The sequence below is a fragment of the Nitrospirota bacterium genome (assembly GCA_016235245.1).
Taxonomy (GTDB): Bacteria; Nitrospirota; Thermodesulfovibrionia; order Thermodesulfovibrionales; family UBA6898; genus UBA6898.
Map to the genome: position 1 here is coordinate 6,362 of JACRLO010000003.1, position 42,505 is coordinate 48,866.

Here is a 42,505-nt window from a genome sequence, read left to right on the forward strand (position 1 = left end):
GCCGGCCATATATCGTTCGACAAGCCGAATATCATCATCCATCTGTATTCTTAGACCCCTCAGACAGGAAAAGGTTTAAACAAATAAAGCGGCCTTCTCAGAGACCTGCTATAGCTGTTATTGTTTATGGGACGCGGCAGGAAACATCTTGAAAAAATAAAAGGCAGGGGAAAGACTGGATAAACAGCCTTTCCCCTGCCTCGATACGATCACGTTTTTTTGATGATCTAACTGTCCGGATGGGCCTTCTTATAATCCCTCACCATTTCAGCCATCTTATCTTTAAGGTGAAGCTTTCTCTTTGCCAGCTTCTTGCGATCGAGGTCTTCCTCAGGCGTCAGGTAGACTTTCTTGTCAACTTCTATAAGCTGCATATCAAGGTCGTGGTGCTCATCACTCACTTTTCTGAACTCCTCGTTCTCCTGCGAAAGCTTAGCCATGATCTCCTGTTCTTTCACCTTTGCCTCCTCCTATTTCTCTATGATTTTGACCGTCATCTCCACTCTTTCATTAGGGTTGTCTCTCGCATCCCTGGGCTGGTTCACGATCTGATCGACAACATCCATGCCGGATACTACCTCGCCAAATACGGTGTACTGTCTGTCAAGAAACGAAGAATCCTTCACACAGATAAAAAACTGGGAACCTGCGCTATCAGGATTTGCTGACCGGGCCATCGAGAGGACGCCGCGTTTGTGAGGCTTATCACTAAATTCGGCCTTGACCGTATGGCCAGGGCCTCCCATGCCATGACTGGATTTATCAAGATTCCTGGAGTTCGGGTCTCCGCCCTGGATCATGAACCCCGGAATTACGCGATGAAAGGTCGTATTGTCGTAAAAACCCTTCCGGGCAAGCTCGATAAAATTGTTCACATGATTTGGGGCTATCTCCGGGAAGAACTTCAATTCAACTGCACCAAATTTTGTTTCAATAACTGCATGCGTATCTGCCATTCCTTCTTCTCCTCCTACTCAATCGTTAGCCTCTCTGGTATCAGGGCTTTTCCTCGATCACTTTGATTTTGATCTCTACCCGTTCGTTCGGATTGTTGGTACGCCGATCCTGGGGCAGCGTTGCGATCTTGTCCGCCACTTCCATGCCGCTCAGGACCTCGCCGAAGACGGTATATTGTCCGTCAAGTATAGCCTGCTGCCTCGGGTCCATATCAAAGCAGATAAAAAACTGGGAACCTGCGCTATTTGGATCGCTCATCCGGGCCATCGAAACGATGCCGCGTTTGTGAGGTTTCTTATTGAATTCAGCCTTGATCGTATATCCCGGCCCTCCTGTACCGTAGGCTGCACGCCTCGCCGGGTCCTTGCTGATCGGATCGCCGCCCTGGATCATAAAGCCTGCCATGACACGGTGAAATACTGTCCCGTCATAAAATCCGCTCTTTGCGAGTTCAAGAAAATTCTTTACATGCCCGGGCGCAACATCGGGGAAAAACTTCAGGGTCATATTGCCGAATTTTGTCTCGATGACCACCCTGGTTGCGGCCATTTTCTTTACTTCCTCTTTCGTAGCCGTGACAGATTTCACCTCTGCCGACACGGCTGCGGCATACATGCAGACGCAGAAAACCACCAATACATACAAAACTCTTTTCATGCGAATTGCTCTCCTTGTCCAGATAGTCCTGAATAATGCAGAAAATTCATATAGTGTCCCTATTGTAGCTCATTCAGGCAGATTCCTCAATAATCTTTTCTGCAAGCTTTGCCGAGTTCTCAATGCAGTCATTGACACTGATGCCGCGGTAGGCATTGCCCGTCAGGTAAAGGTTCTTCTGCTTTGCCAGTATCGCGTCAATGTTCCTCAGCCGCTCGGTATGTCCCACGGTGTACTGGGGGATTGCCATCTCGTGCCGGTATATGCGCACAAAATCAGGAGCAGCGGTGATCTTGATGATATCAGACAGTTCCTTTCTGATCGTCGCCAGCAATTGCGGTTCGGGCTGCATGGCAAGGTCAGAGGCCCTCGCACCACCAACCATGACCCGTAAAAGCGCATATCCTTCCGGCGCCCTGTTTTGGAAGATGCTGGAGTCATAGAGCGTACCCAGAATCTTCCGTTTTTCGCGGGATGGAATGAGATACCCAAAGGCATCGAGGTCTGCCGTGAACTTATCTTTCTTATATCCGAGACAGGCAACGGAGACCGAGGGATACGGTATTTCAGATAACGTGTTGGAGAGTTTTTTGTCGATATTTTTCATCATCTCTGAAGCCGCATATGCGGGTGAGGCAACAATGACCGTCTCTGCCTCAAAGGAAGAGCTGTCGGCAAAATGAATGGTATAACTGCTGCCTTTTTTTTCGATCGAGACCGCCCGGTAACCGAGACGGAGCCTGTCACCGAGAACCGCCTTGAGAGTTCGGATCAGTTCTCCCATACCGTCAAAGAATGAAGTAAGTATGCCGGCCGGCCCAGCTCCGACCTTTTCAGATGATCCCTGTTTTTTCTTTTCCTGCTGGAGTTTCAGCATGCCCCGGATGAGACCGCCGTATTTCTTTTCCAGGTCATAGACTCTGGGAAAGCATGCCCTGAGGCTCAGGGTCTCAGGATTTCCGGCATAAATGCCGGACGCCATGGGATCGATCAGTTTCTCATAGGCCTCTCTGCCCAACCTTCTCCGCGCAAACTCTGCAAGGGTCTCTTCTTCCTTTGCATTCCCTGCAATGAACGGTTCAGCCATGACCCTCAACCTGCCCGGCAGACTCAGGAGTTTCGAAAAGAGAAATGCCGGCGGAGACTCAGGCAGCCGATGAAGCACTCCGTTTGAGAAGATAAACCGCTTCCGTGATGCATCGTTGCTGCGCATGGGCTCAAGAGCCAGTTTCTTTGAAAGTTCGAGCGTCTTCGGCTTATTGTCAAGAAAACCGTTCACCCCCCATTCACAGAGAAAACCCTCTGCCTTGTCCGACCATATTTTCCCGCCGGGCCGCTGCTCAGCTTCAAAAATCGTTATATCAGCTTCGGCGTCTTTTTCAAGAAGAAACCAGGCAAGCGAAAGCCCTGATATGCCGCCACCGATAATCGCTATTCTTTCCATCCTGCCTCCTCCATTCCGTGAACAACAATATCAGCCAGAGCTGAAATAAACGTCGGCGAGAGGTTCAAAGATTCTGCCCGCTCAAGCCGTATGCCAAGCAATGCTGCCATCTCCCGGTAAAGCATATCAATTTCATACAGGGTCTCAATATGGTCAGAAACAAAGCTGATCGGGACCGCAAGGACGTTCTTTATCCCCTTTGAGGCCATCTCCTCAAGCATCTGCTCGGTAGAGGGCTCCAGCCAGGCCACAGGTCCGCTCTTTGACTGATACGAGAGTTTCCAGGGATTGCCGAACCTCGCGGTCACCGCTTTTATCGTTGCCATGATATGGTCTACATAGGGATCACCTTCATCCACAAACTTCTTCGGAAGACTATGTGCGCTGAAAAGCAGATGCACGTCTGTTGGCTTGATCCCAGGAGTCAGGGATGAAGAACAAAATAGTGCCAGCCCCTTCGCTATCTTTTCTGCAAGCGCATCGATATAACGCGGCTGATCGTACCAGGACATGATATGATGGGTTCTGATCGACGGGTAGGCGGTCAAAACCCTCCTGAGTTCAGAAAGCGACGATGCGGTAGTTGCGACAGAGTAGTGGGGATAGAGACTGAGAACCACGACCTTATCAATACCTTCTGCAGAAATACGACTGACCGCATCTTTGGTAAAGGGATGCCAGTATCGCATGCCGACAACGACCTTGAATTCTGTCTTACGGCCATGGGAGGCTGACTCCTCATTCAACGATGTTTCAAGGGCCTTTGCCTGATCATCCGTAATTTCCCTGATCGGTGATTTTCCCCCAATGAGCGCATAGGCAGCCTTTGTCTTGGCTGACCGCAGGGAGGAGATCAAAAAAGCAAGAGGCTTCTGAAGAAACACCGGACCAAGTCTTATGATCTCTCTGTCGGAAAAGAGGTTGTACAAAAAAGGCTGAACAGCCGCAAGTGAATCAGGGCCACCGAGATTGAGGAGCAGAACTCCAATGGAACGCTTCGTAGCCGCTTCCAAGGTCAGTCTTGATATCCTTCAAATATTCGGTCAAATTCGTCTGCAGCTTCGGCAAAGACATCGAGAATCCTGGGGTCAAAATGCTCAGGTTTCGTCCGGCCATCACCTTTCACGATAATGTTAAAGGCCTGTTCATGACTGAAGGGCGGCTTGTAGGGACGCTTGGACCGAAGCGAGTCATACTGATCGACGATATTCATGATCCTTCCCATAAGGGGAATATCCTCACCCTTGAGCCCTCGCGGATAACCGGTCCCATCCCATCGCTCATGATGCGTGAGAGCCACCACCTCTGCAGCAGAGAGGAATTCAGAAGAAGACTTTGAGAGTATCCTGGCGCCGATGGTCGTATGCGACTTGATAATTTCGAACTCCTCAGGCGTCAGCTTTCCCGGTTTCAGAAGAATATTGTCCGGAATTCCGATCTTGCCGATATCGTGCATAGGGCCTGCGTAAAAAATGGTCTCGCAAAAATCGCCCGCCTGCCCCAACTGCTCGGCCAGGATCCTGCAATAATAACTTATGCGTTTGATATGCGTTGCAGTATCCTCGTCCTTGAACTCGGCAGCAAGAGTGAGCCGATGGATCGTCTCGATATAGCTGCTTTTTATCTCCTGGTGGGCAGATTCGATATCGTCCATTGCAATCTGCAGCTCATAGGTCCTGTTCCTGACTTCCTGCTCAAGCCGCTGATTATGGCTGAGCATGAAGTCCTCATAATCCTTGATTCTCAGCAGATTTTTTACCCGGAGGATCAATTCGATTCTATCGATCGGTTTGGTCAGAAATTCATTCGCCGAGACCTCAAGCCCCCTCAGCTTTGATTCTCTGTCACTGAGTGCGGTAACGATCACAACCGGGATGTTTGCCGTTTCAGCGTCGTTCTTGATCAGACTGCAGGCCTCGTATCCGTCCATGTCGGGCATCATGATGTCCAGCAGCACCAGGTCAGGGAAAAGAGCCTTTACCTTCTCGACCGCCTCCCTGCCGTTTGAGGCTGTTTCGGCCTCATATCCCTCTGCCCTCAAGAGGGAACTGAGCAGCTTGACATTCTGCTCTTCGTCGTCGACCACCAGAATTTTCTTTTTATCTCCCATAGACCATGCCTTCCTTCACGCCGCATCTCCCCGATTCTTCTAAGCCTACCATGTCAGGGCCGCTGTGGCAATACGAAAATAAACCTGTTGCCGGCGGACAATCCATCATCAGGGGACTCTGCCGGCACCCCCTCGGCCCATATCCTGCCCCCATGGAGTTCCACATACCTTTTGCTCAGGAGAAGTCCTACATTGTCCTGTTTTCTCTCAATCGTGGTATCAAATTGTTTATAGGGATCAAAGAACCTCACGCGCTCTGTATCGGTTATAGCCGGACGAGAATCCGTGATCGCGACCTTAATGCAATCCCGCTCAGGAAGCAACGGCAACCGATCGGCCGTCGCAGATGCTTCCTGATTGCCGGAAATATCAGCAGGGCTGCAGCTTACCCGGGCAGTCTCTATCAGGATAGTCCCCTTGTCAGGCGTTGCATTAATAGCATCCGTAAGCAGGTTTACAAAGACCTGTTTGATTTTGCTTTCGTCAACGGTCAATAATCGTGCATCCTCGGCGACGGTTACGGATATGTCTATCCGGTGTTTTTTTGCCTTCTCCCGAAAGATATAGAGGGCATTGTTCATGATATCGCTGATATTGTATTCGCCATAACAAAGCTCTATACCGCCCGTCTCCATCTTGCTCAGATCCAGGACCTCATTAATCAGCTTCAGGAGCTTCAGGCCGCTTTGATAAATGTATTCAAGGTATTCCTTGTGGTCAGCCCGAATCTCACCATAAATGCCCTGGGACATTGCTTCGGAAAACCCGATAATTGCGTTCAGAGGAGTCCGCAGGTCATGGGACATATTCGCCAGGAAGGCGGACTTTGCCATATTAGCGCTCTCGGCAAGCAATTTTGCATCTTCCAGCTCCCGGGTTCTGCTCTTGACCTTGGCGTCAAGGTCTGTCAGCAGCGTCAGATTTTCGATCGCGATCGCCGCCTGGTTTGCATAAACCTGGCATAGTTCCACCTTGTCGGGTGTAAAATAGCCGAGCTTATCACTGTAAAAATTCAGAACTCCGATAACTGCCGTGCCGCCGCAGATAAGGGGTACGGACAACATGGAGCCATATTCTTTTTTCCCCGCATCACTGAGCCACGGCGTAAATATCGGATCGTTCTTTATATCGTTGATGATCTGAGGGATATTGAGCCGGATCGCTGTACCGATTGCCCCTCTGCCGGTAGGGGAATCATCCCACGTAATGGTACTATTGTTAAGGCAGCCTTCTTCAAAGCCGGCATACGCAACCGGTGCAACACTATAATTGCCCTCGTGAAGCAGTCCGAGCCAGACCATCCTGAAGTCAAAGAGTGCCCTGGCATTTTCGCAGATCGCCTTATACAACGGCAATTCATCAGTAAACCCGACAATGGCGTTCGACGCATTATTGAGCGCCAGGACATTGTCAGAGCGCTGCCTGATTTCATGAAAAGCGTCCTTCAGCCTGGCAGTCATCTCATTGAACCGTTCGGCAAACTGACCCATCTCGTCCTGGTTTGTCACCTCTATGCAGACATCAAAATTCCCCTTCCTGATTTCGTGCGCCGCATGGGCAAAACTTCTCAACGGTTTGACAATATTCTGCCTGATATACATGATTGTGATGATGGTTGCGGCACAGAATATTCCGAGAACGTAGAGCCTGAAAATATCGAACTTCCGGATATCTTCCTCATAATTTGCAAGAAGAAAACTCACCAGACGGTCAACATGGGCATTATACTGATAAATCTTAGAGTCATATAAACGCAATAAATCCCTGGCATCGCTTTCAGAAACAGTGGAGGGCAACTCAATGATCTTCACAACCAGGGGTTTCATCTCACCCTGCCATTTATCGGTCACTGCATTAAAAAGGGCAAGGATTTCAGGGCTTATTAGCGGCTTCAAATCCAGTTTCTTATTGCCTTCCTTCAGGTAACGGGCAGTAGTGTCATAATTATCCAGAATCGATCTGAGTTCGTTGACAAAATCCGTCCGTTTTTTTTCATCGAGCCTTTCGACATCCCGCTCGACCAGGCGTTCGAGCATCCATGCGATCTCAAAGGGTTTGGATTTAAACTGGCCGGCAAGGTCGATACCAGCTGCTTTGCCTTTCATGTTGTGGGTAAAAACAAAGTCAGAATAGGTATCAATGGCAAGAAAGAGAAGCAGAATTATGCTGATGACAACAAACTGCCGCGTCAGCGTTCCGAAGAAATTCATGAATCGTATCTATCCTCTGCCCCTGCTCACGATACAGGAGACGTTGTGATCATTACTCTTTTCTGCCGTATTTGTGCACAGCCTCAACCATAGCGATTGCATTTTCAACCGGCGTTTCTGGCAAAATACCGTGTCCAAGATTGAAAATATGCCCTCTCGCAGGTTCTGCCTTGAAAAGAATATCCTTTACCCGCTCCTCGATATGCTCCTTAGGCGCAAAGAGCACCAGAGGGTCAAGGTTTCCCTGGATCGAATATTTCTTGCCCAGTTTCTTTGCAGCCTTCGCCATGTCAACGCGCCAGTCAATACCGATGACATCAGCCCCGCATTTCTTGACGATCTTGAGCAGTCCGGAGCAGTCGTTCACAAAATAGATGACCGGCACGTCGAATTTCTTCAGCGCCTTGATCGCCGACTTCACAAACGGAAATATCATATTTTCGTAGTCATAGGGCGCAAGAATACCTGCCCAGGAATCGAAGAGCTGCACCGCCTGAGCACCTGCATTGATCTGTGCCGAGAGATATTCAATGACCGTAGCAGTAATCTTTTCCATGAGGGCCTTGAAGAGACCGGGGTTCTGATACATCATCTTCTTCGTATGCATGAAGTTCTTTGAACTGCCGCCTTCTATAATATACGTAGCAAGCGTCCAGGGCGCGCCGGAAAAACCGATAAGCGGCACCTTCAGTTCCTTCCGCAGGAGCTTTATGGTATCGAGCACAAAAGGCATGCTGTCTTCCGTGTCAGGGATGACCAGCTTGTCAACACCTGCCTTGGTCCTGACCGGGTCTGCAAGGATAGGCCCTTTCTTGTCATGAAACTCAAGCGGCATGCCCATCGCCTCCACCGCAATAAGGATGTCGGAAAAAAGGATCGCGGCATCAACACCAAGGATATCGACCGGCTGAAGTGTCACCTTGGCTGCAAGTTCCGGGGTTTTGCAGAGAGTCAGGAAGTCAACCTTGGAGCGCACCTCCTGGTATTCCGGCAGATACCTGCCGGCCTGTCTCATAAGCCATACCGGCGTATAGTCAACCTTCTCTCCACGGCATGCCCTTAAAAATGTATCGTTCATTTTTCCACCTTTTCCCTTTCAAGTCTTTTCGGTTTATAACTGCAGAATGGTTCTTCTTCGAGATAGTCTCCGTACACAGAATATGCCCGGGCCCTGCATCCGCCGCAGACATTCACATATTCACAGGCGCCGCACCTGCGCTTGTATTTCTTGAAATCACGGAGGGCCTTGAAGAGTTCAGAACCCTCCCAGATCTCCTTGAATGATTTTTCTCTGACGTTGCCTGCAGGCAGGTTGAAGTAGCTGCAGGGCAGGACATTGCCGTCAACATCGATCAGGCAGATGAGCTGGCCGGCAAGACATCCCTTGGACCCGCCGGTCGAAAATTTAAGGGTCCTCTTCTTGAACTTCTCGCCGTCCTCTTTTGCCCTCTGGAGCGTCACGCGGTAATAATGAGGTGCACAGGTAGGTCTGACCAGAAGAAGGTCCTCTTCCTTTTCCATGTCATAGTGCCAGTCCAGGATCTTGTCATAATCCTCTTTGGAGATGAGTTCGTTCATGATCTCCTCGCCCCTGCCTGTCGGAACGATCATGAACATGTACCATGCGGTGGCGCCAAGCTCCTTTGCAAGTTTATATACCTGCGGGATCTGTTCCTGGTTCCTCTTGGTGAATGACGAGTTGATGATGAACTCGATACCGTGTTTTTTGAAAAGCTTTGCAGCGTTAATAGTCCCTGCAAACGCGCCTTTTTCATTCCTGAAATCGTCATGCACAGTCGCGTCAGCACCGTCAAGACTGAGAGAGACAATCCTGAATTCCGGACTGTTTGATCTTATCGCAGATCTCGTCAGTCACGAGCGTGCCGTTCGTTGCAAGGCACATTCTGAGACCTTTGCCGGTGCCGTACTGCGCGATCTCAAAAACATCTTTTCTCGTAAGAGGCTCTCCGCCAGAAAGAACGACAACCGGCTTGGCATAGCTTACGATATCATCCAATACCCGGTAGGCCTCTTCAAGAGAAAAATCCGGATGACCCTTTATCTCCATTTCCGATGCAGAGCGGCAATGCACACAGCGCAGGTTACATCTGCGCGTAATCTCCCATGCTATCCATTTTGGGCTGAATTCCATCTATCCTCCGGGGAATAACCTGTTTTATCTGAATATTATACCCCTGATTGAGGCAATTTTTCATCAAAGATACGCTCGGCAACAACACCAAGGAGCCGGGGGAAGGTCTTGCGGTCAAGGGCAGAGATCGTGACAGCATCAAAACGGAGCAGGAGGTTTGCCTCTTCCTCCCTGCTTATGCGGTCGATCTTGTTGAAGAGATAGAGACGCTGCTTGTCAAGAAGATTGAGATCAGAGAGTATCTTTTCGACCGAGGCTATCTGCTGTTCAAACCGCGGGTTCGATGCGTCTATGACATGCAGGAGCAGGTCAGCGTCCTCGAGTTCCTCAAGCGTTGCCTTAAATGCTGCCATGAGGTCCTTCGGCAGATCCCTGATAAAGCCTACCGTATCGGTAATAATCACTTCGCGGTCGCGCGGAAATTTAAGCCTTCTGCTTGCCGTATCCAGGGTCGCAAAGAGTTTATCCTCAACAAAGGTGTCACTCTTCGTAAGCGCATTGAGGAGCGTTGATTTGCCGGCATTCGTATACCCGATGATCGAGACGATCGGCAGTCTGTTTTCGAGCCTTCGCGCCTTTCTCTGTCTCCGTGCCTCGCTCAGCATCTTCAGTTCTTTTTCAAGAAGGTTGATACGCTCCCGGACACGCCGTCTGTCTATCTCGAGCTTCATCTCTCCAGGCCCTCTGCCTCCCACACCGCCCATAAGACGCGACATGGCAGTGCCTTTCCCCGCAAGCCTCGGCAGCCGGTATTTGAGCTGGGCAAGCTCGACCTGAACCTTGCCATCCCTACTATGGGCACGGCGGGCAAAGATGTCGAGGATGAGCTGCGACCGGTCAATTACCTTCAGTTCGGTCATTGCGCTGATTGTTTTGATCTGCGAAGGCGACAGGTCCTGGTCAAAGACCAGAAGCGTAGCACCCCTGTTCATGGCGTTGATAACCAGTTCCTTTATCTTGCCTTCCCCCATGAGGTGACGGGAGCTGATCTCACGGGGACGCTGGATAACCGTATCGAGGACGACAACATCACTTGATTGCGCAAGCTCCCGGAGTTCGTCCATAGAGTCTTCCTGTTCATACTTCGGCATTTTCGATACGCTCACCAGAATGGCCCGCTCTTTCAGTCCGCCCGCATCCGGCCTGCCGGATGTTGAGCCGACATCGAGTACGCGGACCTTTTCGGCCTCTTCCTCAAAGGAACTGACAAAACCGTCAAAATCAAAGTCCAGGGAATGGATATCCTCAGACGGCAGTACGCTGTAGGGCTTTGCGCCGCTGCCAGGGTCGAGATGGGCGATATAGAGCTTATCCGGCTGTCCAGCCTTAAGACCTATCGCAGCGATCAGGTCGAACCGGAGCAGAGAAAGGTCAGTCAGGTCATCATGGCTCAAAGGTTCATTATTAAGATGCGTATGGATGAGTCTAAGGCCGCGCAGATGCTTCCTGCCAAGCGGATAGTCATCAAGGTTCGGCAGGAAAAGGCCCTTTGCCTCACCGACGATAACATGGCTTATTTCTCCCTTCCTGGTCACGAGTATGCCTATCTGTCTTTTAAGCTCGGCGGATATGCCTGCGATGTATTTGGCAAGCTCGATGCTTACAATTTCGTTATGCATGCGCCGGCGGTAGATCCTTTCGAGGGCATGGATCTGGCCGCCCTTCAAACCTGAGAGATGACCGTAAAGTTGCGGAATACTCGCCTCCCTGAAATTAAAATAACCGGCAAAAGAACATATAATGTGCAGCTTTGCTGTATCATTGTAGCATACAGTGCCGCTGCGAATATAAGAAGGAGTAACTATTTTGAAGATGATAGCCCACCACACCATTGCCGGAAAGACCCTGCGACTGATTCAGGGTGACATTACACATCGGGATGTCGATTCCATTGTCAATGCAGCAAATTCCTCCCTGCAGCATGGCGGCGGCGTAGCAGGTGCTATCGTGCGCAAGGGCGGCAAGGTCATCCAGGACGAAAGCGACAGGATTGCCCCGGTGTCTGTAGGACATGCGGCAATGACCGGCGCCGGCAAGTTGCCGGCAAAGTTCGTTATCCATGCGGTGGGGCCGAGGATGGGAGAAGGGGATGAAGAGAACAAGCTGAAGAGTGCGGTAGCGAACAGCCTCAGACTCGCCTCTGAAAAAAAACTTTCGACCGTATCCTTTCCTGCCATAAGTGCAGGTATCTTCGGTTTTCCAAAAAACAAGTGCGCAAAGCTGCTTGTGGGAGAGGCCGTGAACTTTCTCAAAAAACATAAAGAAAGCAGCCTTGCGGTTGTGGAGTTCTGCATTTACGATGACGAGACGCTCGATTATTTCAAAAAGGAATTTGATAAGCTGAAATAGTGACTTGCTGAATCCCCGGGAGCAAACATTCCTGATACCCCCCCATTAAGCGTAGTGTTAGGTATGATTGGATTTTCTCCACTTTCTGAGTCGCCTGGTAATCCCCTCATCACCGCGTCATCAGTGCGAACACGCCCCAGCCCAGGTATTCACGCGTGTAAGCGGCGTAGCGCTCGGGTTCCGAGGTTAGTTTGGCTCGAACATCTTTCGCAAACTCGTCGTCGGGATTGTCTTCAAGCCATCGGCGCATGGTGAGCCACTTGGCCGCCTCGTATCTGTCCCAGCTGTCTTGGTCTGCCAAAACCATTTCCACGACGTCGTAGTTGAGGTGGCCGAAAGACGCGAGAATTTGCGGAAGCATGAGAAAGTCGGAGATCGAGTTGGCAAGACACTCCTTGGCAACATCTTCCGTCGGCGGTAACTGCCGCCAGTAGGGCTCGCCGATGAGGATGATCCCTCCACTGCGCAGGCTCCGCGATAGAAGCTCGATCGTGCCGGTGACTCCCCCGCCGATCCAGGTGGCACCGACACAGGCTGCAACACCGACCTTCATGTCTGAGACATAGCCGGCAGCATCGCCATGGATGAACTTGACGTGATCGGCAACACCGAGTTCTACAGCACGGAGTTTCGCTTGCTCGGTGAATAACTGACTCATATCGATGCCGGTGCCGATGACGCCGTGATCGCGTGCCCAGGTGCACAGCATCTCGCCCGAACCGCTGCCGAGGTCGAGCACTCGGGTCCCCGATTCCAGACGCAGCGCCGCGCCGAGAGTGGCGAGCTTTTCGGGTGTGATCGGGTTATGGATGCGGTGAGCACTTTCGGTAATGTTGAAGATCCGTGGAATATCCAATGCAGAAAATCTCCTTATGGGTGTGAATAGATTCAGTCACTGCAAGCAGGCTAATATATCATGCTTTGTGCCGGAAAAAGAAGGCCCCGGAAAACGTCCTGGCGTTTTCCGGGGCTTTATCAGTCTTACACGATAAAGCGTATTATTCGTCCATATCCTGCATCGGTTTGATGAACTTGAAATAGACCATGGTCCAGTTGCCTAAAATTATTGCGATCGTCGCGGCGATGCTGCCGATCGAAAGCGTCGAAGCGCCCGTCAGCGCCTGACCTACATTGCAGCCGCCAGCACAGGCAGCTCCGAAGCCCATAATAAAGCTTCCGCCCAGCACCGTCAGCAGCTCCTTTGCATCACGCGGAGTCTTCCAGATGAACTCCTTTAATAATTTGGCGCTGAGGAAAGATCCAAGAGGGACACCGATAATGAAGAAGATCGCCCAGGTAACCTTGATATTTTCGCCGATTGCAAACATCGGGAAGAACTTGGAGCGCGCATCTCCGGTCAAAAAGGTAAAGAAGAGTTCTCCGGTCGGGGTAGTGAAATTGAGGCCCCTGGCAAACCCGGGCGACCCGAAAAACTCAGACGCCCAGAAGGTGAGCACACCGGCAAGGCCGACCAGCAGCGCGGTAACAGACCAATAGAACCCTTTGGACTTCCTTATCGTAAATGGCTTGCTTTTGGAGGCGAAAAACAGGCAGACCGCGCTTATCACCGCGATTGCGATCCATTTTGCAGCAAGGGAGTCTCCGAAAAAACCATGTATCGTAAGTGCGCCTTCTCCAACCTTAACGCTCCTCAGCAGGTCATAGAGCGGCCTGAGCACTCCGTTTGTCGTTGAACCGATACCAAGGAAAAAACCGAATACGGCAAACCAGGAGGCAAGCTGCCCTTCGCCGACCCTGTACACAATACCGCTGCCGCAGCCTCCGGCCAGTACGATGCCAAGTCCGAAGATATACCCTCCCACAATGTTGGCCAGAGGATAAAAAGACTGAGCCTTGAGATGGATTATCTCCATGTCATGCAGCAGGTTGGAACCGACCAGCATAACAACCAGGGCAACGAGATACGCATGAAAAAGGGTGAAATCCTTGATAAAGATGGTATCTCTGAAGGCGCTGTTCATACAGAATCTGCCCTTCTGAAGGATATACCCGAACAACCCTCCAACCAGAAGACCTGAAATGACGAACCCCAACGTTATCTGCGGCAAACTTTCTGCGACACCTTCCATATTTACCCCCCGATAAAAAATTTAGTGTGTTAAATTATCACAGCAGGGGTGTTTTGTCAACGCAGGGTTACTATAAAAAAAGCTTATAAATCTATGAGTTAAACCTGTTCATCGCCTTGTCAGCGCCAGCATCAATTATACAGGAAACAGCGTCAACTGCCCTTGCCACAGACTCATGTATCAGGTCCTGTTCTTCTTTTCTGAACCTGGACATGACATAGTCTTCTGTCGGAATAAACGGATCACGCCCTATCCCAATTCTGATCCTGATAAAATCCTGAGTGCCGAGATTCTGAATCATTGATTCTATGCCCTTATGGCCTCCCGAAGAACCCTTCTTTCTGATCTTCAGTTTGCCGGCCTCAAGGTCAAGGTCATCATGGACAGCAATAATATGCTCAGGAAGCACCGTATATTTCGAAAAGACCTTCCTGACTGCGCTGCCGCTCCTGTTCATAAACGTCAACGGCTCCATCAGGACGACCTTATGGCCGCTGATGGAGCCGCTGCATGATCTATAATCCATCTTTTCCCTGAAGTCCAGGCCCAGATTCTTGGCGAGCCTGTCCAGAACCATAAAACCGATATTATGCCGCGTCTTTGCGTACCGGGTGCCCGGATTGCCAAGACCGACAAGAAGCCACAAAAACTATTTCCCCTTCTTCTCAGGTGCAGCTGCGCCTTCATCCTCTTTTTTGCCCTTCTTGGCAATTTCAGGTTCAGCTACTGCAGGTGCGGCCGCTGCAACAGGTGCGGTTTCCTCAACAGACTCAACGATATTCACAATGACATCATGAGGATCCGTGAGGATCTTGATTCCTTCCTCAAGCTTCAGGTCGCTCACATGGATCGACTGGCCAATCTCAAGCTTTGAGATATCGATATCGATCTTGCCCGGGATCTTGTCAGGAAAACACTCGATCAGTATTTCCCTGAGCGGATGCTGGAGAATGCCGCCGTCTCTCTTAACACCGACAGGCTCTCCGTGGGTTGCAACGTGGACCGTAATCTTGATTGACTCGGTAAGTGAAACTTCAAAGAAATCCGTATGCAAAAGCTCGCTTCTGACCGGATCAACCTGGAAGTCCTTCAGAAGTGCAAGCTTATTGACGCCGTCAGCGAACTGAAGGTCCACCATAACCTGCTCACCTGCCACCGAGTTGATCAGCTTTGCCAGTTCTTTCCTTACGAGCTGGATCGACTGCGCATTGCCTGCCCTGTACAGCGTAGCCGGAACCTTGCCGCTCCTCCTGAGTGAACGTGCAGCGCCCTTGCCCTGCCCTGACCGTATTTCTGCCTGTATGCTCATTTTCTCCATCGTATCCTCCTATACAAATAGTGTACTTAACGTTGTTTCTTCGTGTATTCTCTTAATCGCCTCGCCAACAATGGGGGCAATGCTCAGCACTTTGAGCTTACTGCATTGCTCCTTCTTGCTGTCAAGGGCAATGGTGTTCGTGACGATCAGATGCTCAATAGGAGAATTGTTGATCCTCTCCACCGCAGGTCCTGAGAGTACCGCATGTGTACAGGCAGCCGACACCCTTCTGGCGCCCTTTGACATAAGCGCGGATGCTGCCTGGGCCATGGTGCCTGCGGTATCAACCATGTCGTCAAGGAGCAGAGTGTCCTTGTCCTGCACATCACCGATCACATTCATGATCTCGCACTCATTCGCTTTCTCGCGACGTTTGTCGACAATTGCGATCGTGCAGTTCAGCCTTTTGGCAAATGCCCTTGCCCTTTCAACACCTCCCGCGTCAGGTGAGACAATAACCAGATTGTCCGTATCGAACTGCTCGTTCATATAGTCGAGCAATACCGGCGCAGCATATAGATTATCCACAGGGATATTAAAGAAACCCTGGATCTGTCCGGCATGCAGGTCAACCGTAAGGACCCTGTTCGTGCCGACCGCATTAATAAGGTCTGCAACCATCTTTGCCGAGATCGGCACCCTGGGCTGGACCTTTCTGTCCTGCCGCGCATAGCCATAATAGGGGATAACAGCAGTTATCCTGCCGGCAGACGCACGCTTAAGGGCATCGACCATCAGCAGGAGTTCAACCAGATGGTCGTTTACCGGAACTGACGTTGACTGTATAACGAAAACATCCGAGCCGCGCACATTTTCGTTGATGCGGACCATGATCTCTCCGTCACTGAACGTTGACAAAGTCACATCTGCCAATGGGGAGTTCAATTTGCCGGCAACTTCAGTTGCCAGCTCCCGGTTCGACGATCCAGAAAAAATCTTTAATCCCTTCAGCATACTTTCTCCCTGTTATTATTGAACCCTTCAGTGAGGCTGCATCCTTCAGCGCTTCACCTTTCACTAACCGCAATATTGATACCAAATGGCTGGGGCGGGAGGATTCGAACCTCCAAATGGGAGCTCCAAAAACTCCTGACTTGCCGTTTGTCGACGCCCCAACAAGACCAAGATCAATTCTTTTTAACCGTAAGCGTTTTGACGGCCCGGCACCAGTATCCGCCCATGCTTTTCGATGCGTTCCGTGCGTCTTCTTCTGTCCTGAACACACCAAAGACCGTTGAACCGCTTCCACTCATTGCAGAGATGACCGCCCCCTGTCGAAGAAGCAGTTCTTTGATCCTGCCGATCTCGGGATATGCCTTCAGAACCGGCAATTCAAGATCATTATTTTGCAAGGAACGCAAAGCGACAAAATCTTTTCTGACAAGACATTGACAGAATAGTTTAATATCAACAGGCTGTTTTGTCAACCCAATGTGCAGTCCCGCATAAGCCCATGCAGCGGATACCGGGATACCCGGATTAACCAGAAGCAGCGGTATTTCGCTGGCATCCCGGACAGATGTGATAACCTCACCCCTTCCCTGCACAAGCGCGAAGGTGTCCTCGATAAAAAAAGGGACGTCTGATCCAAGCTCTGCACCCATATGCCTGAGATTTTCCGTATTCAGATTTAATCCCCATAGCCTGTTAAGGCCGATGAGCGTATAAGCAGCGTCGCTGCTTCCTCCTCCCATTCCGGCTGCAAGCGGAATATCTTTCTTCAGCGTTATCCGCGCTCCGGCCCTCACACCAGCCCGGGCCCGCATGAGAACCGCAGCCTTGAAGACCAGATTATTTTCAGCCGGAAGATCAGCAATGTCCGTTATGACCTCCAGCTGTTCACTCTCTTCAAACAGGAGCGTATCAAAGAGACTGACACGCTGCATGAGGCTCACGATATTGTGATATCCGTCCTCTCTTTTGTTCAGGACAGAAAGAAACCAGTTGATCTTTGCAGGCGCTTCAAGGACAAATGACATACCGTAATGAGATGAACGAAAAGCAGGGACAAACGTCACTTTTTCGGTTCTTTTTCGAGACCGCTCAACTTCTTTTCGACCCGCTCCTTCAACCCCTCCTCTTTTTCATGGAGCTGGAGAGATTGTCTCCAGGCCCCGACTGCCAGATCCTTGCTGCCCATCGCATGATAGACATCGCCAAGATGTTCGTAAAGCACCGGGTCATCCCCAGCAAGGCTCACAGCTTTCTTTATCGCCTCCAGCGCCTGCTCAAACTTGCCCTGTTTAAAATAGACCCAACCGAGACTGTCGATATAATATCCGTTGCCGGGTTTAAGCTCCATAGCGCGTTGTATCAGAGACAGCGCCTCATCCAGATTAGCGCCCTTGTCAGCATAGGAATACCCGAGATAGTTCAATGCCTCGGTATTCTTGGGATTAACCTCAATGGCCTTGCGGAGTTTAATAACCATGTCATCAAAACGGCCGGTCTTTTCATACACAACCGCAAGCGTAAAAAGCAGTCCGTCATTATCCCCGAATTTCACAAGGGCCTCATGAAGGACCGCTTCGACTTTCTGATAGTCCTTATTCTGCATAAGCTCATTGGCATAGTACAGATAGATCTCAGGCTTCTCTTTCTCAAAACTCAGTATTTCCTCGTAGACCCTTATCGCCTCATCATTTTTCTTCTGTTTCCCGTAGATATACGCAAGGTGAAGAAACGCGCTGATATTGGAAGGTTCCTGCCTGATTACCGACTTCAATGTCGCAAGCGCCTCATCATATCTGCCGGTCTCCTCAAGCACCAGTGACAGGTAATACAGGATCATGGTGCTGTCAGGTTTAATCGACAACGCGATGTTCAGCTCCTCCAAAGCCTTTTCATACTGTTTCTCCTCTATAAAAAACATGCCCATGCGGGCATGGACGTCAGCATCTCCAGGCGATTGTCTGCTGATGATCGTAAGCTCATCAAGCGTTTTTCCCGATGTCCTTAGTCTCATGTAGGCCTGGGCAAGCCGCTGCCGCATCTGGCCGTTATAAGGGTTGATCCTGACCGCCTCTTCAAAATTCTTAATGGCATTTTCAAGGTCATTCCTGGTTTCAGCAATAATGCCCAGCTTGAAATAGGCAGTATCCGCATCCGGGTTGAGCTCGATCGCATTCCTCAGATATTCAGCAGCTTTGTCATAGTCCTTCTTGTCGATGTATACAGAGCCAAGAAGGTCAAAAGCCTTGTATGATGCATCGGGGTCCTTCCGTATCAGTTCCGCCAGCACGTCACTGGCACGATCATACTGATCAAGATAGTAATACAGAAAGCCAAGCATCAGGAGGTTATCACTATTGTCAGGCTGCAGCTTCGATAGTCTCTCAAGCACCTCGATGGCGTCCTGATATTTCTTCTGCTTCCTGAGAATTTCGGTCTTCAGTTTCAGCGCATGAATATCGTCAGGCTCTGCCCTCAGCAGCGAATCCATAATGGAAAGGACTTCATCAGACTTCTCCAGACGGTTCAGCACATACCCCAGCTGCACCCTGATGTACCGGGACAAGGGGTCTATCACCAGGGCCTTTCGATAGAGCGTTTCTGCTTCGCGCCAGTTGTGCGCAAGTTCAGCTTCGTATCCCCTGATAAAGAAAAAAGCCGCATCAGGATCAGGCATTTTCGTTTCAACGGAGGTCTTGGGCTTTTGCGAAGCACACGACGATAGCAGGGCAAAAAAGAGGACAAAAAGGAGCAGTTTCTTCATTTTTTATTATTACATAAAGGGGAAGGAATGTTCAAAAAATGCCGTCTAATACATCTTTTTCCGCAGGGCCATATACGACGGCAGAGAAGAGGGACTTCCTGATCAATCGTTCCGCAAGATCAGCGATCTGATTCATGGTAACGCGGTCAACCGCCCTGATAATTTCATCCGGTGAAATATATTTTCCGAAATACATCTCCTGCCTGGCTATATTATTCATGCGGCTGTTTGTCGACTCCAACGCCAGCAGCATGTTTCCCTTGAGATGCCTCTTCGACTTATCAAGCTCTTCCTCCGTTATGGTCTCCTTAAGCCGCATCATTTCCCGGACAATGAGGTCCGACACTTCACTTACCCTTTTTCTGCTGACGCCGGCATATACTGCCCAAAGCCCCGAATCGAGATACGATGAGGTAAATGAAAAGACTGAATAGGCAAGTCCGCGGTTTTCACGAATTTCCTGAAAAAGCCGGGAACTCACGCTTCCGCCAAGGATCGAGTTCAGAATGAAAAGTGCATAGCGTTCATCGCTCGCCTGCGAGATTGCCGGAACACCGATACAGATATGGGCCTCTGCAAGATCTTTGGAAACAACCCTTGTTTCAGAGTGGAATACCGGAACAGCACCTATCTTCGGTTCAGAACCCTGTCTCAGACCTCCAAAACGATGGTTGAGTATCTTCATCATCTCTGTGTGGTCGAAGTTGCCCGCACAGGCAATAACAATATCTTTTGTTCCATAGTAACGCCGGATATGAGAAAGAATATCTTCCCGCCCGAAAGAGGCAATAGTCTCCCTGGTGCCCAGGATGGACTGGCCAAGACCCTCACGGCCCCATACGGTTTCGTTAAAGAGATCATGGATAAAGTCATCCGGCGTGTCCTCAACCATTTTGATCTCTTCCCTGATGATCTGCTTCTCTTTTTCGAGCTCGTCCTCAGGAAACGTTGAATGGACGAAGATCTCCGAAAGAAGATTAACCCCCTTTTCGAGATACTCGTCAAGCACCTTCACATAAAAAGCGGTGTTCTCACGTGACGTATAGGCATTCAGGTCTCCGCCCATGGTATCTATCTCGACGGCAATGTCCTTGGCCGTATATTTCTTCGTGCCTTTGAAAAACATATGTTCAAGAAAATGAGAGATACCATTTTCAGTTCTGGATTCATAGCGGGAGCCGACCTTCACCCATACACCCACAGCAACTGCGCGAACTGTTTTAAATGATTCCATCACCACCGGAATACCGTTTTCGAGATGTTCTTTTATAAACATGGTTACCTCAATGTATCAGAATTTGCGCTCAAAGAAAACGTTGTCTCCAGAAAATAAAAAAGGGGATTGCCATCCCCTTTCCCTTAATTCTTTTTCCGCAGGAGCCTATTTATCTTTACTTTCCTGCTCCTTCATTGCCTCTTTACGGCTCAGCCGGATCTTGCCCATCTTGTCTATTTCTAAAACCTTTACCAGTATCTCGTCGCCTTCGTTGACTTCGTCGGTCACATTCGCAACTCTCTTGTCCGACAACTGCGATATATGGCAGAGCCCCTCGGTACCGGGCAGTATCTCGACAAATGCCCCGAAGTCCATGACTTTCTTCACCTTGCCCAGATAGATCTTTCCGATCTCGGCTTCAGCAATGATCCCGTTGATAATATCAATCGCCTTCTGTGCAGCTACCCCATCAGAAGCAGCGATACTGATGAGACCGCTGTCGTCGATATTTATCTTTACGCCGGTCTTCTCAATAATGCCGCGTATGACCTTGCCGCCTGTGCCGATGACCTCGCGGATCTTGTCCTGCTTGATCTGCATGGTATATATTCTGGGGGCGTGGCTTGCAAGTTCTTTCCTTGGCTCAGTCATGGTCTCTTTTATCTTGTTCAGAATAAAGAGTCTCCCCTGTCTGGCCTGCTCAAGCGCCTTTTCCATTATTGCACGTGATATGCCGCCGATCTTTGTGTCCATCTGGAACGCAGCAATACCGTTTTCCGTTCCGGTAACCTTGAAATCCATATCGCCCAGATGATCTTCCAGGCCGAGGATGTCCGTAAGCACGACAACGCGGTCACCCTCTTTTATCAGTCCCATCGCAATGCCGGCAACAGGAGCCTTGATCGGAACACCCGCATCCATCAATGCAAGAGTCCCTCCGCATACTGAGGCCATTGACGATGAACCGTTGGACTCAAGGGTATCAGATACAATTCTTACCGTATAAGGGAAGTCTGTCTTGGAAGGCATGATAGCCCTGATCGACCTCTCGGCAAGAATCCCGTGCCCGATCTCGCGCCTGCCGGGAGACCTGAGCGGTTTCACCTCGCCAACGCTGAACGGCGGGAAATTGTAGTGCAGCATAAATGACTTCGAGGTCTCACCCTCAAGGGAATCGATCCTCTGCTCATCATCTGTTGTTCCCAGTGTAACCACGGCAAGGCACTGGGTCTCGCCTCTGACAAAAAGGGCAGAACCATGAGTCCTCGGCAGAAGGCCGACTTCTGCGCTGATAGGCCTGATCTGCTCCGGAGTCCTTCCGTCAGCACGGACATTCCTGGTCAGAATCATGTCCCTGACAAGGTTCTTCTCTATATCATTAAACGCAGCAGCGATATCCTTGGCAATATCTTTTTCCCCTGTGTTTAACAGTTTTATGATCTCCTTGAGGATCTCATCAAGCGCTGACTGTCTCCTCAGCTTGTCCGGAATGACAATAGCTTCGGTAATCTTTCCGAGCGCCAGTTCTTTCACTTTATTCTTAAGGTCCTCGTCTTTGACCGGGACCGTGAAACTTCTCTTTGGCTTGCCGACTATTTCTCTGAACTCGTTCTGGACAGCGCAGAGCTTCTTTATCTCCGCATGCGCCAGATCAATGGCTTCAAGCAGGTCGGACTCGCTCATCTCCTGCGCACTGCCCTCTACCATGGCAACCGCATCCACCGTTCCTGCAACAACCAGATTGAGGTCGCACTCCTCCACTTCCTTAAGGTCTGGATTAATGATGAACGCACCATTGACCCGTCCTATCCTGACTGCGGCCACAGGGCCGTCAAAGGGAATGTCAGATATATGGAGCGCCGCAGACATGGTTGTTATGCCAAGAACATCGGCAATATTCTCTTCACCATATGAAAGCACATTGACAATCCCCTGGGTTTCACAGCTGTAGCCCTTGGGGAAAAGCGGCCTGTGAGGCCGGTCAATAAGCCGGGAGGTCAGCACCTCTTTTTCAGTAGGTCTGCCCTCTCTCTTGAAAAAACCGCCCGGTATCTTTCCGGCAGCATACGTCTTTTCGAGGTAATCGATCGTTAAGGGGAAAAAGTCTATCCCTTCTCTCGGCGTCTTGCTGCTCACCGCAGTTGCCAGCAGTACCGTGTCGCCGTACCGGGCAACAACCGAGCCGTCAGCCTGCCGTGCCATCTTTCCTGTCTCTAAATTTAATTCCTTGCTGCGAAGTTCAATTGCAACAGTCTTAATCATTATTCTCCTATTTTCTGATGCCAAGTCGAGCGATTATCTTCTCGTACCGTTCTTTGTTTGTCGTTTTGAGGTAGTCAAGGAGCTTTCTTCTCTGACTTACGAGCATGAGCAGTCCTCTCCTTGAGTGATGGTCCTTCGTATGGGTCTTGAAATGCTCGGTCAGATACGTTATTCTGTCGGTCACAATTGCTATCTGAACCTCGGGAGAACCAGTATCCTTCTCATGCATCTTGTAATCACCAATAATTCCTTCTTTTCTTACCTTGTCAAGTGCCACGCTTTCACCGCCTTTTCACATAAAAGTATATTAAGGTATCAATTCTAACACAGCAACTAATACTCTGTAAAGACAGAGAGTTTGAGTTTCCCGCCGCGGATATCCGGACATTCAGCTCTCAGGATTACGCACCAGATCAATCACCGTTACCTCAGGCGGGGAAAGAAAACGAATGGGAGGCCCCCACGTGCCCGTTCCCCTGCTGACATAAAGACGCGAGCCGAGGTCAAGGCGCGCCAATCCGGCATGCACCGGGTAATACAGCTTCGTAAGAAGGCTGAAGGGAAAGATCTGGCCATGGTGAACATGACCTGAAAGCTGCAGGTCGAAGAGGCCAATAGACCCCCCGTCCACAAGAGGCCGGTGCTTCAGGAGCAGGGTAAATTTTTCCTGCGGGAGCCGTGCGAGCATCTCTTTTTCAGCACCATCGCCTGCACCTGCCCATGGCCTTACTGCCCTGTCATCCACACCGGCAATACTCAAAACACCATCGAGATCAACCGCTTCATTGCGCAGGACCCTGAAGCCAGACTTCCTGGTAAACGCAAGGGCCTGCTCAAGCCCTGCGTAGAATTCATGGTTTCCTGTGACGGCATATTTGCCGTATCGCGGATTGATCCTGCTGAACATTTCAGCCAGTCCCGGCATGCCGTTGATCTGACCGTCAACAAGATCACCGGTAGATACGACAATATCCGGAGAAGCCTCCCTGACAAGGTCCAGTATCCGTGCGAGCCGTTCTTCCCTGATGATCAGGCCGAGATGAACATCAGATATCTGAACGATCCTTATAGTTCCGATTGCCGCAGGGATCTTTGACGTTGTTATGGTTATTGTTTCTGTCCTGATGTTCCTTGCCTCTCCATAACCGTAGGCCGCAATAAGCAGCGAAAGGATCAGGGGCAGAAAAAACAGGACGCCGGCAGTTGGCTTGAGATTCGCGTACTCGGTTTTCCCCATGAGTTCAAGAGACCGGAGCAGCAACCGGTACAGATCAAGGAGCAGGGATGACGATGAAAATAAAAAGAGTATGCCGAGCCAGGTATAACCGAAATAGGAGAGCATGCGCGCAGACTGCTCCAGCCCCTGCTTTTCCGCCTGCCTGATAAAAAAAGGGGCAAAGAGCATCAGCGTCATAAAAAGCGATAGTGCCGTGCCTGGAAGCAATCCGAAATGGAGCGCTGCCCGCGCCCGGACAAAAGCGTACAGGTGCATACCTCCGTATGCAAGAAAAAACGTGATAAAAAAGAGAGACATGGCCCGCCTTAGAACAACGCTACTTCTTCACAATCATTCGATCAATCGAAAACGCACCGCCGCCCCTTGCTGCAAGAGCAAGGGCAATGCCTACAACAAGGACATGAAACTCAAACCCTTCACCCTTCTGGTTACCCATCCAGTTCATAAAAAAGCCGTTTTGCAGGTGATTGCCATACGCGCAGACTGCCATGGCAAAACCGATGGCAAGCGCAAAGACACGAGTGAAAAATCCCCCAATCAGACAGAGCGCACCGATGAACTCAGTTATCATGAGAAGTATTACCGCAAACAGGGGCAGATGCACCTTTGTCGTGAATATCTCTATGGTTTTTGCATACCCCGGGCCGCCAAACCATCCGAGCACTTTCTGGGCACCATGCGGGAACATGACAATACCGAGAGCCAGCCGCAAGAATATGCTTCCTTTGTTGTTATCTGTCCTCAAAAGCGCCTTGAACATGATGACCTCCTCGTTTCTGTCTGGTTCCGTTCTTTGCTATATTATAGCTCAGTTATCAGGACTTCAGCAGTCCGTCACCTTTTCCGTGCCGATACTCGTTTTGATTCGGGTCCTGATCTCTTCGGCAAAACTCTTGTCGAGCCATTGCATCATTCCAAGTTTTTTGAACAAATGGGCAGTTTTGTTTGCGTAGTTCATCCTGCTGATCAGGATGGAATCTGCGTATTTGCCGATCTTTCCGCTCAGGACCTCCGGGTTCATTGGCAGCATCGGCCCGATAAACACATAGGTTTTTACACCACTCTCCTTCAATTTCCTGAGCGTATTTATGCGGGCCTCAATCGGAGGGGCGCCCGGTTCAAAAATCTTTCGCATTACTTCATCGTCAGTTGATATCGTGATACCGACTTCAATCTCATCGAATCCTTTAATAATATCAAGGTCTCTGAGCACCAGCGGAGACTTGGTAAGGACACCCACAGGGAATTGATGCTCAAACAGAATTTCGAGACATTGCCGGGTTAAACGATATTTGACCTCTATCGGCTGATATGCGTCCGTCACGGAACTGATCATCACATGACCCCGCTTCGCTTTTTGCAGCTGTTTTCTGAGGAGTTCAGCGGCATTGACCTTAACATCAACAAAAGCCCCCCACGGCTCTGTGTGGCCGGTATATTTCTTCATGAAGGTCGCATAGCAGTATACACAGGCATGGGAACAGCCGACATACGCATTAATACAATAGTCAGTACCAGGGATACCTGACTTTGAGAGTATGGACTTGGCCTGTATCTCTCTGATGATAGGGCCATTATTCATGAAGAAAAAGCCGTTATCCGTTCATATAAAATCGTTAATATCTCTTTTTGTCCTTTTTAACGCTTTTCATGTCGTAGTCTTTTCTGGAGAACTCTTTTTTGGGATATTCTTTTTTAGGGTACTCTTTTCTGCCGCTTCTTCCATCGAACTCTTTTTCAGAGAATTCTTTCCGCGCATTCGCCGGTTTGATCTGCACCCGCTTGCCCATAACCATCATATCGTCAAGGGCATGAATGACCATGTCTGCCAGATCAGCAGGCACTTCAACGAACGTAAATGAATCGTGCAGTTCGATCTTGCCGATCCTGCTGCCCGGTATGCGCGCACCGGAGGCAATGGCCTTCACGATCTCGGCTACCGTTATCTTGTCCTTTCGTCCGATCGTCATGAAGAGCCGCGCCACATTGCCGCGCTGCTCAGGGGCTGCCGATTCATTGACATGTGCAACCTTCGGCTCGCCATAGGCAATGCAGAGCGCTGCTGCTGCGATCTCGGCAACGCTGGATTCTGCAGCCAATACTTCAATCATTTTCAGATAACCTTCATGTTTATTCTCGCTGATCATTGAGGCAATATCTTTGGCAATGCCCTTTTCCTTTGCCTTAAGCACCTCTTTGGACGTGGGCAGACTTTTCTTGTCGATCGTTGTCTTTGCAGTCCGCTCGATCAGCTTCAGATGCCGGTATTCCCTCGGCGAGACAAGGGTTATGGCAATGCCTGACTTTCCTGCCCTGCCGGTCCGTCCGATTCTGTGGATATAACTTTCGGGATTCTGGGGAATGCTGTAGTTGATCACGTGAGTGACATTTTTGATATCAAGACCGCGGGCTGCAACATCGGTCGCTACAAGGATATCAAGCTTTCCCTTCTTGAACTTCTCCATAACCTCATCCCGGTGCGCCTGTGTGAAATCACCATGCAGCGGACTGGCGCTGTACCCCATCTGCTGCAGTTTCATGGCCACATCGTCAACATCTCTTTTTGTATGGCAAAAAACGATCGCAAGCTGAGGGTCCTCCACATCAATGAGCCGGGTAAGGGCATTGAGCTTGTCAGCATCCCTCACCTCATAAAAGACCTGTTTGATCTCAGGGACAACGACATCTTTCGGATTGATCCTGATCTTCTCGGGGCTGCGCATGAATTTTTTCGTGATATTCAGTATCGGCAAAGGCATAGTTGCAGAAAAGAGAAGCGTCTGGCGCTCTGCAGGCGTTGTCTTGAGTATCGTCTCGATATCTTCGATAAAGCCCATATCGAGCATCTCGTCAGCCTCGTCAAGCACAACGATCCTGATGTCAGACAGGGAGAGCGTCTTCCTCTGAATATGGTCAATGATCCTTCCGGGCGTACCGACAACTACATCGACACCTGCCCTGAGCGTTCTAATCTGGATATCGATGGATTTCCCGCCGTACACAGGAAATGCATTAATCTTCTTGCCGCTGCCGATTCTGTTCATCTCCTGGGCAACCTGTACGGCAAGTTCACGCGTAGGTTCAAGGATAATCGCAAAAGGCTTTTTGCCCCTCTTGGCCATTTCTACGATAGGGATTCCAAAGGCAGCGGTCTTTCCTGTACCGGTCTGCGCCTGTCCGATAACATCCTTCCCCTCCATGATAAGGGGAATAGCTGACACCTGTATAGGCGTCGGCTCCTCAAAGCCTATCTCCGAAACAGTACGTAATGTCTCCTTGCTGATTGAAAAATCTTCAAATTTCATAATCAATATCCTTCCTTTATATCTATTGTGCAGTGGTTCATAATTTCAGCTTCGCAAATGATACAGGGTTCACACTCAATTGTTGTGCCTTTATCCCAAAGTGCAGATGGGGTCCTGTTGATCTTCCTGTTGAACCGACAAAGCCGATGACATCGCCTTTTGAAACGCCCTCCCCTGACTTCCTGTTAAAACCCGACAGATGCATATATACGGAAAATATCCCCATGCCGTGATTCAGCACAACGGTATTGCCGCCATAAAACAGTTCCTCCGCAAAAATAACCTTTCCGCTGTTTGAGGCCCGGACATCTTCCCCTTCGCTCCCCCTGATATCAATGCCGCGGTGGATGCTCTCATTGGTATTGTTGATGATCCGCTTAACACCATACTGCGTCGAAATCTCATTGCCCAGAGGCAGACTGAAGCTGCCCTGCCACATCTTTTCCGACTGCTGCGACCAGAAGGATTTAAGAAGCTTGTCCTCCCTGTCAGCACGATCGCTATCCTCCTGGCTCAACGTCACTTTTCCCGGTGGCAGGGTAAGTTGAATCACCGGGAAAACATGGCGCTTTACGGTTATCGGCAGGCGCTTCTTTTTTGCGCCGACCTGTATCTCTACGGTGCGTTTTCCCGGAGCTGTTTTTGGATCAGCTGCTCCGACTGCAAAAAAACAGCCGTCTCCGCAGGAAGCAAAAAAAAGCGGCCTGCTGTCAAACGCCCCCTCAGGAAGCGCCATGGCGTTGGCGCCTGATATCTTCACGATGAATGCATCGCCCGGCATGATCGCTGCCGGTTCTGCCTGGACCTTAAATGCATGCACAGAAGGAACCATAACGAATGAAACCAGCAAAAAGAGAAATAACACCCGGTATTTTCTCATCTTAACAGGTAAGCGCAAACCCCTCATAATATCCCTCATGGTGACTGTACGTATAGGTTCGCACAGACTCCATGAGGCCCTGCATCTGCAGCCGGGTCTCTGCCTTAAATGCCTGATCCTTCAATTGTCTCACCTCATGGAGTCCTTTCACATACCAGGCGAAAAGCTTGCGGAAAAGGATCACACCTCTGTTATCGCCAAAAAAATCACAGTTAAGCTCCAGATGGCGGAGCATGGTATCTGCCAGTTCATCCGGGCCCGGCCGCTCAGGAATAACGCCTTTTTCGAGATATGCCATTGTGTCCCTGAATATCCAGGGATTGCCGAGAGAGCCGCGGGCAATGGCAACCGCATCGCAACCTGTCTCGTCGAACATCTTCTTTATGAGCTGGGGCGAAAGTGCATCACCGCTTGCAATGACAGGAATCGAAACCGCTTCTTTCACCCGCCTGATGATGTTATAGTCAACTCTTCCGCTGTAACCCTGCTCCCTGGTCCTTCCATGCAATGTCAGACCGCTGATACCCGCATCCTCAGCATAACGGGCGACTTCGCAGGCATTGACCGAAGTACTGCTCCAGCCGGCCCTTATCTTTACGGTAACAGGCAGATCAGCATGCTTCACCATCGCCTCAAGCAGGGTCTTCACTTTTTTCGGATCCCTCAACAGGCTTGCACCCTTTCCTTTATTGGTAACCTTATCGACCGGGCAGGCCGCATTAAGATCCAGGACCTCATACCCTCCGGACAGAATCCTGTCCATGGCCTTAAGGAGAGATTCGGGCTCATGTCCGAGCAACTGTGCGCCCAGAGGTCTGTCTTCCTCGCAGGAGTTGAGCATACGGCCTGTCTTGCCTGACTGATGGACAATCGAACGGGCTGATATCATCTCGAGAAATGCGAACTCGCATCCAAGGGAACGGGTAATAAGCCGGAACGGAAGGTCTGTTATCCCTGCCATGGGAGCAAGAAGCAGGCGTGACTTGAGCGTTATAGCGCTGTTTTTTACCACTTTGTCTATTGTAACCGACTGACGCCACTCCTGTCGATGCAAAAAAGAGTTGAAACTTTTCTTTTTGCGCAGAGTTGAAATAACCATAGAGTGTGATACTCTAAAAGAAAATCGTAAGGAGGAGTTACATGAACAGGAAATATTTCATCTCGTTTCTCGTCGTACCCCTGCTGCTTATCATGGCAGGACTCAGCATGGCACGCGTAAATGTCGATGTCAACATCGGCTTGCCACCAGTCTATACGTTTTCCGAAGCGCCTGAACTGGTCGTAATACCGAACACCTATGTCTATTTCGCACCCGGAGTAGATATGGACATCGTTTTTTATCACGGCTTCTGGTACCGGCCTTATAACGGATATTGGTATAGAAGTTCAAGTTATAACGGCCCATGGCGTCACCTTGGCAGGGATAGAGTTCCCCGCCATATCCTCAATCTGCCGCCCGATTATCGGAGCATCTATCGGGACAACCCCCGCATTCCTCACCGCCATGTCCACAGCAACTGGAACCGGTGGGAACGGGAGCGGTACTGGCATAACAGGCAGTGGAAACACGACCGTAATGATTGGCAGCATGAACGCCGCGAAGACAGGCGGGAACACCGTCAGGACATGAGGGAGCAAAGACATGAGCGGCGTGAGGACAGACGGGAACATCGGTAGAGCAAAAGGAAATCTGAAAACTCCATACGCTCCACCGCTTCTGAACGGGAAACTGGCAGACCGCGAATCAGCGGTCTGCCAGTTTCGCTCTCATAAACCCAATCAATGTATCCATCTGCTGCTTCAGCTTTTCGAACCCCTTAAACGTTAACGATTGGGGCCCGTCTGACAGTGCATGTTCAGGGTCAGGATGGACTTCAACCATAATGCCGTGAGAACCGACAACAGCAGCTGCAAGTGACAGGGGGCTTACCAAACTCCGCTTTCCGGTAGCATGGCTGGGGTCAAAGATAACCGGCAGATGACAACTCTCTGCAACAAGCGGAATGACCGAAAGGTCCGACGTATTTCTCGTAGCAGTTTCAAAAGTCCTGATGCCCCGCTCGCAAAGAATTACGTCCGGGTTCCCTTCAAGAAGAATATACTCGGCAGAAGCGAGCCATTCTTCAACGGTTGCAGACAATCCGCGCTTAAGGATCACCGGCTTTTTTATTCTTCCCACTTCGCGCAGCAGGTCAAAGTTCTGCATATTGCGTGCGCCGATCTGGAGGATATCAGCTTTCGATGCAGTCAGCTCAACCTGTTCAGGGCTCATCACCTCTGTTGCGACAAGAACGCCGACTTCCTTCCTGACCTCGTCAAGAATTTCTATGCCGACCTCACGCAGCCCCTGAAAACTGTGCGGGCTCGTACGGGGTTTGTACGCTCCGGCCCGCAGGACAGGAACTCCAAGTTTCTTGATGAACCTGGCTGTCTTGAATATCTGCTCTCTGCTTTCTATGGCACAGGGGCCGGCGATAAACAGAAAGGGCGATCGCCCGCCAGTCTTCACCTCTTTTGAAAGCCTGACGACGGAGTCTGCCGGATGAAAATCCCTGCTCACCAGCTTATACGGCTTGGTCACATGAATAATCTCAAGGATGCCCTTCAGGGTCCTGATCGGTCCATCATCGATCCACGACTGGTTTCCGATAATGCCGATGGCCGTACGTTCAGCGCCCGGTATGGCAACAGGCTGAAGCCCCATATTACTGATCGTGCTTTTTACCTTCTCTATGTCCTTGTCTGTTGCAGAATGATGCATTACGATAAGCATGGTTGAATCTCCTTCCGATGATCTCTATTCTATGAAATGGCAGTTCCAAAGATCAATGAGGCGCCTCCTTCCTATGGTATACTTTACCGATGTCAATGAAGCGGTTTTCCCTTCTTATTATCGTTTTGACGGGCTTTGTGTTCATTCTCCGGCCGGCTAAGGGGATGGCATCAGCTCCTGAACTCGAAATTAAACTTTTCAACAAAGGGTATGAATATCTTTTCTCCTATAAGCCGGAGCAGGCAGCCGAAACATTCAGAATATTTCTCAAGGAATTTCCGGAAAGTTCTATTCGGGACGCTGCCATGTTCTGGCTCGGCAAGACCCTCATCAGCACGAAACACTATAGCGAGGCAGAGCTGACTTTTCGGACAATACAAAAGGAATTTCCTGACAGTCCATTCATGGATTCAGCAGGCAGGCGTCAAAGAGCAGCAGAACCGCTCGCAGGTTGTGCATGAGGCTCCGTCCTCACCGCAGCTTGATCCCGAAGCGGTTGTCAGAATCGGAAACAGGGCTTATCGCCTTACACAGATCATCGAGTATCACGTCACCGCTTCAGCGGTCTTCAAGCGGTTTGGGATAATGGATATTGCGTGGAGAACCGGCAATCCTCTCGATGATTTCATAGCCGAAGAGCTTCTGTTTATGGAGGCAAAAAAGGCTCAGGTCACCATAGACGCAAAGAAACTGAAGGAGATGGCTGAAAGTCAGAAGCTTGGCGCTGCAGAGGCCGACTATCTCGATAAGGTTATGACCATTGCCAGATACATTGACATGCAATATGCCGACGATCCGACTGAAAAATGGATAGAGCTTATATCGGTTGACTACAAACCCGGAGATGCGGCAGCAAAGACCGTTCTTGCCACCGACCTGCAGAAGGCTGCAAGGGAGGGAACATCCTTTGAAGAAATCGGAAGGATGCATCCCGACGCGGTTAAATTTTCCCGCCTGAGCCTCGGGGATTTCAGCACAAAATACCGCGAAAAAAGTCAGATCATCCAGAAGCTCAATTTTCTGAATGAAGAGACCGTTGTCATCTGGTCGGAAAAAGGCTTTATGCTGATAAAGCCGATCTCGGTCCGCGTCCACTTCAGTCCCTTTGAGGAGTTGTCCACTCAGAAAAAAGAGAGGCTGAAAGCATTTCTCAGGCAGTGGTTCTCTGAGCACCGGAAATAACGAAAGGGCTATTTCATCTTCAATGCTTCAAGCGCATTCAGCTCGATCTTCGCCTTTGAGAGCCGCTTAAAATACTTCTTCACCTTCTCAAGGTCCCCCGCCTTCAGAGCCTTGAAGATGTCGCCCTCGAGTTCGGCAACTTCAAGCCGCTCATAGTAGTCCATCATCTCTTTTAGATGCGCAAGTACAATCATCCCGGTGATCATTGGATGGTTATTGGTGACGTTCGCATCCTTAAACCGCAGGCCATGTTCAAGCTCCACTTCAAGGCCGCGTCGGAACTCCTCAAGAGGTATTGCCATCTTCTCGGTGTTAACATGGGACAGAATGATCCTGGCCTCTTTGACGGTAACCTTATCGTCCCTGATTTTGGTCCAGTCCCTCAGTTTCAGTTCCTTGCAGACCCTTCTTACTTCTTCAAGCGTGATATAGTGCGGCAGTTTCATATCCATCCTCCTTCAATCCGTTATCAGATAGCAGTCGTTAATCCTTAAACTTTGCAGCCGTGCGATGATAGGAACGCTCAAGGTCACTGAGCATGGTGTCAAGCTCAGCCTTGGCCTTGTCCCACTTTTCCTCACCTGAATCTTTTAAATCACTAAGCTTATTCTTTGCCGCTTCGCTCTTTTTTCTGAGACGATCAGCTGCACGCGAGATCTTTTCCCTGGCAGCTGCACTCTTTTTCTCTGCCCTGACATAAAGCCGCGTCACTTTCGCCTCAAAGCGGTGCAGTTTCTCCTCGGTCTTCTTTTGGTACTGCTCCTTCTTTTGCTGAAGGTATGTGCCGGTAGTCTTTGCAGATTCTTTGATATCCGGCTTTCCCTCTGACGATGTCATTTCCTTCTTCTTTTCCGTGGATTGGTTTTGACCAAAAACAGGGGTACAGATCAGGCCCAATGCAATGACTACAGTAACAAGATATCGTAATTGTCTCACGTCAGCCTCCTGCCTATTCGTTTGAAGTATTTTACCAGTTCAGCTCCGATAGTGCGATTGCTATTTTCTGCCGGTATGCTCAATTCTGCTATAATTATTTTGGATGTCCATGAACGCCATAGAACTGTACAAGAAGCTCCCGAAGAAGAACTGCGGCCGATGCAGCCAAAAGACCTGCATGCCCTTTGCCCTTTCCGTGATAAAGGGTGAGGCGACCCTGTCAGACTGTCCCCTGCTTACCGCAGATGAGATAGGGGAAATGAAGAATTCCATATCGCGGGCCGACTGGCAGGAGGAGCTGATCCAGTCTCTGCGTCTGAAGATACAGGATGTTGACCTCGCCGCCCTTACCGCGGATCTTGGCGGTGTTTATCGCAACAACAGGCTCTCCATGCTTTGCCTGGGCCGGGAATTCGAGATATTCCCCGGGGGAGACATACGGACTCAGGGTCACATTACGCAATGGATCAAAATTCTCCTGCTCCACTATATCAACACCCATGGAAAAGCTGATCTTTCGGGCAGATGGGTCTCGTTTAGCGAACTCAAAAGCGGAATGGTAAAGGCAACGTCCTTTTTACGCGAGGCTGAAAACCCCTTAAAGGAGCTGTTTGAAACCAATTATGAAAAGACAGCAGCAGGGATCAGGAAACTCGGTGCAGCGCAGTCAGGCGACTTTCCGACGCCGAACGCCTGGATCCTTTTTCTTCTTCCCAAGGTCCCGGTCGTAATCCTCTACTGGCCTGAAGAGGACGAGTTCACTGCAAAGGTGAAGATACTTTTTGATAAGACCGCAGACAAATTCCTTGATGTCGAATCTCTTATGTTCCTTCTTGAGGGACTCGTGAAAAATATCGAGCGGGACCTTTCCCTTGACAACCGTGGATGACTGACATAAAATCCCATCTTCGGAACAGGCGTTTGAAACCATGACACAGAATAAGACAACAGGGATCTATTCCTCTATTCAGGCAGTCTATCTTTCCTTTTATTCGAGAGAGCTGTATCAGGACGTTGCGAGAAACTGGAATGGGCTCTGCCTCCCCTATCTCTTTTTTACCCTGATGCTCTTCTGGATTCCGGAGACCATGAATATGCACCGCACGGTTTCTGACTTTCTTGCCGACGAAGGTCCAAACTATGTTGAGCAGATACCGGTGATAACCATTGCAAAGGGAGAGGTCTCGATCAAAGAAGAGATGCCCTTTACGATTTACGACAAGAAAAATAAGACCCCTTTCGCCATAATTGATACGACAGGAAAAACAACATCTCTGGACAACTCCCCCGCACACGTACTCGTGACAAAAAATGCGCTTATCGTAAGAAAGGATGAAAAAGAGGTGCGCTCTCTGCCCCTTTCCGACGTCGGGGACACGACCATAACCAAAACGCTTATCTATGAATGGATTGAGATCATCAAGAACCTCATCCTTGCCGTGTTCTTCCCTCTCATTCTGCTTTTATCATTTGGATTCCATATTATGCAGGTGATCCTTCTGTCGTTTCTGGGCGGGAATTTCGCAAAATATTTCCATGTCAACCTTGGGTTCAGGACGTTGATACGCCTCTCAGCGGTTGCCTTCACCCCGCCGCTGCTCCTTGAGGCAGTGCATGCCATTCTCGATATCGCGTATCCCTACAGTTCGCTGATGTCCTTCATCATCGCCGCAGGGTATCTCTATTATGCTGTGGGGTCAAACTCGGAAAAGATGCTCAATCCGATCAGAAATAAACCCTGACCTCTCTGGCCCATACGTTCAGGATGACGGCTTGCCATGAGGGACAAATTTGGTCATTACGGCAGCAGCTATCAGCACCATGACCAGGGCGTTCATCGCAGAGAAAAGACCAAAACTGTCCGCCATAAGTCCCGTGATCATCACACCCATGCCGCCTATGCCGAGTGCGAACCCGATCATGATCCCGGAGGCCATGCCGATATGCCTGTGCATAATCTCATGCATCATCACCATCGTAACAGAGAACGATCCCATGACGGAAAAACCGAAGCAGAAAAGAAACACCAGGGCAACAGGACCGGTGGTATGGAGAAAGGCATACAGCAGCGGCGCTGCCAGCAGAAGAGAAGCCAGCGTAACCTGTTTTCTGCCAAAGCGGTCAGAAAGAGTGCCGCCCGCAAACTGCCCGGCAACGCCGGCAAGAAGCATGAGCGAAAGCAGAGAGTTGGACCGCAGCACAGAACTGCCGGCCTGAACGAAATAGCTCGGCAGATAGCTCAGAACAGAGAAATAGACCCATGACCGCAAAACAGCAACCATGATAAGAACGACCGCAGGCCTGAGATCGTTGAAACTGAAGGGATGCATCTCCCGAATGCTGCCTCTGACCAGATCTGAGGAAAGCCTCCAGATAAGAGCCCCCATTAAAATACCGGGGACCGCGATATAGAACATGCCCGCCTGCCCCAAAGACGAGGTAAGCGCTCCTATCAGCACAGGGCTTATCGCAAAACCGATATTACCGCCTATGATAAAAACAGACATGACCCTCCCCCTTGCGCCGGTTGAGATACCGGAGATGGCCGACAACGCCTGAGGATGGAACATGGCGGGACCGAGGCCGGCAAGGGTTGCTAAAGCAAGCAGCATCTCATAGCTCTTTGCCATGCCCATGAGCCCAACGAAGACGCCTGCCCAGATCAGACCCAGTGCTCCAACCCATCTCGCCCGGTATCTGTCGATTGCATAGCCCAAAAACGGCTGGGAAACAGATGAGGTAAGCGTGAAAAAAGTGACCAGCAATCCGGCTGAAGCATACGACAGGCCGGAACCAGCAATCAGCACCGGCAGAAACGGCGGCAGTGCGTTCATATAGATGTCATCGACAACGTGGCCTGCGGTAAACGTAGCAAGGATGCTACGGTCTGATAACTGCCGCTTCATCTACGGTTTTCTCAGGAGTGCAGACCGCGTGAAAATAGTGTCATGATTCTTTTCAAGGCTGAACCCCAGGGACCGGAAGATCGATACGGTCGCCTCCATAGCCCTGCGGTTCACCTCGACTGAAGGTTCATAGATAGAAAGTACTCCGCCACTCCTGAGGGTTTCGGCAATAATGGAAGCCGCCTCTTTCTTGCGCGCTATTTCATGAAAACTATAATAGAGCAGACAGACATCTGCCATATCATGAGGCAGGTCAACTGAGGCGATATCCTCCTGTACGATCTCTACCGCACCGGCAAACCTCTGCGCTCTCTTCCTGAGCTTTCTTACCATGCCCGGCTGAAGTTCGACCGCGATCACTTTTTTCGCCCGCTTTGCAATGGCTTCGGTAAAAAAACCATTTCCCGCGCCGATCTCAAGGACAACCGATTCCGGTGTTATACAGGATTCATCAAGCACCCTGCTCCGGTCAGTGAAGGCTTTCCTGACCGGGTTGTAGAGGATAAAAGAAAACCATGAGGGGCAGACAAAGGACATCAGATGCCCTCTGCAGCGCGTGATGAGATTAACCGGACATGTTGGCAATACATGATACGTTAAGAATAGATTCTTTTCTCCGCAAATGCAACAACACTACAGAGAGGATGATTAATCAGTGCAGAGCATGTCTTTGGTCATAATGACGATCTCATCGTCCGCGCTTTCGATCGCGTCGCAGACCCGTGCCATATTAAGCACAAGGTCGCTCTTCTTGACCGGCAGTTTCTTATCTGCCACGACGCAGACCAGCTTCATCAGCCCTATCGTGATGGCCTTGCCATCGCTCTTTTTGAAAGAGAGGGTCTCCTTCTTTTTCATGTCATCCTTGGAATAAAAGTCGGCGATGCGCTTTGTAAACAATGCAGAAGCCTGCTCCATCAGCTTCGGCATCTCCCGGCAGTCGCAGATGACCATAAAATCATGAGTGCTCAGTGTGCCGGCAAAGCCGTTTTTGCGGGAATCGGCAGAAGTCTTCAGAATGGCAGCCGCCCACTGGATAATATCCGCATGCCTGTTCGGACCGTACTTGATGAGGTATGACTGGATGTTTGATATCCGCACATAGGCGACAGAGTATTTGCCCATCCTGGGATATATCTCCTCAAGCTTCCTGAGGATCGCTGATTTGTCCGGCAGACCGGTCAGGTAATCAGGCCAGAGATACGGATTGTTCTGCCTCTTGCGAAGGTCTGCGATATATTTTCTTGCCTCTGAAAGCCCCACGGGTCACCTCCATTATTTCTTTTATCTTCAATAGGTAATACCGCATTTTCAGGCAGCTTGTCAACTTGAAGTTCCATTTATCAGGTAGGCTCGCCGAGACGATCACCTGCATATAAATATGGTCTGTCCAGCGATGCCATACTCAGCATTCAATAAGAGCCTTATCCTCGTTGACATTTGTTTTGATCCAGCGTTTCACGGACTTTCTTCAGAAGATCCATGGGAGATATCGGTTTATAAACGATAGCAGCGTCGCTGAGAGATATTTTGTCCCTGACCGTGTCAGGGGAATATCCGCTCGCAAAGATGACCTTGATCGCGGGCTTAATCTTCTTAAGCTTATCATAGACCTCTTTGCCGCTTTTCTTCGGCATAACGAGATCGGTAAGCAGCAGGTCGATCCTGTCTTTATTGTCCTGAAACTTGTGAATAGCATCTTCGCCGTCAAAAGCCACAATTACGGTATAGCCGAACTCCTCGAGCACTGAGCCTGACAACTTTCTCAGTATCTCATCATCTTCAGCCAAAAGTATTGTCTCGGTGCCTCCTTCCGGGCAGTCCGGCTCTTCGGTAATTGCCGTCTCCTGCAGCGCAGCGGCCGCAACCGGCAGATACACCTTAAAAGCGGTCCCCTCCCCAGGCTCACTATATACGTCGATAAACCCGCCGTGCTGCTTGATAATGCCATAGATAATGGCCAGGCCAAGTCCTGTACCTTTACCAACCTCTTTTGTTGTAAAAAAAGGCTCAAATATCCTCTGTCTGGTCTCTTCGTCCATGCCAATACCGTTGTCGGTAACAGTGATCATGCCATAACGCCCGGGCGTCCCATACCCATGCCGTTTTGAAAAGCCCTCGTCAAGCCGCACCTGATCTGTCGTAACCGCAAGGATACCACCGTTGGGCATGGCATCTCTGGCATTTGTGGCAAGGTTCATCAGGATCTGCTCTATCTGATTGGGATCAGCAGATACCATAATGGAGTTTTCGTGCAGATTCGTCCGGAACTCGATATCCTCGCCAATTACCCTGCGCAGGAACATCTCGCTTTTATTCAGAAGCGTATTCAGGTCCACCTGCTTTCTTATGCTCATCTGTCTTCTGCTGAAGGAAAGAAGCCCCTGCGTAAGATAGGCCGCCTTGTCCGCAGCAACAAGCATATTTTCAACATTCTTTCTGAATGGGTTATCCGGTTCCATCTTCATGGCCGCAAGCTGGCCGTACCCGATGATAGCGCTCAGTATATTATTGAAGTCATGGGCAATGCCGCCGGCAAGGGTGCCGACCGATTCCATCTTCTGGGACTGTCGGAGCTGCTCTTCAAGCTTTTGGTGTTCCGTGATGTCCCTGCCTACCCGTATTACATTGACCACCCCGTCCGGACCCATTACCGGCACAGTCCGGACCTCAAGTTTTCTGGCTTGCATAAGTACATGTTTTTCAACCGTATGGCCGGACTGGAAGCTTTTCCTGGCTGGGCAATCCTCACATATCTCATCACGATTAAACCAGAGCCGATAACAATATTCTCCCTCCATCGCAAGCGGATCGAGTGCAATTCTTTCACCCGCAACGCGGTTTGCCCAGAGTATTTTGTAATCGGAAGAGAGGAGCGTAATGCTGTCCGGAATAGCATTGAGCAGGGCGGTAAACTGACTGGACATAATGCGAAACATCTTTTCGCTATCTGTCAGGTTTTTCTCTGCCTGCTTGCGAGCGGTAATATCTTCCGTAATTCCCAGGAGCTTTTCGACAACGCCCTGTTTGTTTATGATCGGGACAAAACATGACTTATAGATCTGTCCCTGCGACCCATTAGACTTAAATTCAAAATAACCGTTTTCCCCTTCATACGCGCGCTGGAGAAGCCCCCCTATACGCTCTCTGTCTTCAGGGCTTACCGCATCAAGATATAATAATCCCTGCACGTCTCTTTCAGCATGGAACCCCATCATCGAAAGCCCCGCACTGTTCATGGAAATAATCCTGCCGTTTATGTCTATCTCATGGATACAGACCGGGGAGTTATTAACCATGGTACGATATCGCTCTTCACTCTGTCTCAAGGCTATGGCGTTTTTCTCCTGCCTCTGTGACCGCGAAAGGATCAGCCCGGCCCCTGCCAGCCAATAGATAAAATACAGAAAACCCTCTTTTGCCATCGATTTATACATGCCGGCATAAAAAGGCTGCATGGGGATTGATGCACTTATCGCACCCCTGATATCACCTTCCTGATATCCCTGAAAGGCATGACACTTCAAGCAGGCCTTATCAGTCCTGAGAGGATGCATGGCCCTCAAATATTTTTTCCCTCCCAAAACTTCCACTGAAGCTACTTCGGTCGCCCCCCGCTCAAACGCCTTGAGCGCTCCAATCTCCCAGTCATCAGCCCTGTTTTCGGGACGCAGCAGCTTAAGGCTCGTTATATGGCCCCGTATGCCGGTTTCGGCGTTTTCAAGTTCGTGTATCTGACGGGTCATGTACGCAGGATTGATAAGGGTAAGTTTCTTCCCGGAAGGGGTTTCGATGTCCCTTTCCGGTATCTGCGTCAGATAGGGATTTGGCGGAGTCTTTTCTGTAACCAGCGCATATACGCCGCCATGCTGCGCATTCCACTTGCGGTAGGTGATATCTTTTTCGATCAGAGAACGGCCGGCAATGAGAGCGCTCTCCTCGGCATCTTCCCAATGATCGTACGCTTCATAGGAAAACATGACAAGGAGCAGAACAGTCCATGCAAATAGAGCACGTCTGCTCTTGCTGATCAGGGACCCAAAGCCTAAGAAGTTTTCTTCTGTCATATCTTATCGCTGACAAGCAGCGTACGTTTCGCTCATTACTGACAATTTCTGATCACGTCGTAACTTATCCGGTCAAGGGGAAGGACCTTATCGACCCCACCCATTTTAATAGCCTCTTTTGGCATACCGAAAACCACCGACGTTGCCTCGTCCTGGGCAATCGTGTAAGCACCGGCATCCTTCATCTCCCGCATACCCTTTGCACCGTCGTCCCCCATGCCGGTCATGATGACGCCAACCGCGTTTTTGCCTGCATACCGTGCCGCTGATCTGAAAAGTACATCGACAGACGGGCGATGACGACTGACAAGAGGGCCTTCTTTTATCTCGACATAGTATCTCGCACCACTGCGTTTCAGAAGCATATGAAAATTGCCCGGCGCAATGAGCGCGCGCCCGCGGATGACCGTATCATTGTCTTCCGCTTCTTTCACGGTAATCTGACAGAGCGAATCGAGACGCTTTGAAAATGCGGTGGTAAAGTGCTCAGGCATATGCTGCACGATAACGATACCCGGACTGTCAGCAGGAAACGATTCAAGGAAGACCCTGAGCGCCTCTGTACCGCCGGTGGATGCGCCGACAACAACCACTTTTTCGGTCGTCTGGATCATGGACTTCGAGGATGCCTTTTCGATAACAGCATCAGCGGTAAGCTTGGGTGTCACTTTCATCGGAGTCTTTGATATGAGCTTAACGCGAGCCACTGAAGCAGCCCTGACAGCATCGCAAATACGCAGGCGTGATTCCTCGATAAACTGCTTGGTCCCCATTCGGGGCTTCTGAATGATCTCGACTGCGCCGTATTCCATCGCCCTGAGCGCTGTCTCCGAACCTTGTTCCGTCAGGCTCGAGCACATGACTACCGGTATCGGATGCTGGCTCATCAGTTTCTGCAGAAAGGTCAACCCATCCATGCGGGGCATCTCTACATCAAGCGTAATAACGTCGGGTATCTCATCGCGCATCCGCTCCGCGGCAATAATCGGATCTGCTGCGGTTGCCATGATCTCGATGCCGGGGTCTGACGACAGTATCTCTGAAAGCGTCTGGCGAACAACAGCAGAGTCATCCACGATAAGTACTTTTATTTTTTTATTTATACCCATTCGCTCCTACCTCAGTATTTATCGACACCTATACGTTCGATTCTTCAAGCTCAGTCCTTCTGACCCGTTTCAGGAATACTTCTCCTGTATGGGTATAAAACAGGATCTTCCGGCCCTGCATGCCGCCTATATCGGCCTTCAGGATCTGCAGCTTCTCTGCATCGAGTATCCTGATGGCAGCCTGAATGTTCAGATTGCCGATCGTGTTAGCTTTTCGGCCTTCGTCCAGCGGTGAAAACATATCGGCACCACCAAAGAGCTTGACCTCCATTTCATGGTCGCCGATCCCATATCCTCTGATTTTGCCAAGCATAAGCCTTATGGAACAATCAACGTATCTGAAAGCATTTCCGCAACTGTTGTCACAAGGCTTGTCATCCTTGCAGTTTGGAAGAAGACCGTGGCATATCGCGCCTATTTTCAGCCGGGGACAGAACATGGTCACCGATACGCATGACCCGAGCACTGTCGTGACAACCGTCGGGCTGTCAGTGATATATAATTCTCCGGGCTTGAGATATACGGCAGGAAGATCAGTTACCGGCGCCTTCATAACGGCTTTCTGTAGACCGTGCTGCCGACAGAAACGAGCGGCACATTCAGTCCATTTAATGTCTCTGAATGGCCCATGAAGAGGTATCCCCCTGGCGCCAGATGTTCGCAGAAGCGGTTTATCAGCTTTTCCTGTGTCTGCCGGTCAAAATAGATGATGACATTTCGGCAGAATATGACGTCCATCGGCTCCCGCATGCCAAAATCACCCTCCATAAAATTCAGTCTCCGGAATCTGACCAGAGAGCGCAGTTTCGGTGACATCCTCACCAGATCACTGCTTTTGTTCCTGCTCCTCAGGAGATATTTCTTCTTCATCTCCAGCGGAACGGTCTCGACCCTCTCCATCTCATATACTGCCCTGACCGCCTTCTCAAGGACCTTGGTCGAAATATCTGTCGCAAGAATCATAAAGCTCAGTCCCGGATACTGCAAAACCGCCTCACTCATGACCATCGCCAGGGTATAGGGTTCTTCTCCTGTTGAGCAGCCTGCAGACCAGATATTCAGACTGCGACGGGTTCTGAGATCGGTCATACGTAAAAGCTCAGGCAGCACCGTATTTACGAGATATTCGAAATGCCTCGGCTCCCTGAAAAAATCGGTCTTGTTTGTAGTGACCTCATTGATCATCTGAAAGAGCTCATTTTCGATACCCTTCGGGCTGAGCAGATAGTCACAGTATTCTGCAAAGGATTTCATGCAGAGTTCTCTCAGCCTTTTCCTGAGCCTTGCCTCAAGCATGACCTTTTTGGCATCGCTCATCTTTATGCCGCATTCATGATAGATGACCTCGCTCAGACGGCTGAAGTCACGGTTCGACATGACTGCCGTAAAGGTCTGCGGATTGTATTCTGTATTCTGCTCTTTCATAACATAATTATCATGGTATCCTGCCCCCTTCCACCAAGAAGGGGGGCTGAACAGTTACTACGCACCCTCTTTTGCACCCTGGACCATAGCGAGTTCTTCTGATGAGAATATCTTGTCGATATCAAGGATCATGATAAAGTGGTCGTCTTTCTTGCCCATCCCTTTTATGAACTCGGTCCTGAGCCTCGTCCCGATCCTCGGCGCA

At 50.1% G+C, this 42,505-nt stretch carries 43 protein-coding genes, 1 tRNA gene and 1 pseudogene (1 of these 45 only partly in view); 6 read left to right on the plus strand and 39 right to left on the minus strand.

Annotated features, from left to right (window positions below; translation table 11 throughout):
* From HZB31_01185 to hflX, 11 genes and pseudogenes are all read right to left on the minus strand, one after another.
* Window positions 1-42: the start of an RNA polymerase sigma factor gene (locus tag HZB31_01185; GenBank protein MBI5846567.1), read on the minus strand. Its footprint begins 513 nt before the window's first position; only the first 42 of its 555 coding nucleotides appear in the window; the start codon lies at window positions 40-42; its stop codon lies beyond the left edge, outside the window.
* 185 nt (window positions 43-227) lie between these two features.
* Entirely contained in the window at window positions 228-458 is a 231-nt protein-coding gene (locus tag HZB31_01190; protein ID MBI5846568.1) for a DUF465 domain-containing protein, read from the minus strand.
* 12 nt (window positions 459-470) lie between these two features.
* The gene (locus tag HZB31_01195) at window positions 471-956 is read right to left on the minus strand and encodes a peptidylprolyl isomerase (GenBank protein MBI5846569.1); all 486 of its coding nucleotides are present in this window, start codon (window positions 954-956) and stop codon (window positions 471-473) included.
* Window positions 957-996: 40 nt separating this feature from the next.
* Entirely contained in the window at window positions 997-1,506 is a 510-nt protein-coding gene (locus HZB31_01200) for a peptidylprolyl isomerase (protein ID MBI5846570.1), read from the minus strand.
* A gap of 181 nt (window positions 1,507-1,687) precedes the next feature.
* A complete protein-coding gene (gene hemG, locus HZB31_01205; GenBank protein ID MBI5846571.1) occupies window positions 1,688-3,058 on the minus strand; it encodes a protoporphyrinogen oxidase in 1,371 nt (456 codons plus the stop codon).
* Window positions 3,046-4,047: a ferrochelatase gene (gene hemH, locus HZB31_01210; protein ID MBI5846572.1), complete on the minus strand. Its 1,002-nt coding sequence runs from the start codon at window positions 4,045-4,047 to the stop codon at window positions 3,046-3,048. The genes hemG and hemH overlap by 13 nt, the downstream gene beginning before the upstream one ends.
* 26 nt (window positions 4,048-4,073) lie before the next feature.
* Window positions 4,074-5,168, minus strand: a complete 1,095-nt coding sequence (locus HZB31_01215; protein ID MBI5846573.1) for a response regulator — start codon at window positions 5,166-5,168, stop codon at window positions 4,074-4,076.
* Window positions 5,169-5,221: 53 nt separating this feature from the next.
* Window positions 5,222-7,378 carry a GAF domain-containing protein gene (locus HZB31_01220; GenBank protein MBI5846574.1) on the minus strand — a complete coding sequence of 719 codons (2,157 nt, stop codon included), beginning with the start codon at window positions 7,376-7,378 and terminating at the stop codon, window positions 5,222-5,224.
* Window positions 7,379-7,430: 52 nt separating this feature from the next.
* Window positions 7,431-8,456 (minus strand): uroporphyrinogen decarboxylase, encoded by a 1,026-nt coding sequence (locus HZB31_01225; GenBank protein MBI5846575.1) that lies wholly within the window; start codon window positions 8,454-8,456, stop codon window positions 7,431-7,433.
* A pseudogene (locus HZB31_01230) lies at window positions 8,453-9,530 on the minus strand (radical SAM protein). Before HZB31_01230 ends, HZB31_01225 begins: the two are co-directional and overlap by 4 nt.
* 35 nt (window positions 9,531-9,565) lie before the next feature.
* Window positions 9,566-11,149 carry a GTPase HflX gene (hflX, locus tag HZB31_01235; GenBank protein MBI5846576.1) on the minus strand — a complete coding sequence of 528 codons (1,584 nt, stop codon included), beginning with the start codon at window positions 11,147-11,149 and terminating at the stop codon, window positions 9,566-9,568.
* Window positions 11,150-11,342: 193 nt separating this feature from the next.
* Between hflX and HZB31_01240 the strand changes: the two genes are divergently transcribed.
* Window positions 11,343-11,879 carry a macro domain-containing protein gene (locus HZB31_01240; GenBank protein ID MBI5846577.1) on the plus strand — a complete coding sequence of 179 codons (537 nt, stop codon included), beginning with the start codon at window positions 11,343-11,345 and terminating at the stop codon, window positions 11,877-11,879.
* A gap of 109 nt (window positions 11,880-11,988) precedes the next feature.
* Here HZB31_01240 and HZB31_01245 read toward each other — a convergent pair whose 3' ends face one another.
* From HZB31_01245 to dusB, 17 genes are all read right to left on the minus strand, one after another.
* A complete protein-coding gene (locus HZB31_01245) occupies window positions 11,989-12,735 on the minus strand; it encodes a class I SAM-dependent methyltransferase (GenBank protein ID MBI5846578.1) in 747 nt (248 codons plus the stop codon).
* A gap of 142 nt (window positions 12,736-12,877) precedes the next feature.
* Window positions 12,878-13,969, minus strand: coding sequence for a YeeE/YedE family protein (locus tag HZB31_01250; GenBank protein MBI5846579.1), 1,092 nt, complete (start codon window positions 13,967-13,969; stop codon window positions 12,878-12,880).
* Between the two features lie 91 nt (window positions 13,970-14,060).
* Complete coding sequence (locus HZB31_01255; GenBank protein MBI5846580.1) at window positions 14,061-14,615, minus strand: aminoacyl-tRNA hydrolase; 555 nt, start codon at window positions 14,613-14,615, stop codon at window positions 14,061-14,063.
* Window positions 14,616-14,618: 3 nt separating this feature from the next.
* Window positions 14,619-15,287, minus strand: a complete 669-nt coding sequence (locus HZB31_01260) for a 50S ribosomal protein L25 (protein ID MBI5846581.1) — start codon at window positions 15,285-15,287, stop codon at window positions 14,619-14,621.
* A 9-nt stretch (window positions 15,288-15,296) separates the two neighbouring features.
* A complete protein-coding gene (locus tag HZB31_01265; GenBank protein MBI5846582.1) occupies window positions 15,297-16,238 on the minus strand; it encodes a ribose-phosphate pyrophosphokinase in 942 nt (313 codons plus the stop codon).
* Window positions 16,239-16,327: 89 nt separating this feature from the next.
* Window positions 16,328-16,402: transfer RNA gene (locus HZB31_01270), tRNA-Gln, on the minus strand.
* A gap of 12 nt (window positions 16,403-16,414) precedes the next feature.
* Entirely contained in the window at window positions 16,415-17,266 is an 852-nt protein-coding gene (gene ispE / locus HZB31_01275) for a 4-(cytidine 5'-diphospho)-2-C-methyl-D-erythritol kinase (protein MBI5846583.1), read from the minus strand.
* A 35-nt stretch (window positions 17,267-17,301) separates the two neighbouring features.
* Complete coding sequence (locus tag HZB31_01280) at window positions 17,302-19,002, minus strand: tetratricopeptide repeat protein (GenBank protein MBI5846584.1); 1,701 nt, start codon at window positions 19,000-19,002, stop codon at window positions 17,302-17,304.
* A gap of 31 nt (window positions 19,003-19,033) precedes the next feature.
* Entirely contained in the window at window positions 19,034-20,278 is a 1,245-nt protein-coding gene (locus tag HZB31_01285) for an insulinase family protein (GenBank protein ID MBI5846585.1), read from the minus strand.
* A 105-nt stretch (window positions 20,279-20,383) separates the two neighbouring features.
* Window positions 20,384-22,480 (minus strand): polyribonucleotide nucleotidyltransferase, encoded by a 2,097-nt coding sequence (gene pnp / locus HZB31_01290; protein MBI5846586.1) that lies wholly within the window; start codon window positions 22,478-22,480, stop codon window positions 20,384-20,386.
* 7 nt (window positions 22,481-22,487) lie between these two features.
* The gene (gene rpsO, locus HZB31_01295; GenBank protein MBI5846587.1) at window positions 22,488-22,757 is read right to left on the minus strand and encodes a 30S ribosomal protein S15; all 270 of its coding nucleotides are present in this window, start codon (window positions 22,755-22,757) and stop codon (window positions 22,488-22,490) included.
* 111 nt (window positions 22,758-22,868) lie between these two features.
* Window positions 22,869-24,014 (minus strand): metallophosphoesterase, encoded by a 1,146-nt coding sequence (locus HZB31_01300; protein ID MBI5846588.1) that lies wholly within the window; start codon window positions 24,012-24,014, stop codon window positions 22,869-22,871.
* 19 nt (window positions 24,015-24,033) lie between these two features.
* Window positions 24,034-24,477, minus strand: coding sequence for a DoxX family protein (locus HZB31_01305; protein ID MBI5846589.1), 444 nt, complete (start codon window positions 24,475-24,477; stop codon window positions 24,034-24,036).
* A 63-nt stretch (window positions 24,478-24,540) separates the two neighbouring features.
* Complete coding sequence (locus tag HZB31_01310) at window positions 24,541-25,299, minus strand: radical SAM protein (GenBank protein ID MBI5846590.1); 759 nt, start codon at window positions 25,297-25,299, stop codon at window positions 24,541-24,543.
* A 34-nt stretch (window positions 25,300-25,333) separates the two neighbouring features.
* Window positions 25,334-27,022 (minus strand): DEAD/DEAH box helicase, encoded by a 1,689-nt coding sequence (locus tag HZB31_01315; protein MBI5846591.1) that lies wholly within the window; start codon window positions 27,020-27,022, stop codon window positions 25,334-25,336.
* A 37-nt stretch (window positions 27,023-27,059) separates the two neighbouring features.
* Window positions 27,060-27,803 carry a M23 family metallopeptidase gene (locus tag HZB31_01320; GenBank protein MBI5846592.1) on the minus strand — a complete coding sequence of 248 codons (744 nt, stop codon included), beginning with the start codon at window positions 27,801-27,803 and terminating at the stop codon, window positions 27,060-27,062.
* Window positions 27,804-27,903: 100 nt separating this feature from the next.
* A complete protein-coding gene (gene dusB / locus HZB31_01325) occupies window positions 27,904-28,914 on the minus strand; it encodes a tRNA dihydrouridine synthase DusB (GenBank protein MBI5846593.1) in 1,011 nt (336 codons plus the stop codon).
* A gap of 128 nt (window positions 28,915-29,042) precedes the next feature.
* On the opposite strand from dusB, the gene HZB31_01330 reads away from it, so the two are divergent.
* On the plus strand, window positions 29,043-29,579 hold the full coding sequence (locus HZB31_01330; GenBank protein MBI5846594.1) for a hypothetical protein: 537 nt from the start codon (window positions 29,043-29,045) through the stop codon (window positions 29,577-29,579).
* Between the two features lie 67 nt (window positions 29,580-29,646).
* On the opposite strand, the gene aroF is transcribed toward HZB31_01330, so the two are convergent.
* Window positions 29,647-30,675 (minus strand): 3-deoxy-7-phosphoheptulonate synthase, encoded by a 1,029-nt coding sequence (aroF, locus tag HZB31_01335; protein MBI5846595.1) that lies wholly within the window; start codon window positions 30,673-30,675, stop codon window positions 29,647-29,649.
* A gap of 89 nt (window positions 30,676-30,764) precedes the next feature.
* Between aroF and HZB31_01340 the strand changes: the two genes are divergently transcribed.
* Window positions 30,765-31,136, plus strand: a complete 372-nt coding sequence (locus tag HZB31_01340; protein ID MBI5846596.1) for a tetratricopeptide repeat protein — start codon at window positions 30,765-30,767, stop codon at window positions 31,134-31,136.
* The gene (locus HZB31_01345; protein MBI5846597.1) at window positions 31,129-31,857 is read left to right on the plus strand and encodes a hypothetical protein; all 729 of its coding nucleotides are present in this window, start codon (window positions 31,129-31,131) and stop codon (window positions 31,855-31,857) included. The genes HZB31_01340 and HZB31_01345 overlap by 8 nt, the downstream gene beginning before the upstream one ends.
* 8 nt (window positions 31,858-31,865) lie before the next feature.
* On the opposite strand, the gene HZB31_01350 is transcribed toward HZB31_01345, so the two are convergent.
* Both HZB31_01350 and HZB31_01355 read right to left on the minus strand, forming a co-directional pair.
* Window positions 31,866-32,303, minus strand: a complete 438-nt coding sequence (locus tag HZB31_01350; GenBank protein MBI5846598.1) for a hypothetical protein — start codon at window positions 32,301-32,303, stop codon at window positions 31,866-31,868.
* 37 nt (window positions 32,304-32,340) lie between these two features.
* The gene (locus HZB31_01355) at window positions 32,341-32,793 is read right to left on the minus strand and encodes a hypothetical protein (GenBank protein MBI5846599.1); all 453 of its coding nucleotides are present in this window, start codon (window positions 32,791-32,793) and stop codon (window positions 32,341-32,343) included.
* 109 nt (window positions 32,794-32,902) lie between these two features.
* Between HZB31_01355 and HZB31_01360 the strand changes: the two genes are divergently transcribed.
* Together HZB31_01360 and HZB31_01365 are read left to right on the plus strand one after the other, a co-directional pair.
* On the plus strand, window positions 32,903-33,682 hold the full coding sequence (locus HZB31_01360; GenBank protein ID MBI5846600.1) for a DUF3786 domain-containing protein: 780 nt from the start codon (window positions 32,903-32,905) through the stop codon (window positions 33,680-33,682).
* A gap of 40 nt (window positions 33,683-33,722) precedes the next feature.
* Window positions 33,723-34,535, plus strand: coding sequence for a DUF1189 domain-containing protein (locus HZB31_01365; GenBank protein MBI5846601.1), 813 nt, complete (start codon window positions 33,723-33,725; stop codon window positions 34,533-34,535).
* A gap of 18 nt (window positions 34,536-34,553) precedes the next feature.
* Here the strand turns inward: HZB31_01365 and HZB31_01370 are convergent, their stop codons facing one another.
* The 8 genes from HZB31_01370 to HZB31_01405 form a co-directional block, all read right to left on the minus strand.
* A complete protein-coding gene (locus HZB31_01370) occupies window positions 34,554-35,699 on the minus strand; it encodes an MFS transporter (GenBank protein ID MBI5846602.1) in 1,146 nt (381 codons plus the stop codon).
* Window positions 35,700-36,236: a class I SAM-dependent methyltransferase gene (locus HZB31_01375; protein ID MBI5846603.1), complete on the minus strand. Its 537-nt coding sequence runs from the start codon at window positions 36,234-36,236 to the stop codon at window positions 35,700-35,702.
* Window positions 36,237-36,347: 111 nt separating this feature from the next.
* Window positions 36,348-36,962 carry a hypothetical protein gene (locus HZB31_01380; protein ID MBI5846604.1) on the minus strand — a complete coding sequence of 205 codons (615 nt, stop codon included), beginning with the start codon at window positions 36,960-36,962 and terminating at the stop codon, window positions 36,348-36,350.
* Window positions 36,963-37,123: 161 nt separating this feature from the next.
* Window positions 37,124-39,766, minus strand: coding sequence for a DUF3365 domain-containing protein (locus HZB31_01385; protein MBI5846605.1), 2,643 nt, complete (start codon window positions 39,764-39,766; stop codon window positions 37,124-37,126).
* 35 nt (window positions 39,767-39,801) lie between these two features.
* Window positions 39,802-40,875 carry a chemotaxis response regulator protein-glutamate methylesterase gene (locus HZB31_01390; protein MBI5846606.1) on the minus strand — a complete coding sequence of 358 codons (1,074 nt, stop codon included), beginning with the start codon at window positions 40,873-40,875 and terminating at the stop codon, window positions 39,802-39,804.
* 28 nt (window positions 40,876-40,903) lie between these two features.
* Window positions 40,904-41,428 carry a chemotaxis protein CheD gene (locus HZB31_01395; GenBank protein MBI5846607.1) on the minus strand — a complete coding sequence of 175 codons (525 nt, stop codon included), beginning with the start codon at window positions 41,426-41,428 and terminating at the stop codon, window positions 40,904-40,906.
* Complete coding sequence (locus tag HZB31_01400) at window positions 41,425-42,300, minus strand: protein-glutamate O-methyltransferase CheR (GenBank protein ID MBI5846608.1); 876 nt, start codon at window positions 42,298-42,300, stop codon at window positions 41,425-41,427. The genes HZB31_01395 and HZB31_01400 overlap by 4 nt, the downstream gene beginning before the upstream one ends.
* 57 nt (window positions 42,301-42,357) lie before the next feature.
* Window positions 42,358-42,505, minus strand: a 148-nt coding sequence (locus HZB31_01405; GenBank protein MBI5846609.1) for a chemotaxis protein CheW, incomplete at its 5' end; no start/stop codon positions are given.

What these genes read in the sequence shown, in the direction of transcription:
- HZB31_01195 (MBI5846569.1), bottom strand. Translation starts at nt 956, where the DNA reads ATGGCAGATACGCATGCAGTTATTGAAACAAAATTTGGTGCAGTTGAA.
- HZB31_01200 (MBI5846570.1), bottom strand. Translation starts at nt 1,506, where the DNA reads ATGGCCGCAACCAGGGTGGTCATCGAGACAAAATTCGGCAATATGACC.
- hemG (MBI5846571.1), bottom strand. Translation starts at nt 3,058, where the DNA reads ATGGAAAGAATAGCGATTATCGGTGGCGGCATATCAGGGCTTTCGCTT.
- HZB31_01215 (MBI5846573.1), bottom strand. Translation starts at nt 5,168, where the DNA reads ATGGGAGATAAAAAGAAAATTCTGGTGGTCGACGACGAAGAGCAGAAT.
- HZB31_01220 (MBI5846574.1), bottom strand. Translation starts at nt 7,378, where the DNA reads ATGAATTTCTTCGGAACGCTGACGCGGCAGTTTGTTGTCATCAGCATA.
- HZB31_01225 (MBI5846575.1), bottom strand. Translation starts at nt 8,456, where the DNA reads ATGAACGATACATTTTTAAGGGCATGCCGTGGAGAGAAGGTTGACTAT.
- hflX (MBI5846576.1), bottom strand. Translation starts at nt 11,149, where the DNA reads ATGCATAACGAAATTGTAAGCATCGAGCTTGCCAAATACATCGCAGGC.
- HZB31_01240 (MBI5846577.1), top strand. Translation starts at nt 11,343, where the DNA reads ATGATAGCCCACCACACCATTGCCGGAAAGACCCTGCGACTGATTCAG.
- HZB31_01250 (MBI5846579.1), bottom strand. Translation starts at nt 13,969, where the DNA reads ATGGAAGGTGTCGCAGAAAGTTTGCCGCAGATAACGTTGGGGTTCGTC.
- HZB31_01260 (MBI5846581.1), bottom strand. Translation starts at nt 15,287, where the DNA reads ATGGAGAAAATGAGCATACAGGCAGAAATACGGTCAGGGCAGGGCAAG.
- ispE (MBI5846583.1), bottom strand. Translation starts at nt 17,266, where the DNA reads ATGTCATTTGTCCTTGAAGCGCCTGCAAAGATCAACTGGTTTCTTTCT.
- HZB31_01280 (MBI5846584.1), bottom strand. Translation starts at nt 19,002, where the DNA reads ATGAAGAAACTGCTCCTTTTTGTCCTCTTTTTTGCCCTGCTATCGTCG.
- HZB31_01285 (MBI5846585.1), bottom strand. Translation starts at nt 20,278, where the DNA reads ATGTTTATAAAAGAACATCTCGAAAACGGTATTCCGGTGGTGATGGAA.
- pnp (MBI5846586.1), bottom strand. Translation starts at nt 22,480, where the DNA reads ATGATTAAGACTGTTGCAATTGAACTTCGCAGCAAGGAATTAAATTTA.
- HZB31_01300 (MBI5846588.1), bottom strand. Translation starts at nt 24,014, where the DNA reads ATGTCTCTCTTTTTTATCACGTTTTTTCTTGCATACGGAGGTATGCAC.
- HZB31_01305 (MBI5846589.1), bottom strand. Translation starts at nt 24,477, where the DNA reads ATGTTCAAGGCGCTTTTGAGGACAGATAACAACAAAGGAAGCATATTC.
- HZB31_01310 (MBI5846590.1), bottom strand. Translation starts at nt 25,299, where the DNA reads ATGAATAATGGCCCTATCATCAGAGAGATACAGGCCAAGTCCATACTC.
- HZB31_01315 (MBI5846591.1), bottom strand. Translation starts at nt 27,022, where the DNA reads ATGAAATTTGAAGATTTTTCAATCAGCAAGGAGACATTACGTACTGTT.
- HZB31_01320 (MBI5846592.1), bottom strand. Translation starts at nt 27,803, where the DNA reads ATGCCGGGCGATGCATTCATCGTGAAGATATCAGGCGCCAACGCCATG.
- HZB31_01330 (MBI5846594.1), top strand. Translation starts at nt 29,043, where the DNA reads ATGAACAGGAAATATTTCATCTCGTTTCTCGTCGTACCCCTGCTGCTT.
- aroF (MBI5846595.1), bottom strand. Translation starts at nt 30,675, where the DNA reads ATGCTTATCGTAATGCATCATTCTGCAACAGACAAGGACATAGAGAAG.
- HZB31_01340 (MBI5846596.1), top strand. Translation starts at nt 30,765, where the DNA reads ATGTCAATGAAGCGGTTTTCCCTTCTTATTATCGTTTTGACGGGCTTT.
- HZB31_01350 (MBI5846598.1), bottom strand. Translation starts at nt 32,303, where the DNA reads ATGAAACTGCCGCACTATATCACGCTTGAAGAAGTAAGAAGGGTCTGC.
- HZB31_01360 (MBI5846600.1), top strand. Translation starts at nt 32,903, where the DNA reads ATGAACGCCATAGAACTGTACAAGAAGCTCCCGAAGAAGAACTGCGGC.
- HZB31_01365 (MBI5846601.1), top strand. Translation starts at nt 33,723, where the DNA reads ATGACACAGAATAAGACAACAGGGATCTATTCCTCTATTCAGGCAGTC.
- HZB31_01370 (MBI5846602.1), bottom strand. Translation starts at nt 35,699, where the DNA reads ATGAAGCGGCAGTTATCAGACCGTAGCATCCTTGCTACGTTTACCGCA.
- HZB31_01375 (MBI5846603.1), bottom strand. Translation starts at nt 36,236, where the DNA reads ATGTCCTTTGTCTGCCCCTCATGGTTTTCTTTTATCCTCTACAACCCG.
- HZB31_01385 (MBI5846605.1), bottom strand. Translation starts at nt 39,766, where the DNA reads ATGACAGAAGAAAACTTCTTAGGCTTTGGGTCCCTGATCAGCAAGAGC.
- HZB31_01390 (MBI5846606.1), bottom strand. Translation starts at nt 40,875, where the DNA reads ATGGGTATAAATAAAAAAATAAAAGTACTTATCGTGGATGACTCTGCT.
- HZB31_01395 (MBI5846607.1), bottom strand. Translation starts at nt 41,428, where the DNA reads ATGAAGGCGCCGGTAACTGATCTTCCTGCCGTATATCTCAAGCCCGGA.
- HZB31_01400 (MBI5846608.1), bottom strand. Translation starts at nt 42,300, where the DNA reads ATGAAAGAGCAGAATACAGAATACAATCCGCAGACCTTTACGGCAGTC.